Below are 57,671 nucleotides of genomic sequence, written 5' to 3' on the forward strand. Positions count from 1 at the left end.
CTAGAAAAAAATGAAGCGTATGAACAAATGGTATATTGTAGTCCTAGGCGGTAACGTGACATTTTTCCGGGAACTGTACGGGCGAGCTTTAGCGAGGCCGGACACTTCTTGAAACCTGGAAAAATCACTTTATCGCCGTGGTCTACACATTATTTTTCTGCTGACAACATATTCTACCTAACTGTGAATAATAGTATTTCCTACTACTTACTTCAAAAACCACGAAATAGCTGATCATTGAAAACATTCTATCTCACATCATTTTTATGTTCCCGGAAAATATTCAATCTCATTGGAGTATTCATAATTAATCTTCATCAAAGCTTTAAACCGTAATTTGACAATTTACCTGGTAGCCAAGGCGACAATCAAAGCCATCCATCCAATATTTTCAACTTGGCAACACTGCTTCAGTCAGCTTTTGGAGCCAAGCCAAAATCAAGATGGCTGAAGTCAAAACAAACGATGACATTGAAGTGTGAACTTGAGTTCGTATTCTGAATGTATAGGATTCAATCAACTCAGAATATATTAGAAATATCTGAATAAAATGGTAATTCATTGAATATTAATTTGTAGGTATAGCTTTTATGCTACAATCACATGAATTCAGGAAATAATCTTGTAGCGCCCTGAATTAGAAAAAGTTGAAAAAAATTTACCGCCTAGCCATTTTTCACTACTTTGTCGGCCTAGCCTTAGAAAGTCCCACTTTCTTGTCTCTTTGGCGTCAGTAAAATTCAGTTTAAATGTCGTGTCGACAGAAAAGATTTTTGTTTGCTTCAAAACTTTTATATTATCGTCGTTGTTTCCATGAAAACTGCTATGTGCTATAAACAAGATTTCATAGGAGACGGAAAAAACGAAATGAAATACAATACACAACAACACATAGCAGGTGGACAAAAGCCCAAATCGGACGTTTATAAAAACCGGGAAGTGATAAGGAGGTTTCATGAGCATACGCGCGCTGAGAAAACGAATCAGTAGGTACCAATATCAAATTTTCAGCCGAATTCACAAATAAGAGGTTTCACTGCGCTAACGACGATATCTAAAATACAATTTCATGAGATACTTCAAGAATTCTAGATCCATGTTTTCATAATATATTTTGATAAAACAAGTCGCACGAAAACGTCCAAGTGTCGCATGAAATTATCAAATCTACTCATTGTGTCGAATCGCGTTGCATCGTAAGTACGCAGCTCGTCGCATGCAATCGCTTACGTAGGACATTCCATATGATCTGCAGCCGTTTAATATTGACGCATCGCATCACATTGCTTCACATGGCAAGAAACGTCGCAACCGATCGCTCACGTAGGTCATTGCGTTGTTGTCGCAATTATTGTTGTGTTCAATCGTCAAATTAATTTTGATTGCTACTTAAAATTAATGCATAAGGCCATGGCAAAAAAAAACGTTGGATAGGCAGAGGAAGTTCATTTCCGTGGCCAGCCAGATTCCCTGACTTAACTTGCATAGATTTCTACCTTTCTACCTTTGAGGACGAATATGAGATCTTGTCTACATAACAAAGTCGACCACAGAAGAGGAAATGTTGGAGCGGATAAGAAATGATGTCGGTAGTATTTCAGCTGCAGAAATCGAGACATCTGTCCAGTCGACTGAGGACGCACCCAAGAATGCATCGACAACGACGGTCAGCAGTTCGAGCATTTCGGGAATCATTATCATGACTTATATGTTGGTATGTTTAAGAGCGGGGAGTATCGATGCACGGCATGGAGAATCTACTACACCACTATGTTTTCACCATACGAAAGATGCTGCAAAATTTACCCGATTTGAAATCAGGAAATATAATAATATACGTCTTGGATAATGCAGAGGATGGAGAAAAGTTCACAATAGGTACAATAAAGCGTCAACAAAACCTAGCAGCTTCTCAAATGTTAAAGACAGAAGACAACGCATGACAAATACCCGTGAATTTATTGATCGCACTAAGCCACAGTCAAAGAACTATATCCTTGATCAGTGATGTTTTTCCGACTGACAGGATTTTACTATTTGATTTCTTCCAACCTCCAGTTTTTCGTCACCGTACAAATAAAGTAATAAACCATAGAACATCTTTTCCATTCCAAGTAGTTAGAAGTCTGAAATCATTCAAGAAAATGACAAACCAAACCGAAAAAAAAAACATTTCAACACTTATAACTATCTATCTATCTTTTGACCTTGCTACAAGAAATAGCGAAACGTCGATAACGACGAATAACACTTACTTCGTTTTTCCTGTGACTGTGTTGGCAATCGTCCTTAAAATATTCGGAGGCTTTATGAGTTCTTTTAAAATATTACTCTCCGTAGCTAATGGAAATCCATTGTCAAGCATCTCATCTAAAAGCTTTCCCTATTTATTAGTACATGGGTATCAACATAATATAAAGCCTCATACCTCATAAACTATCACATAATTCTCCTTTATTATTGATTCGGTAGAGTCAGAGAAATAGTCCTGAAACAAATTAATATTAATGGATTTATAGGGTCTGGTGAAGTTGACGACCAAAGGAATTTCGCAATTTTTTTTTCCTACAGCCGTGCGGAAAATTCAATTTTCCGCACCGATATCCGTGTGGAAAATCAGATTTCCCGCACCAGTGCGGAAAAATTTGTCCGCAGGACATTTCCGTGCGGAAAAATGTTTCCGCACGGATATGTCAAAATCAACAATATCATAAGCAAACAGCAACCAGGTTTCCAGGTAACTATGGTCGCTTAGTTACACGTTTCGACATTCATTATTATTTTTTCTACGAGCGTGCGCGAAGTAACCACTTCGCACACTCATTTGCGTGTGCAAAGTAGCCTTTTCCCGCACTCAAATGTCAGCTAGTTGCATTAGTTGCATCAGAAACTTTTAAATTACGAATTATATCCTTATTTCCGCACGTCTGTAGAAAAACTATTGTACCTAACATTTGCGGAAAATGTTTTTCCGCACCTGTTTGGTAAATAGCTATTTTTTAGTATAAAGCTCTATTGGTATAGAACAGTTAAAAAGACAAGAAATTGCGGATGACGCACTTTTGTAAAAAAAAATAACGATTAAAAATTTAATGAAGTCAAGCGTTCACGGAATGTTCTATAACCTGGTCCTTTACTTGCAGTGTTGCCAAGCTTCATTTTTACTGACATTATTATATGTTCACACATTTTTGAAAATTGCAAATAGTAATAGAAAAAGCACACAAAAAACGTTCGACATGATCCAATTAAGTGGAAAGCGTACGGATATTAGAAAACCGCGCGGTAAGAGAAACACATACTAAACCAAACTAACCAAGAGTGAAATGTACCTATCATAAAGAGAGATGATCAAATTTTTTTGCAAATCACAAACTAACCCAAACTAACCAAAACTAACCCAAGAGTGAAATATACTGCTGGTTCGAAAAAAAAACTGGTGTTACTCAAAGAAATTTTTAAAAAGTTGAGCAGTGTAATATTTGTTTTGACAAAACAAAAAGTATGACGTCAGATTTTTACCAGGTTGATACTATTGAATATCTTTTTTCAAATGGATCCTCACATGAGAACAGGAACTAGAGCGAAAATATTGAATTGATCGATTATGTGTATAAATTTTTATAAATCTACCTGATTTAAATCAATAGTCGATTTCGGCTCGTTTGGTACAGGGTTACTTGGTACATGCTTGGGTCTGTCAAACACCTACCAACCAATTTCGGATCCTGAAATGATGACGTCACATCAAGTTTGGTATGTGTTTTGGTCTGTCAAAATGCCTACCGCGGTTTGCAGCGCGGTTCTTTGGTTTGGTATAGTGGTATCTTTGTCTATTCTTCTTTTGTCTCGCTCGAGAGTTGTAAATAAGTTCATCGTGAATGATCAAGTGGATGACGTAAATAAACAAATCGACCAGTTTTACACAAATTTTAGTCTGTGCTTCAGTGGTTGTGATAGTTTATGTTCTATCTGATCTTTAAGTTGGTTTGCTGTTAATTGGAGTTTAGTTTTTTGTCAGTGTTGTTCTACGACTATATTTACGTCAATCATTTTTATCTCCAATCGTTAGTTAGGAAATAGCCATAGAAAAAAGACTATGGAAGTAGCCGAGAAAACGGAAGAAGAAAATGTGTGAATCGGGGACGTTTATAATATAATTCCAACACAGCCAAAACCATAGCAGCTTTTCTTTTGGGTATTTTGAGTAATGAGGCCAGTGCGGCCACAATCTTTTTATTCTTTTTACCAAATCACTGGACAAGCTTCAAGTTTTAACTTTAAGACAGATGAACTAAGTACCTATAGTAATACACTAACCTGTAACAAATATATTTTTTTATCTATGCCTGTAACTAAACATGAACATAAACAAAAAAGTTGGGTTATATAAACACTCTGCTTTTGACAGTTTTGACCAAACACCTACCAAACGATTTCGGTAAAATGTTGGTCATGACGTCATCACCATGACGTTGCAGTTACCGTTTGGTTAACCAAAATGTAAACCAACCAAACGAGCTGAAATCGACTAATTATTTACATACATACATCATAACAACCCTTAGTTTTCACTTCAATGATAAGTCACTGTCGTTTAGTCTTGTCAAAACAAATAAAACACTGCTCAATTTTTAAACATTTAAATGAGTAATAGACCTTTTCCATGTGACGTTGAAAACATCTGATTCCTGAAAAAGTATGTTACACGTTTACAGTAATTTTTTTTTTGAAGTACAGTGACAGTTCAAAATTTCAGGTTGAAGTCGCCAAGGTTGTCAAAGTCACGCTTACGCCAAATTCAATGTGGATGGTAGCATATGGCTCCTGTTTGCCAGCGGAAATTTGACAGTTCCACTTCGAAATTAACATGAACGTAACTGAGGCATAACTTTAACCTTAATTTTTCAAATATGTCACAATGATTTTAATGTGTCACTTTCAGGAATCAGCTGAGATTCGTGACGTACTTGGAAACGATCTATACCAGTTTTTTTCGAATCATCTGTACCATACAGTGCTGATGTCACTTAACATCAAATTTTTGCGTATCACAAGAACAAACCAACATGTCATGTCAGTATATAATAATAATAATAATCCCTAGACTGGTTTTCGGTACTTTTTCAAGATTGTTATGCTTTTTCAATGAAATGAGAAACTTCAGGGCTGTGCAACTGCAATGAGGGCAAACAGAGTGTGAGATTTTTAAGAATACCTACCTGTTGTTTTAAAAAATGCTGGTGATTATGGCCCAGCCAATGGCTTATTCAAGCAGAGGCAAGAGATGTGAATTAAAGCGTTAAAAAGAGGCCCATCAAGTGAATCCCTGATAAAATAGGGACGTATAAGCTCTAGGCATTTTGAAACAGGTAAAATTATGTTAAAAATAGTAGGGAAACATTTGACATAATACCCTTACCTAATAGTTGTATAATTTTACATGGATTGCCAATTCTAAAGATTATTTTGTAAAAAAAAACCATAAAGGTTACTTCTGGCAGGGACGATAAAACGTGCATCTTGAAGTCTTTCAATACATTATGGATCCATCCCACCAATGACTTTTAGTTTATTATTATACCTGTCTTTGACAGTCTGTTCCAACTGTTCATAATAATCACTTCTCCCCATTATAAAATCCTTTTATTTTACAAGAAAAACTGTCTGTTTGTTGCACTTGCACTACCCGAAAAACTACATCAAACTAGAGTTAATAGGACACCAATCAACTCTGCACAGTTCAATAATATAGAAAACTTCCTGTTCTCACTTCAAATCAAAAAAATTACAAAAATCCAACAAAAACTCTGAAAATCGATAAATCGTGACCATGAACTCATATGAATAAAACCTGTGCTTGTCCTCCAGGTAAAATGGCCGACACGTCAAAATCAGCTGTTCGAAAATGACCAATAGGCCATTTCAGAACATAACCTTAAAAACAGCAGATTGAACCGTAAACAAAAACAATAACCTCTAATTGTCATTTTTTTCCTTCACTTTCCGAGACATTTATCGAAATGCAAGTGTGCAATATGATTTTGTTGAGATTCTGATCCTGAAAAGCTGTGAAGTGATCGATTATCTCACGAAGTTAGAAGCAGGAAGCCCAGAAATTTTGATTTGATATAAGCACAAAATTTCGATTGTAAACAACATAGACCCTTTTATTTAAAGTGATTCAGACTCTGATGCAAGCCCTCAGGGCCTATCAAAAATAACTAACATAGACATAATTAGTTATTTGGTGTCTACCACAAGTTATTATCCTGGATAGGCAGTTGAAATCTTATAAAAGTTTGAATGATGCTTTCAAAAATTTGAAGGCCGGGTTTTGTACTCACTGTGGAAGTGCAATGCAGACAATATTATTATCAGAGCTAAAGAAAGTTATATATTCATTATTAGCTCTTTTTTCTTGATGTCTCGATAACAATTTAATTCATTTTTTTGTAATGTATGTATTGTTTCCGGTACAAGCTGTCAATTTTGACGTTTTGTTGACAGGTTTCTGAAATTGCCTATAGCTACTGTCATAGCATTGTCAAATTGTCATTATCAATCCAAGGCAAATGAAAGCAATGCGTTCGAGTTTAGACCGATTTATTTTTATTTTATTTTACAAAAATTACTGGTTGTGGTTACTCAAAGTACAGCTGGTTCGTAAAAAAACTGGTATTGCTCATGGAAATGTTCAAAAATTTGAGCAGTGTAATATTTGTTTTGACAAAACAAAAAAGTATGACGTCATATTTTTACCAGGTTGATACTTTTGAATATTTTTTTAATGGGTCTGTATGTGTGTGTTTCGAGTGTAATCATGTATAGTTAAATGCAAACTTTACTTTGAAAAACCAATACATTAATAAAGGAGAATTACACCTCTAAAATTTAAAAAATTTGTCTAGACAAAGGGTACCACCTCACAACCTCACTCTTAAATTTACAGATTCATAACTACCTTGATATCCTCTTTTCTTTAACTCCTCATATAGCTTCTTACTTGTCATCCTCCTTCTGACTGGTTCTTTCCTATTCTCTTCTAATAACTGATTTAGCAGCGTAAGGTATTCTCCAAGCATCGGCTTGCTCTTCTTATACTTCGCTAATTCAAATTTTGTAGAGTTACTACGAATAACTTTTTTAACTGTATTTTTTGATATATTAAGTTCTCTTGCAATTGCCTTAATCGCTTTGCCATCAACATGATACATCCTACGTATTTTTCCTATTGATTCCACTATGAACACCCTCTTTATTCTCCTGCAATTAATACTTTTTATATTAATTGGTTATGGAGATTTTGTTACTCTTTAGAGGGGGCATTTTTCATTACAATTTTTCCTCTATAGGGGTCAATATGAGGTGGTACCCTTTGTCTAGACAAATTTTTTAAATTTTAGAGGTGTAATTCTCCTTTATTAATGTATTGGTTTTTCAAAGTAAAGTTTGCATTTTCTATGTCATATAGCCTCTTGGTAATTTTCTAGTTTTTCTGCAAAATGTATCATTTTAGGTGTCTTATATTCAAGCGATTGATGAGGTCTTTGCTTATTATAAAATTCTATATAATCTCTGATAGCTATCTTTGCTTCACGTACCGTTTCAAGATCAAAACGATAAATCTTCTCTTGTTTCAAAGATCTCCAAAAACGTTCAATAAATACATTATCTAAGGCTCTGCCTTTGCCGTCCATACTAATAGCTATGCCTTGTTGCTCAAGTATTTGAGTAAAATCTTTTGATGTAAACTGTACTCCCTGATCCGTATTAAAAATGTCAGGCTTGCCATGTATAGATATTGCTTCATTTAGAGCTTCAATACAAAAATCATTTTCTAAACTAATCGACACCCGCCAACTCAAAATATAACGACTATACCAATCCATTATAGCAACCAAATATACAAAACCTTGCTTTAATCTTATGTAAGTAATATCTGCACAGTAAACTTGATTGGAGCAAACCACCTCTATATTATTTAATAGATATGGGTATACTTTATGAGCCTGATTCCTACGGCTTAAATTAATTTTTGGGTATACTGCTTCAATACCAAGTATTTTATAATATTTTCTTATCATCTTACGACTAACATTTAACCCTTCCGATTTTAGGACATGAGACATTCTTCTAGTACCATAATAGGGATGCTCTGTAAAAATCTCATCAATTCTGTTCAGTACTCTATACTCCTTATCATCTAAGGTATTCCTAGCTCGGTAATAGTAACTTGAGCGGTTTAAATCTAAAAGTTCGCATTGTCTTGCTATGGTTAATTTTGAAGCATAACTTATCATTTTTTTCCTAACCTCTAAATCCAAAGATACTAGATTTTTTTTTGAGCCAGTCTCTTTCAACTGTTAACTGGCCTATTTGCTCAAATAATGATTTAATTAAATCTTCTTGGCCGGTATCTTGTTGTTTAGATTTCGATTTAAATCCAGAAACCATAAAATCTAAAGCTTCTTTCTTCCATTTATAAATCTGATTAGCGTGAACACCATATTTGCTGGTAATTTGAGCTATAGTCATTTCTCCAGATATTGCTTCAATTGCTATTTTTGCTTTTTCTTCTGCGCTATATTTTTTAACTTGTTTTTTCATTTTTTGCTCCTTTTCCTAGGAGATATTATACCTACTTTTCTCTATTTTCTTGTCTAGTTTTTGGGTACCATTATACTTGCTCGCAAGTCTTGGAAGGAGAAAAGCGGTTATCATGCTCGCTCGTTGGTGGAGACTACGATGTGGCAAATCAAGAGTCATTGCCGCGATCGTTTAACCAATAAACGTGAAGATAGTAGGGCAACTCAGGCTAAAATTAAGTGCAAAGTTATCAATTTTATTAACGCCGCTTAACTTTTAGCGCCTCTTCCTTAACGAAGAGACTACTCTACTTGCGAGCCATGCAACAAAGCCCCTCCTGCGTGGGAATGACATCGAAAATTCGAGCCATGTAACAACGCCAATGCTTTACGAGGAGCTGCAAGTTATATTTGCATTATTTACTAAGGCTAATTTTAATACTTGATCAATATTGGCAACCGGCAAAATCTTAAGACTATTTTTTATATTCGGCGGAATATCTTTTAAATCTTTGATATTTTCTTCCGGAATTAATACGGTGGTAATGCCCCCGCGGCTAGCGGCAAGTAGCTTTTCTTTAAGCCCGCCGATCGGTAGAACATTCCCCCTTAAGGTAATTTCTCCGGTCATGGCAACGGTGCGATGAACGGGTATTTTAGTCATTAAAGAAACAATAGTAGTAAATAATGCGCAGCCGGCTGAAGGACCGTCTTTAGGTATAGCACCTGCCGGAACGTGGATATGAATATCAAGATCTTTATAATCTTCATATTTTAAGCCAAAATTGCTAGCTCTACTACGGAAGCAACTATAAGCGGCTGAAGCTGATTCTTTCATTACGTCCCCAAGCTTACCGGTAGTTTTGACTTCACCTTTTCCCGGAAATGCTAACGCCTCGATCGTTAAAAGTTCTCCTCCTACCTCGGTATAAGCAAGACCGGTAGTGCTACCAATTTGATTTTCCTTTTCGGCAAGCCCGAAATTATATTTTCTGACTCCTAAATATCCCTCAAGATTTTCTTTATTTATAACTATATGCTTGATAGCTTTATCAGATAAAATCTGTTTAAGAGCTTTTCTTGTTAATGCTCCTATTTCTCTCTCTAAAGATCTTACGCCTGATTCTTTAGTATAATATCTAACTAAATCTAAAATAACTTCATCGGTAATTTTAATTTCATCTTTCTTAATCTTATGCATTTTAAATTGCTTAGGTATCAAATAATTTTTAGCAATTTGTATTTTTTCTTCTTCCACATAACCGGAAATATCGATAATTTCCATCCTATCTCTTAAAGCTCTAGGTAAATTATAAGAATTAGCCGTGGCAATAAACATGACATTTGAAAGATCGTATTCTACTTCTAAATAATGATCGACAAAGTGGCTGTTTTGTTCGGGGTCTAATAGCTCAAGCAAAGCAGATGCCGGATCACCTCTAAAATCAGACCCCATTTTATCAATTTCGTCTAATAACATTACCGGATTACCGGTTTTAACTTTCTTGATTAAATTAATCGGTTTACCCGGCATTGATCCGAGATATGTTTTTCGGTGTCCCCTAATTTCAGCTTCGTCTCTAACGCCGCCCAAAGCAAGCTTAGTGTATTTTCTACCCATCCCTTCAGCAATAGATTTTACTAATGAAGTTTTGCCGACTCCCGGCGGACCGATTAAGCATAATATCGGTCCTTTAATTTTTTGAGAGCGTTCAAGTACGGCTAGATACTCGATAATCCTCTCCTTAACTTTTTCAAGTCCGAAATGATCACGTTCTAAAATTTTTGCCGCCTGATTAATGTTGATTTTATTTTGATCATACTTACCCCAAGGCAAGCTAAGCAAAATATCTAAGTAATTACGCACTACCGAGGATTCAGCCGACATTTGATTCATCATCTTCAATTTTTTTAATTCGGCTTCTGCTTTTTCCTTTGCTTCTTTGGAAAGTTTTAAACTCTTAATTTTCTTTTCAATTTGTGCAAGCTCCGACTTATCTTCATCTAATTCTTTCTGGATAGCTTTCATTTGCTCATGCAAATAATAATCGCGCTGAGTTTTCTCAATTTGTTTTTTTACTCGTTGCTGCAATGCCTGCTCAGTTTCTGAATGTACTAAATTAGAATTAAGTATTCCAATAATGGTGGTAATACGCTTAAATGGACTTGTTTCTTCTAATAAACTCTGCTTGGCATCAAGTGAAGTAATTAAATGTGAAGCTAAAATATTAATTATATTAATAAAGTTAGTGTTATTATTTATTTCTTTAGTTATGGCATCAATAATTTCGGCATTAATTTTTTTATTAGTAACGGCATATTGAGTAAATAATTGAACGGCATTATTTACCAATTCTCGCATATTAGCGGCATCAAAGATTTCTTCATCGGGTATAATTTCGTAATCGGCTTCAAACCCATTTTCATCTGAAATATTGGATAATTTTACTCTAGTGATTGATTCAATAAGAATTTTTGCCGTGCTATTCGGTAATTTTACTACTTGAATAATTTTGGCAAGAACGCCGATAGTATGAAGTTCTCGTTTATTCGGCAAGTCTTGACTCGTTTTTTTCTGTAGAGATAATAACATATGCTTACTATTATCTTCTGCGGAAATTGTGGTATTAGATAACGCTTGAAGGGATTTTTGTCTTCCTACGAAAACAGGGGCAATAATCCCCGGAAATATTACTATATCCCGTAATGCCATTAACGGCAGGGTTTTTTTTCTCATTATTTAAAACCTTAAAGAAATTTTATATGGTTTAAGCCAATTATTAGGTATATAGTTATTAAAATACTGCTCGTAAATGAAGAGTTGGTTTTTTCGATATCATTTCTAGCTGCGGCGGGCGTTGTTGCATGGCTCTAAAAAAGTGCCGTATGTCATTCTAGCTAAAAGCGGAAATCTAGAAAAATTATAGTCATCCTGAATTTATTTCAGGATCTATTAATAAGATGCTGAAACAAGTTCAGTATGACATCAAAAATTTGAGCCATGCAACAAAGCCGGTGCGGCGTATGGGTGTCAACTTAAGGAGCAAAAACGTAAGCCGTCATTGCGCGGAGTCTCGCGGCACCTTGCAATGACGGACTTTATAGACCTTTATCGCTTAAATTGATACCTATGCACCGTTGAAGGAATGACATAAACTACACTCATTCAGGCTATACTTAACCCCAACTACGGATAATTCTTATCCATAGTTCGCGTTACTTACGTATATATAATATAACATTAACCTTATTTCAAGCTACCGATCTAATATATATGAATTTATTACTTCAACCTCCTGAAACAATAGCAATAGCGCATGATAGAGTAAAACAATATCTGCATTTAACGCCTATAATTCAATCAGAAACTTTAAATGAAATGCTAGGGCATGATATTTTCTTTAAAGTTGAATCACTTCAAAAAACCGGAGCTTTTAAAGTTAGAGGGGTTTTAAATCATTTATTAGAGCTAAAAGAACAGGGGAAATTACCCGATAAAATTGTAGCGTATAGTACGGGTAATCACGGCATCGGTCTTGCTTGGGTAGCGCAATTGCTTAACGTGCGTGCTAGAATTTATTTGCCGCAAAATACTTCAAAAGTCAAACAGCAAGCGGCAAAGCATTACGGCGGGGAAGTGATATTTACGGAAACAAGGCAAGAGGCGGAAGATAAGGCAAAAGAAGACGCAGAAAATGGTTTTTACTATTTGCATCCTTCAGATAGTGATTCGACCATTGCCGGAGCCGGTACTATGTGTTACGAAGCATTACGGCAATTAGGGTTTAGTCCCGATGCTATTTTTGCCTCTTGCGGAGGAGGGGGGTTAATTGCCGGTTCATATCTGGCAAAAGAACTAGCTTCTCCTTCAAGCTTGCTTATGGGCTGTGAACCTATGGAAGCAAATGATGCTTTTTTATCTCTTAAAAACAACTCAATATATAAATTTGCCGAATCCCCGAAGACTATTGCGGATGGTCTTAGGACTTTAAGTATTTCGCCGCGTACTTTTCATTATTTAAAAAAACTCGATAAATTATTTTTAGCCGATGAATATGGGATATATTACTGGACTGCTTGGCTTACTCATTTACTAAAAGTTATATGCGAACCGTCAAGTGCTATAAATATGGTAGGGGTAGTTGATTGGTTAAAAACTCAATCGAGGAGCAAAAAGATATTAGTGCTGATATCGGGCGGCAATATTGATCCTGTTCTTTATAATGAGCTTTCAAAAGAAAAATATCTCGCAATTTTGCCGAAGCTTTAAGCTGTTGATGTCATTCCTGCAAGGCAATGCCCGTGTGGATTAGAAGTTAACACAAAAAAGCCGTGATTGCGAGGAGGCATTTATGCCGACGCGGCAATCTAGGAAAAGGTCATCCTGAATTTATTTCAGGATATCTTTACGTAGATGCTGAAACCAGGTTCAGTATGGCAGGACTGAATTGTAACAAAGCTTACAGCGGCTCGCAAGGCATTGTTGTGTGGCTCGATAAAAGCGGCAGTATGTCATTCTAGCTAAAGGCGGGAATCTAGAAAAACACTTAAAATAAACAAAATTATATAAAAATTTACTATATAATTCGCTTAAATATTTTCTGGATTCCCGTTTTCACGGGAATGACATCGAAAATTTGAGCCACGCAACAATGCCTCCTCGCAATGACGATCCTGGTAAGCCATGCAACAACGTCGGATTATAGGGAAAAATGATAGCGCTAAGCCGCCTTAAGCTATCATTTTTCCCTATTTCTAATTAAAAAGCTCCAAGAAGCTTATAAAAAAGATTGTTATGGGCAACGGATAAAACTACTTCTAAGCCAATCAAAATTATAATGATCCATTCGAGTTTAGTAGAATGTTTATAGTTAAGGTCATTGGAAAGAATATCTAATAATTCATGAATCATATTTAAACGGTGATTCATAATATTTTGCCGTACTTGAATATCTTGAAATTCGGCAGTCATTAGGTATAAGGGTTCATAACTAGGACGACGCCAAAAAAATTCGGGAGTATCGAGTATATCACTATGTAAGCTAATGGAGTATCGCTCGTTAAATAAGATACCTATTTGCTGTAATATTTCTTTTTTTGAAAGTGATACGCTGCCCGTTCGTGCTAATTCTTGCTGAATCGGTGTTGTTTGAACAATTAAGTTACTTACCGATTTTTCTAAAACACTTAATTTTACCGATTGAGCAAGCGCATGGGAAATAGAGAGCTTTACAAAAGTTGATTTATCGGCGAGGATAATTTTATTCTGCTCTTCATCGATAAATGTTTTTTCTACTTCTTCATTATATTCACAATAGATAAAGTCGGCAACCGGTTCGTTTATTTTACCTATGGTAATTGATTCAATATCGCTTAAAATTATTTTTTCTTGACTCTCGTCGGCTCCCCAAATAGTAAGGCAGCCAAACGGAAAAAAGAAGATATCTATGTAACCTGAATCTTTACTTCTTTGTTTCTGAACATATAAAACATCGTCAAAATGTTGCGGCTCAAGACCGATTTTGTTTAAATTTGCAACTAAATCGTCCATCTTATATTCAGAGGCAGTGCAGTAAGATGAACATCTCATGATATTATTAAATATTATTGATAGATAATTATTGTATGGTTGAAGTATAGTAGTTATAAAGCTATAAAGTCAATATAAGATTATAGTATACTGTGCATAAGTGAATTTTTTAATGTCATTCCCGCCTGCGCGGGAATGACATCGAAAATTCGAGCTAATGACATAAATCTAAACTATTCAGGTAACAGAGTATGTATGAAATATTAAACGATAGATCGATTATTGAAGTTACCGGCAAGGATGCAGTAAAGTTTTTACAAAACCTGACAACTAACGATCTTACAAAAACTAATTATTGTTATACTTATCTCCTAAACAATCAAGGAAGATATTTATTTGATTTTTTTGTTTTTATTCCCTCGATTGAACAGGTTTTTATCGATATAAATAAAAATAATAAAGAAGCATTTATAAGTCATTTAATTTTTTATAAATTACGTTCTAAAATAGAGATAACGGATTTAAGCGATATTTATCAAGTAATTTATTCTCATCAAATCCCTAATACCGAATCATTAATTGCTATTCGTGATCCTCGTGATATATTTTTAGGGTTTCGTTCGATAATTAGTAAAGGAGTCGATTTAAAGCAAAATATTACTACTGAAAAACTATATTTAGAAGATAAATATAATTTTTCAATTATCGACGGTTATGAAGATTTAATTAGTAATAAATCTATTCCTATCGAATACGGGGCAGAAGAATTAAACGCTATTAGTTACGATAAAGGTTGCTATGTTGGACAAGAGGTTATTTCAAGAGCAAAATATCAAGGGGTTATCAGAAAAAAAATATTTAAAGTTTCTGCCGAAAAAGATTTATCTATTTTAGTAAAAGAAGATGAGATTTTTACAGGTCAGGATAAAATCGGTGTGATATGCTCAGCTTATAAAAATAAAGCGATTGCCTTAATTAGAGAGGAAAAATATATTGCTAAGAAAGATTTAGCGATTAAAGTAGAGGGTATTGATATAAAATTATCACTGCCGTTATGGTACAGCGTCATCGCGATCGCTTAATACAAGCCACAGTATCCGGAAACAAAAAGTCATGCTGAATTTGTTTCAGCATCTTTTTGAGTAGACCCTGAAATAAATTCAGGGTGACGACAATGCTGGATGCCGTGGTCAAGCCCACTACTGTACGAACGTTGAAAAAAGGCTGTGTCATGCCGTGACTTGATCACGGCATCCAGGAAAATAAAGCCATATTAGACTTATTTTAGAATCTTTTTATGATATTATAAGCTGGATTCCGTGGTCGTAGCCACGGAATGACAGAATTTTTACCTCTTTATTTAAACGTTCGTACAGTAGTGGGTCAAGCCACGGCATGACACCGGATTGCTTTAAAAAAATTCGAGCCAGGCAACAACGCCAACACCTCACGGGAATGACATACTTTTTAAGGCAAATTTTGATCCACACCACAATATCGATCAAGCCACGGCATGACAGCGAGTTTTAATAAACCGCTCAATAATATTATCAACTTCTATATCTTCTATCACGCCGGATCTACGGTTTTTTAATTCCACTAGATTATTTGCCGCTTTTTTAGGTCCGATTATGATTTGATAAGGTGAGCCGATTAGGTCATGCGTGGCGAATTTACTACCCGCTCGTTCATTAGTGTCGTCATATAACACTTCCACATTGTGAGCTGTAAGTTGTTTATATAATTGCTCGGCTATTTGGCAAGATCGGCTATCAAGAATATTTAAATTAATTAAAGAGACTTTGAAAGGCGCAATATTTTCCGGCCATATAATACCTTTTGCATCGTAATTTGCCTCTATTACGGCGGCAACTAGCCGTGAAATGCCGATGCCGTACGAACTCATTTGCACGGGTACGAGCTTGCCGTTTTTGTCGTTTATCATTGCATTCATCGCAATAGAATATTTATCACCGATATAAAAAATATGCCCGACTTCGATTCCTTTACTACTGATTATTTCATTTTCCGAAATCGATAATTTAGTCGGGTCGTGTTTTTCTTCGGCAGCGGCATACCAAGTTTTAAGTTCCTCTATATCAATTTCAGGATTTTCTTTTAGCGTTTTAAATCTTTTATCGTAATAAATAGTACTTTCGCCGGTTTCGGCAATAATATGGAATTCATGACTTAATTTGCCGCCGATCGGACCGTTATCGGCAATGACCGGTACGACGCTAACACCGAGATCACGAAATGTATTTATATATGCCTTATACATATTATTATAAGTTTTTACGGCATTTTCCTCATCTATATCAAACGAATAAGCATCTTTCATTAAGAATTCCCGCCCTCTCATAACGCCGAAACGAGGTCTAATTTCATCTCGAAATTTCCATTGAATATGATATAAATTTTTTGGTAAATCTTTATATGACTGGATATTATGCCTAAAAATATCGGTTATCATATCTTCATTGGTCGGACCGAATAATAAAATATTATCGTGGCGATCCGGAAATTTCAGCATCTCTTTGCCGTAATTTTCAAAACGCCCTGACTCTACCCATAATGAAGCCGGTTGAATGCAGGGCATTAATACCTCAAGTGCACCAGCTTTGTCCATATTAAGACGGACGATATTTTCGATATTTTTCAGTACTTTCAAACCCAAAGGAAGCCAGCTATAAATCCCCGCTGCCTGCTGTCTAATCATCCCGCTCCTAAGCATTAATTTGTGGGATATTATTTGTGCTTCTGCCGGCTCTTCTTTTAATACCGGTAGGAAATATTTGGACAATAACATAATTTATTTACTTTTTTACTATATTTATAGTTGTTATAGTGTCATGCCGTGGCTTGTTGCGTGGATATCTCAAACGTCATTGCGAGCGACTGTAGGCGTTTGTTGCATGGATGGTTAAAATCGCTTAAAACTTGTCATACCGTGGCTTGACCACGGTATCCAGAAAAAATTAAAAAGCCTGACTGGATGCCGTGGTCAAGCCACGGCATGACATCGCGGTACTTTTAAAGAATACCCAAAATATAGCAATTTTCGAGCCATGCAACAACGTCCCGCCTGTGCGAGAATGAAATAAAAAGCAATTTCCAAGCCGGGTCAAGCCATGGTATGACACCAAAAACAATATCTTACCTTCTTGAAGTAAGGTTAAGGAATTCATGACGATATTTTTGTTGCTCGGCAAATATACCCGTATAATGCATAGTATTCATAATACTATTATTTTGCATTACTCCCCGAATCGACATACAGCTATGCAAAGCGGAAATTTTTACGGCAACGCCTAAGGGCTTTAAATGCTCTTGTAGACTTTCGGCAATTTGGACGGTCATTTTTTCCTGGATTTGCAGCCTTCCCGCAAAGACGTTTACTATCCTTGCCAGCTTACTTATACCGATTATACAATTATCGGGGATATAAGCTATATCAACCGTGCCGCTCATCGGTAATATATGATGCTCGCAAAAGGAATTAAAATGAATATCCCGCAATAAAATAAAATCTTGAAAATTACAAGTATCGTAAAATTTAGTGCTTAATATTTCCGCTATATCTTTTTCATAGCCGGAAAACATTTCAGCGTAACTATTAATTATACGCTCAGGTGTTTTAAGTAACCCCTCTCTATTCGGGTCTTCGCCGATAAATTTAAGAAGCGTTCTTACTGCTTCTTTGGCTTCTTCTTTCGAGGGTTTGTTAAGTATCATATACTCCTATGGAATGAAAAGTTGGTAGACGAAGATCAACTTCAAAAAGAGCAAGAAGTCTAAAGCCCTCGGAGCGCAGCGTATAATAATACGTGAACACCGCAGAACTTATAAGACGACATATACTCGCATGCTTTCAAGAATTGAATTTTATTTTGAGAGGTGACTGAGCGCAGCGTACAGCTTAGTACGTGAACACAGGAATCCTCGATAAAATGAAAGAGCAATTCTTGAAAGCAAAAGAGTAAGGCAATTTTTGAAGTTCATCGAATATACTTTAAATTTGCTTTCGTAAAAAATATATTCTTACCACAAATAAAGACAAACATCAAGCCGCCCACTATAGCAATAAGTCCGCCGCCGCCCATCATCCCCATTAATAACTTGGCAGACAAAGACATTTCAAGGCTTGCGTCTTTGCGAAGAACGCCGTAACCGCCGGCGAGTGCTAGACCTGTAATATGTAAAATCTGCCCGAATGTTAGTATGCAGATAGTTATGCTCATTATGTCATTTTTGCTTCCTATGTCGCTCCTACTTCCTATGTCATTCCCGCGCAGGCGGGAATCCAGTCTAACGTTATGCTGAACTTGTTTCAACATCTTTTTTAGTAGATTCTGAAATAAATTCAGAATGACTATTATTTTCCTGATTCCCGCCCGCGCGGGAATGACATAATGAGATGTAGGAATGACATCACAAACAGAATAAATATAACAATACCCCATCCCGGCTATGCTTATTCCAACAATTGAACCGTGATAATGAGCGGGTATTACTACATTTATTCCTGCGATGCTGAAAGCAATAAGTCCGCCGAATAAAAATAATATACTAGAGCAGATTATAGTTACTTTGGCGCAAGATTTGATGTCATTCCCGCTTCCTATGTCATTCCCGCGTAGGCGGGAATCCAGAAAAAGCAATTCTAAAACCATTCCTACTAAACAGCCAATTGGTGCAACCCCGCCGAAATATTTCATGTGACTCGTATAATATTCCTTAAATTCACCGTCGATAATATCATAAAAAACATGTCCGGCAACAATAAGTACGCTAAAAATAAAATTTGACCAAAATAAAAAAAGATAAAATTTTTGAAATCGTAATTTTTTGCCTAACCAAATTTCAAATAACATCACCCAGATAATCATTAAAATTTGCGTATATATAAATTGTAATAAATGTCCACCGCTCCAAAAAAGTAGTTCGTAATAAAATTCTATCTCAATCGGGATGACATCAATAATGCGCTGCAGTTGGAGGTAAGAACAGGTAAAGCACACCCAGGTTAAAATAAACATTATTGCCGTGGATAAAATAGCGAAGTTCATTAAACTCGTCCAATTTTGCCGATTAAGTAAAGATATACTGCTCGTATTTCGAGAATTGAAAGATGAGTAGTATATAGTATTTACGGCAAATAATAATGTGGCAACTCCAAATAAAGAGAGTCCTAGAACAAATATAATATTCTCTAGCATCGGTATGTAATTATTCATTACCGGATTTTGTCCCGCTATCGGAGAAATAGCTATAAGTATGGTGCCTAAGAAAGCAAGTTTGGGGTAGATATTTAACGTCATTGCGAGGAAAAACTGCAAGTTTTGACGAAGCAATCTAGTAAAATTATGGATTGCCGCGCGGTCTTTGACCGCTCGCAATGACGATTTAGAACTTAAACCATAACTCCAAATACTAGCCGTAATTGATAACAACCAAACTAATACCGATAAATTAACATGCACAATTAAAGCGGATTTAAAAATTTCAGGATTTTGGAAAAAGCTAGCTAGCTGAGGAGTACGAAGAATTACTAAAATCACCGAATATACTCCGGCAAGCCCTAGAGATATAATACCGAGTTTAAGCCATGCAGCAGTTAAGCTATTATTTTGTAACTCTTCAATGATGCTTTCAGAAATCATAAAATAACAAATGATGAACTAGCAATAAAGTAAGGATAGGGGTAAGCAGTTGAACGAAGCAGATAGGGTAAAATGGTGAAGCTAGTGTACGATTTGCTAACCACCGCAGCATTGTTGCATGGCTCGAATTTTTGGTGTCATACCAGCGAAAGCTGGTATCTAACTTACTAATTTTATTATATTGTTAAGTAGATTCCCTCTTTCGAGGGAATGACACAAAGTGTAAAACCGAACCATGCAACAAAGCTAAACCATCGCTATAAAAAGACAGTATATAAGTGATGCTTTTACTATGCAACAAAATTTATCAGCAGCATAAAAATTCAAAGGGTAGGAACAAATTGTCCCTCTCTTTTATTAAATTATAGCATCATACATTAATCAAGTTATTGCAATATCATTTTATCCTAAAGTATCAACTTCTATTCCCCATTTCTCATTTTCTAAGTAAGAAGCAATATTATCTATTATCTCGCTTGGTATACCATATTTTGAAAAAAAAGCGGTTTTTATGTCTTTACACACTCCGGCAACAGTAAAAGAATGTGTTTTTACAAAATTATCCATTTTAATTATTATAGATTCAGGGTTATCAACTTTTTGTTCTTGTAGGTGTTTTTTCAATGAATTCTTATTTACTTTTTCATAAAATTTTGTAGCACTTGCAATTTTAACAATAGTAGCCGAATTGCTTCCATCTGAAAAACTACTTTTTAGTAATAAAGCTAATTTTTTTACTAATTCATTATTATATTTAATTTTCTCGTTTATAGATTTGATTATAGTACTTTTTTCTGAAATGTTAATGTTATTAAGGTTAAGTTTTGTCAAAAAGTTATTTTCTTTAAGAGCGTCAACGATGTCCTTTCCTCCGACTTCACCTATGTTGTTCCGTCCAAGGTCAAGGGACGTCAAAGAATTATTAGACTTTAGGGCTACTGCTAGTTCCTTTGCTCCGACTTTACCTATGCTGTTATTCCAAAGGTTAAGGTACGTCAAAGAATTATTGAACTTTAGGGCTGCTGCTAGTTCCTTTGCTCCAACGTCACCTATGTTGTTCCCTCCAAGGTAAAGGTACGTCAAAGAATTATTGGACTTTAGAGCTACCGCTAACTCCTTTGCTCCGACTTTACCTATGTTGTTACTGTTAAGGTCAAGGTACGTCAAAGAATTATTGGACTTTAGGGCTGCAGCAAGGAACTTTGCTCCAACGTCACCTATGTTGTTATTCCAAAGGTTAAGGTACGTCAAAGAATTATTGGACTTTAGAGCTGCTGCTAGTTCCTTTGCTCCGACTTCATCTATGTTGTTCCCGTAAAGGTCAAGGTGAGTATCACCGTTTCTTAAATTATCGGCTTCTTCTTCCAAACCTCTTTTCTCTAGAAATTCTATTAATTCTTTCATATATTTATCCTTATTAAATTCTATAATTGTTAATATTTTGTTAAAAATGAGCTATAGACAAAATCATAGTAAACAGTTTTAAGAATGCAATAGAAATTTAATTAGAAATATAAATAATGAATTGAGATTAATCTAAAGAAGAATTACTAGAAAGATTTAATGTTATCTAACCTTTCTTTGAACGCTGAAAAGCTTGATTATTGCTTGCGTCCGCCGTTTGATGCCTTTGTTGAAATACCGAAAACTGCAGAATGGTGGGTTTGAGAAGACTTGAACTTCCGACCTCACGCTTATCAGGCGTGTGCTCTAACCAACTGAGCTACAAACCCGTATACTCTTCTGCTTTGAAGAATTGGTTCTGCAAAACTTCGGAGAACTCGCATGCTCACCTATTAAATATAGGCTGCGCGTGCTCGCTCCTTGTTTTACATTCCAATTATCCAAATCATTTGAGTATACTCAGATAGAACTTCGTATATCGATTCTTTATTTCACAGAGTATATACTCTGCTGCTTAAAGAATAACTAAAAATATGGTGAGCTCGCCGGGGCTCGAACCCGGGACAACCTGATTAAAAGTCAAGTGCTCTACCAACTGAGCTACGAGCTCGAATATAAGTTTTAAATATTAGAATAGCAGGGCAGTTTAAACAGTGATGTCATTCCCGCTCTAGGTGAGGAATCCGGAAAAATTATAGTCATCCTGAATTTATTTCAGGATCTATTTAAGGAGATGCTGAAACAAGTTCAGCATGACAAAGAAAAGTCCGGATTCCTCACCTAGAGCGGGAATGACATCCAAGGTGCTTTTGCACTCAACAATGCTCTTGCTATTTAAAGTGCTATATAATATAACACCTAAAACTACATTCAAATTATGTTTTACTTTATCGTGGAAAAAGGTTAGTCTGTCAACAATTATTTTCCTTAATAACCTAATAATTTCAAATTATATAGATAGTATCTTTATGCATCATTCCGACGTTGCAATAATTATTCCTTCAAGGCTTGGCTCAACTAGGCTAGCTGAAAAACCGTTAAAGCTTATCGGTTCATTATCAATAATTGAACGTGTATTTACTAATGTAAAACAAACCAAACTTGAACATATTTACGTGGCAACCGATTCGCAGGCAATAGCCGATAGAGTTACTAAGCTTGGAGGAAAAATAATATTTACCGATAGCGATATTTCTTGCGGTACAAACCGAGTATATGAAGCTTTTAAGCACATTCCTGATAATACAAATATTAATTATATTGTGAATGTTCAGGGAGATATGCCTTTTATTGAACCTAGCTCAATTATAAAAGCAATTGAAGAGCTAAAAAAGAGCAATTACGATATTATGACGCCGGTAGTTAAAGTCGGTATTGATATTGTAAAAGATCACAGCAATGTAAATGCGGTGGTTGATCTTAAAGGTAAAGCGTTATATTTCTCACGCAGTATAATTCCAAATGGTGCCAAGGATTTTTTATATCATGTAGGGATGTATGTTTTCCGAAAAAGTGCTTTAAAAAGATTTGTAGAGCTTGAGCCTACAACGCTGGAAAAAATAGAACGTTTGGAGCAGCTAAGAGCGCTTGAAAACGGTATGAGTATCGGTACATGCTTAGTTGATAATATTCCTATTTCCGTTGATACGGAAGAAGATTTGAAAAAGGCTATAAAATTTTATGAAGATCAAAATATCTTTTTAAGTTAAATATTTGTTTATAAAGCTTAAGAAATACATCGAACTTAAAAAATCTTGACATAGTTTTTCTTATGGTTTAGGTTGCTTTAAAATAAGCTTAAAGGTAATTAATGGATGCCGTGAATTCTAATTTTACACTCTGGAATAAGGCTAGAAATAGTAAATTTAGGCACATTGTATGGCCGATTAGATCGTATGAATTAACTAAATTCATCCCGATGGCATTATTGATGTTTTTTATTTTGCTTAATCAAAATTTAGTTCGTAGCACTAAAGATAGTTTCGTCGTTACTTTAATTAGCTCTGAGGTAATTAGTTTTATAAAGCTTTGGGGCGAAATGCCTATGGGGATATTGTTCGTTATTCTTTACTCTAAACTCTGTAATATTATGACGACGGAGCAGGTTTTTAGAATAATAATTTGTGTTTTTCTTTGTTTCTTTGCCGTTTTTGGTTTTATCTTATTTCCTTACCGAGAATATTTCCATCCCGATCCCGAAATAATTAAATATTACATAACGTTGTTGCCCCACTTAAAATGGTTCATAGTAATTTGGGGACAATGGAGTTTAGTATTATTTTATATTATGGGTGAATTATGGCCCGTAATTGTTTTTACTTTGTTATATTGGCAGCTGGCTAATAAAATTACTAAAGTTGAAGAAGCACCTCGATTTTACTCCTTCTTTACTTTATTCGGTCAGACTAATTTGTTAATTTCAGGGACGATAATCGTTTATTTTGCGAAGGGTAATCATTTCTTGCTACCGTTATTTGCTAATTTAAGCGATAAAACGGAAATTCTTTTAAAGTCGTTTACTACGGTTATTTTAATATCGGGAGTAATTTGCTTAGGTCTTCATAAACTTATTGATTCTACAATAGTAGAATCCGATAAAAATATTAAATTTAAAAATCAAAGAACCGATATATTAAAATTAGGATTAATAGATAGCGCAAAAATAGTTCTAACTTCTAAATATTTAGGTCTTATTTGTATATTAATGATTTCATATTCTATGAGCATTAATTTGATTGAAGGCTTATGGATGTCCAAAACAAAGCAGCTTTATCCGACAACGCAAAGCTTTATTTCCTATCAAGGAGAAGTATTATTTTGGACGGGGATATTAACTTTGATTAGTGCCTTTTTAGGAAGTAGTTTAATTAGAGTTTTCGGGTGGTTCTGGGGAGCTATCGCAACACCTATTATGATGTTTATATCCGGAGTTATGTTTTTCTCTTTTACAGTGCTTGAGAATCATTTAGGAGATATTGTTGTAGCACTCGGTTATGCCTCGCCTTTAATGATTACGGTTTTGATCGGCGGATTATGGCATGTACTTGCCAAAGGTGTTAAATATTCGCTTTTTGATTCAAGTAAAGAAATGACATATATTCCTCTTGATAGCGAGATGAAAACCAAAGGTAAAGCTGCCGTTGATGTTATGGGCTATAAAATAGGTAAATCAATAGGGGCAATTATTCAATTTATCTCTTTTAGTATTTTTCCGAATGCAGTACATAATGACCTTGCGGGGATGCTTATGTTTGTTTTTATTATTGTTTGCGTTGTTTGGATGTACGGAGTGAAGGTTTTGGCAAAACACTATAAGGAGCTTATAAAAGCTTAAGTTTTTGGGTTACTGTGGACACTTGTTGTGTGGCTTATAATGTATTATGGTTATTACAAGTATGGTGTCATACCGTGGCTTGTCCCACTACTGTACGAACGTTGAAAAAAGGCTGTGTCATGCCGTGACTTGATCACGGCATCCAGGAAAATAAAGCCATATTAGACTTATTTTAGAATCTTTTTATGATATTATAAGCTGGATTCCGTGGTCGTAGCCACGGAATGACAGAATTTTTACCTCTTTATTTCAACGTTCGTACAGTAGTGGGCTTGTCCACGGTATCCAGTCTTTTTATTAAGGTTTTTTCTGGATACCGTGGACAAGCCACGGTATGACAAACTTTAAGTGAATCGATTATAAAAAAATCTTAAAAATCAACATTATGCAGAAATTAATAATTAGAGGAGGGAAGGCGCTTAAAGGTAATATTAATATTAGCGGTGCTAAAAACGCCGTATTGCCTATTATGGCAGCTTCCTTGCTTACCGATAAGCTACATATCACTAATGTCCCGAAATTGACTGACGTATATACTATGCAGGATTTGCTTAAAAGTCACGGTAGTATTATTGATATAGTAGAGCATCCTGAGCAATTTGAGCTGACGATTAATTGTAATAATATAAATAATTTCACTGCTTCCTATGAGATAGTTCGTAAAATGCGAGCCTCTATTTGGGTTCTTGGGCCGCTAGTTAGCCGTTACGGTAAAGCAGAAGTATCTTTGCCCGGCGGCTGCGCCATAGGGGCAAGGCAGTTAGATTTGCATGTTGCCGTCTTAATATCTATGGGTGCTAAAATTGAAATTGAGAATGGCTATATAAAGGTGGTAAGTAACGGTCGCTTAAAAGCTACTCATTTTGTTTTTGATAAAATTTCCGTCGGAGCAACAATTAATGCAATAATGGCTGCAACTCTAGCGATAGGAGAAACTGTACTTTTTAACTGCGCAAAAGAACCTGAAATTGTCGATTTGTGTCATTGTCTTAATAAAATGGGTGCGGATATTTCCGGAATCGGTACTAGCGAAATAACAATTAAAGGCAAATCTTCTTTAAATGAAACAAGTTATAGAGTAATGCCGGATCGTATTGAGGCCGGTACCTATATGTTTGCGGCGGCAATTACCAAAGGTGATTTAAAAATCTTAGGGATTGATTATCATATCATTGAAAATATAGCTCTAAAGCTTATTGAAGCCGGAATAAAAATTACACCGTTTGACAATGGACTCCAAGTAACCTATATGGATAAATTAAACTCGGTAGATGTGGAGACTAACCCGTATCCCGGCTTTTCAACAGATTTGCAAGCCCAATTTATGAGTCTTATGACGCTTGGAAGCGGCGTTTCGGTAATCACCGAAAATATTTTTGAAAACCGCCTTATGCATGTCCCTGAATTATGTAGAATGGGAGCGGATATTACCGTACACGGTAATAAGGCAATAGTACGAGGAGTGCCGGCTTTAAAAGGTGCAGAAGTTATGGCAAGCGATCTTAGAGCTTCGGTTTCACTGATTTTAGCGGGGCTAAGCACTAAAGATGAAACGATAGTTCATAGGATTTATCATTTAGATCGTGGATTTCAAACACTTGAAAAAAAACTAAATAATTGCGGCGCAAATATTATAAGAGTATAATTTTTTGATAAAATAGTGTATAGTTAAGTTTAATAAATGGAGTAAATTATGGCAAGAATTACAGTTGAAGATTGCGCTCAAAAAGTTAATGATAAATTTAAGCTAGTAGCCCTTGCGGCGCAAGGGGCTAAATATATAAATTCTAGAGCGGAAATTAATCCTAATAATAAAGAAAAGCGTGATAAACCGACGGTAAGTATACTTCGTCAAATTGCTGCCGGTCAGGTATCGATTCCTCATTTAGAAAGTGAGTTGCTAAATCGTTTACGTACCAAAAGCAGAGTTGAGCCTATTAATTACGATAACGGTGATAGTGAAATAGAGGAAAACACTGAAAATTTTGATTATATACCGGGCGAATCGGATATTTACATAGGAGAAGATTATTCTGATTTAGATAATCAAGTTTTTAGCGAAGATAGTTTTGAAGATGAAAAAAAATAATTAGTTCTATTTTAAAAAATGCTATCTGTCATGCTGTGGCTTGACCAAGTACTGTACGAACGTTTAAATAAAGAGGTAAAAATTCTGTCATTCCGTGGCTACGACCACGGAATCCAGCTTATAATATCATAAAAAGATTCTAAAATAAGTCTAATATGGCTTTATTTTCCTGGATGCCGTGATCAAGTCACGGCATGACACAGCCTTTTTTCAACGTTCGTACAGTAGTGGGTCAAGCCACGGTATGACAATTTTAAGTGATTTTAACTATCCATGCAACAATGCCCCTCGCGCATGGTGGGCTGCAAAATTATGCTCTTAACTTCTTTGTTATATTGACAATTCGTGTGCCGAATAAAATGGCGGTTGCTAAATCTCCTTTAGGGGGAGCAATATCGGGGGAAGATTTATGATTTGATTGAGTCATAAGCCCCGACCAACTACCTAAGCGATTGGTAATATCATGATTCGGTAATTCATGATCGGCAAAGTTAGGGCATGCTTCCCCTTGTCCTACCCAAATCATACCGTGCTGCATAGCTAGATGAAATAGCTGTTGAATACTGCAAAGCTTATCTCCTGAATAAGAAGCGGAATTTGTAAAACCTGCAGCTATTTTATCTTTCCATTTTTGTTCAGTCCATTTAAGAGAAGTGGCATCCATAAATACTTTAAACGGTCCGGCTATACTACCCATATAAGTCGGCGCTCCGAAAATAATTGCATCCGCCTCGTCAAGTGGACGCCAGTCTAAATTATTTACATTATCCTTACTTATTTGAATCAAAGAACTATTAGCTCCGGCTTTACTCGTTCCTTTATGTATCGCCTCCGCTACTTTAGTAGTATGGCCGTATCCGCTATAATATATAATAGTTACTTTAACCGTCATATTATTCCTCATTAAAAAAATTTAACTTATTTTTAACTTTATATTTTTTGTTAACAAAAGCAAAGAACTATTTATTCATTACCGATTTTTAAAGCGGCAATAAAAGCCGATTGTGGAATATCGATATTGCCGTATTGTCTCATTTTTTTCTTTCCCGCTTTTTGCTTTTCGAGTAGTTTTCGTTTACGGGTGATATCGCCGCCGTAACATTTAGACAGTACGTCTTTACGAAGTGCTTTAATAGTTTCTCGTGCTATTATTCGGCTACCGATCGATGCTTGAATAGCGATATCGATTTGCTGTCTCGGAATTAAATCTTTAAGGCGCACACATAGCGCCCGGCCCCTTTGCTCAGCCCGCGTACGATGGACTATTGTCGACAGTGCGTCTACCATTTCACCGTTTACTAAAATTCCGAGTTTAACAAGCTCCGAAGGCCGGTAGTTATCCATTTGCCACTCAAAGCTTGCATAGCCTTTTGAACAGCTTTTTAGCCGATCGTAAAAATCATAAACTATTTCATTTAAAGGTAATTTATAAACAAGTTTTGCCCTACCGGCTATATAACCAAGATCAAGCTGAATACCTCTTTTCTCCGTACATAACGATAAAACGGCTCCTAAAAATTCATCCGGTACCATGATAGTTGCTTTGATCCAAGGCTCTTCCATAGACTCGATTTTCTGCAGGTCGGGTAAATCTGCCGGATTGTGAATCTCAAAACTCTCGCCGTCCCGCAGGTGAATTTTATACACCACGCTTGGGGCAGTGGTAATCATGTCTAAATCAAATTCACGCATTAGACGTTCTTGGATAATTTCTAAATGCAATAACCCTAAAAATCCGCACCTAAAGCCAACGCCGAGAGCCGACGAACTCTCCGTTTCAAACTCGAAACTTGCATCATTTAGACGAAGCTTGGCAAGGGAATCCTTTAAATGCTCAAACTCGGCGCTATCTGTCGGGTATAAACCGCAAAATACCACCGGCAGGTTTGGTTTAAAACCCGGAAGAGCTTGAAGGCAGGGTTTTTTTTCGTCGGTTATAGTATCTCCTACTTTGCAATCGGCTACTTGCTTAATTGAAGCGGTAAAAAAGCCGATTTCTCCGGCATATAAAATATCGGAAATATGTTTTTTAGGAGTAAAATAACCGACATTTTCCACTATATAACTGGAATTCGTTGCCATCATTTTTATGCGCATATTTTTACGCAAAGCCCCGTCAATTACCCTAACTAAAATAACTACTCCAAGATACGGGTCGTACCAACTATCCACCAGCAATGCTTTTAAAATATCGGTATTATTCTCTACCGGCGGCGGTAGTCTTTTAACAATAGCCTCTAATACCTCTTCTATACCGATGCCGCTTTTCGCGGAAATTAATACCGCATCGCTGGCATCGATACCTATTATATCTTCTATTTGTTGTTTAACTTGCTCAGGCTCTGCTGCCGGTAAGTCAATTTTATTAAGTACCGGAATAATTTCATGATTATTTTCGATTGCTTGATAGACATTTGCCAGCGTTTGAGCCTCTACCCCTTGACTACTATCCACCACCAACAACGACCCTTCGCATGCCGCAAGCGATCTACTTACTTCATAAGCAAAATCGACATGACCGGGCGTATCCATTAAATTTAAATAATAACTATTGCCGTCTTTGGCTTGGTATACTAGCCTAACAGTCTGCGCTTTAATAGTAATTCCGCGTTCTTTTTCTATATCCATCGAGTCCAGCACTTGATGGCTCATTTCTCTTGATTGCAACCCGCCGCAATATTCAATTAACCTATCTGCTAAAGTAGATTTACCGTGATCGATATGGGCAATAATTGAAAAGTTTCGGATAAATTTTTGATTGTTCATGATATATGTGATATAATTTGGTTTAATTACAAAATGTCACCCCGTGGCTTGACCACGGCATCCAGTCAGGCTTTTTAATTTTTTCTGGATACCGTGGTCAAGCCCACTAGTGTACGAACGTTTAAATAAAGAGGTAAAAATTCTGTCATTCCGTGGCTACGACCACTTCAGTCCAGCTTATAATATCATAAAAAGATTCTAAAATAAGTCTAATATGGCTTTATTTTCCTGGATGCCGTGATCAAGTCACGGCATGACACAGCCTTTTTTCAACGTTCGTACAGTAGTTGGTCAAGCCACGGTATGACACTTTCCCTTTTATTCACGAGTAATAATATAACAAAACAAAATTTTATAGTAGGAAAAAATAATGCGTGCCGAAATTGAAACTTATGTAAAAAAAATTGAGCAATCTTTAGAACTGCTTTGGAGGTCACTTTGACGTCGAAACTTCTACGGCAAGATTAGCCGAGCTAGAAGAATTAGCGGCAAAACCGGAATTATGGAATGACCGAGCCGGTGGGCAAAAACTCCTAAAAGAAAAAAGTATTTTAGAAGAAAAATTAAACTCCTTTCACAAACTTAAAGCTGATTTAAACGACGCCTTAGAATTTGAAGAGCTGGCAGGCATTGAGAATGATCCCGTAACGCTTAACCAAATAGAGAAGGATTTACAAAAATTAAGCATTATTGCCGAAAAATTTGAAACTGCTTGTTTATTTTCCGGTGAGGCCGATAATAATAATTGTTTTCTAGAAATTAATGCCGGTGCCGGTGGAACGGAAAGCCATGACTGGGCATCGATAATGATGCGTATGTATTTACGATTTGCCGAGCGTTTAGGTTTTAAAACCGAGATAATTAACTTAATTAACGGCGAAGAAGCAGGCATAAAATCATGTACTATTAAAGTAATAGGTCATCAAGCTTACGGGTGGTTTAGAACCGAAGCAGGAGTGCATCGATTAGTGAGAATATCGCCCTTTAATGCCGCCGGTAAAAGAATGACCAGCTTTGCCAGCAGCTGGGTATTTCCGGAGATTGACGATAATATCGCAGTCGTTATTGATGATAAAGATTTAAGAATAGATACTTACAGATCATCAGGAGCAGGCGGGCAACATGTTAATACTACCGACTCGGCTGTTCGCATTACTCACCTGCCGACTAATACCGTAACCCAGTGCCAAAGCGGCCGGTCGCAGCATAAGAATAAAGCCGAAGCGATGAAAATGTTACAAGCAAAACTTTACGAAGCTGAACTACAAAAACGTACCGATAGCGTTAATGAACAAAATGCCGCTAAAACCGATAATAGTTGGGGGCATCAAATTAGGTCGTATGTGCTACAACCTTATCAAATGGTGAAAGATTTACGCACCGGTTACGAGACTTCCGACACTAAAGGCGTGCTTGACGGCGATTTAGAAAAATTTGTTTCGGCAAGCCTATCGATGAATGTCGGAGGGGGTATTAAGTATTAGAAGATGTCATTCCCACGCGACAATGGCGTTGTTGCATGGCTCTAAAAAAGTGCCGTATGTCATTCCCGCGAAGGCGCATGAGTGTCAACTTAAGCCATAAAGGTCCATAAAGTCCGTCATTGCGAGGAGGCACAAAGTGCCGACGCGGCAATCCAGGCTTTTTCTTGTCATGCTGAACTTGTTTCAGCATCTCTATAATAGATCCTGAAATAAATTCAGGATGACTAGAGAGTGTTTTTTCTGGATTCCCGCCTTTAGCTAGAATGACATCAAAAATTCGAGCCATGCAACAACGCCCGCCCTAGCTAGGAATGGTATAAAGGATTGCGGGAATGATATTAAACCTATAATCAAGCCGATCTCGAACTTCAAGCGAACGTTTAGGTAAAGCGGTTTTCATAGGTGCTTTTGTTTTAGATTTTTACAATATTATTTCCATTATATAACAGATAACTCATATCCCAATAAGGAACATTTGTTGCATTTAAAATCAAAAATATTATGAAATTCTTTTTTTAATTGCCAATCTTTGGAGCAAGACGGGCATTGAGTATAATTTGAGCGAGTATATTTCCTTTTTTTACTAGACCAAAGTTCAGCTAAAGGATAAAAAACTTTTTTATTAAAATGGTTTGCTATTTGCTCACTAACCTTTCTGCCTTCTACAGAAATATCACTATTTAGATTTGCTAATTGTTTAGCTATTAGCGGCTCCAGCTTTTTATAGCTTGAAAGCCATAATCTTCCGGCTGCCGCATAATCATTTTTCCAAAAAGTTATTTTTTCAGTAAGATATGGATTTTCACTATTCTTAATCATGTATAACGGCAAATATTTTCCCTTATCGGTTCTTAATATTAACTCATCATCCGATATATATAGAGGATATAAATAAAAAAACTTTATATCCTCTATATTTTTTTCCAAACATAACATTCCTTCATTAACATATTCACCGGTAATATTATAATGAATTATTACTCCTGCGGCTTCTAACTCACTTCTGTATTTCAACGCAAACGTATCTAAAAAATTATCCTCTAAGGCGTTTTTATTAGGAATTACGTTGTAAGTAATTAGGCGTGTTTTATCAAAATTAAAAAGTTCTGCATGTTTTAATATGTTACCGTTTTTATATAAAAATGCTACAAAGCTCCAAGCTAAATCTAAAATTTCTTCTTGTTTTTTAGGTAGTAAGAGGTTACTACAGTCAAATGATATTGTTACAAGATGTATATTATTCGGCATATTTCTTAATTTTCACTTTAAGTTTGTGTCCTTCAAGTTCTACATCGCTTACATAATCGGCGGTGAAATCGTGGCTAAATTCACCTAAAGTTTGCTCTTGGATAAAATCACCGTATTGCTTTAATATTTCCGATAAATCTAAATCGCCGGTGATTTCGATCATAATCCGGTCGCTTATTGAAAAATCGGCGTCTTTCCGAGCTTGCTGAATAGAACGCACCAAATCCCTTGCCGTACCTTCTTGGATTAATGCCGGTGTTAACTCTAAATCAAGTACCAATAAACCGCTATTATCGGCAAAAGCTTTTGCACCTTTTATGCCTTGATGCGGCTCTAAAATTACACTAAACTCATCGGAAGTTAATATCTCACCGCTAATTTTTAAACCTTCTTTTGTTAGTTCCCACTCATTCTTTTTAGACGCTACTATAATATCTTTCATTTTATGCGGCAAACGTTTACCGAGTACCGGAAAATTAATTGATAATTTTTTAGTTGCGTAACTTTCTAAGTCATCACGGTAAATTACCGATTTAACATTAATCTCGTCTTTAATTAAGTCTTCAAATATTTTCAAAGAATCATTATCTTTGCTTATAACACTCAAAGATGCTAGCGGTTGGCGTACTCTAATATTTTCAAGGCTTCTAACAAATAGGCTATTACTACAAATATCTAGTACCTTATCCATCGTGCTTACTAATTCGTGATTTACGGTAAATTCTGAAAGGGTAGGGAAGTCGGTTAAGTGTACGCTTATACTTGAGTTGTCACCCCGTGGCTTGACCACGGGGTCTAGGCCTTTTTCTTTCTGGATACCGTGGTCAAGCCACGGTATGACATTTTCGTCCATTAACCCCAAATAAATAGCTTCCGAGATTAGCGGCAGTAATGCCGACATAGCTTTAGTCATAGTTATAAGGCAGGAGTATAGAGTATTATAAGCGTTTTGCTTATCTTCGTCTTTTTCGCTTTTCCAAAATCTGGCACGACTGCGGCGGATATACCAGTTATTCAAAACTTCAAAAAAATCCGTCACCGCATAATAAGCCGTTTGCGTATCAAAATTATCTAAACTTTCTGCGATTTTTTGCACTGCTATTTTAAGTTTTGATATTATATAAATATCTAGCACATTAACGGAATTAAAATTTAATTCACCTTTGATTTGATCAGCATTGGCATACATCGTAAAGAAATGGTAAGCGTTCCAAATAGGCTTAATAAATAAGCGTAAAGTATCAAATACCATTTTGCCGTCTTTATCAATTAATAATTCCTGCCCCTTAACAACATTTGATGACAGCATCGTCACCCTTAAAGCATCCGAGCCGTATTTATCAAATAACTCTAGCGGATCGGCGTAGTTGTTAAGGCGTTTCGATAATTTTTGACCGGTAGCGTCAAGGATCACGCCGTGACATATACAATTTAAGAAAGGCGGACGATCAAAAAGTGCAGTAGACAATACCATTAACGTATAGAACCAGCCACGTGTCTGAGCTGAGTACTCAACTATAAAGTCAGCAGGAAAATGATTTTCAAACCATTCTTTATTTTCAAAGGGGTAATGAGCTTGCCCGTACGGCATCGAGCCGCTTTCAAACCAACAATCAAATACGTCTTCTATTCTTCGCATCGTGGATTTGCCTGTTGGATCAGACGGGTTGGGCCTTGTCAGCTCATCAATAAACGGACGATGTAAATCGGTAATTTTAACGCCGAAATCTTTCTCTAATTCTTCAATCGATCCGTATACGTCAATGCGTGGATAAGCCGGATCGTCGGACTTCCAGACCGGCAGAGGCGTACCCCAAAATCTATTACGACTTATTGACCAATCACGGGCATTTTCAAGCCATTTACCAAATAAATTATCTTTTACATGTGTAGGTATCCAGTTAATTTGCCGGTTTAGCTCTACCATTCTATTTTTAAATTCGGTAACTTTAACATACCATGACGGCACGGCTTTATATATTAAAGGGGTATCAGTGCGCCAACAATGCGGATAGTTATGAATATATTGTTCGGTTTTAAACCAATTTCCTTGGTTTTTAAGTTTAATAATTATTTTATCGTTGGCATCAAATACTTGTAATCCTTCAAAATCCGGAATTTCTTTAGTAAATTTTCCGCTATTATCTACCGGACAAACGAGTTCTATTCCTTTCGATTCGCAAAGTATTTGATCATCTTCACCGAAACCCGGCGCCATATGTACTATACCGGTGCCGTCACCTTCGACAACAAAGCTACCTGCAAATATTTTAAAGCTGTTCGGATGATTGGCAAAATAATTAAATAACGGCTTATATGAAAGATCGGCTAATTCACTGCCTTTAATTATCTCAAAATTTTCTTCACCGCTAAGCCCTAATTCTTTTGCATATTTACCGATAGAAGATTTAGCTAAAATATAACAAATATTTCCTTTAGGAACTAATGCATATTCAATATCGCTACCTACCGCTAACGCTAAATTTGAAGGTAATGTCCACGGGGTGGTCGTCCAAGCAAGAATGCGATATTCTTCGTAATGCTCCCCCGATGTCATTCCTGAAAAGCTCCCGGTGTCATCTAGTTGCTTGTCCACGGTATCCAGAAAACAACTTATAATATTAGTTGTTTCAGGGTTCTTACTGGATCCCGGGGTCTTTGCCCCGGGATGACATAGTACAAAACTAACCGTTACCGCTTTGTCGGCTCTTTCACGATATGAATTATCAAGCCTAGTTTCAAAATTGGATAACGGAGTTTCGCAAGCCCAAGAATAAGGCATTACTCGCATCGATTCATATAATAATCCCTTATTATATAACTCCTTGAAAGCCCATAAAACGGATTCCATAAAATTCTTATCCATCGTTTTATAAGAATTCTTAAAATCGACCCATCTTGCTTGTCTGGTTACGTATTCTTCCCAGTCGCCGGCATATTTCATAACCGACCGGCGGCAATGCTCGTTAAATTTTTCAATGCCGTAGTTATTAATAGCTAACCTTCCTGAAATACCAAGCTCCTTCTCGGATTGCATTTCCGCCGGCAAGCCGTGACAATCCCAGCCGAAACGTCGCTCAACTTTTTTACCTTTCGTAGTTTGGTAGCGAGCATACACATCTTTAATAAAGCCGGTAAGTAAATGTCCGTAATGCGGTAAGCCATTCGCAAAAGGCGGACCGTCATAAAATATGAATTCGGATTCGCCGCTTCTACTATCTATAGATTTTTGAAATATGTTATTTTCTTGCCAGTAGGTTAATATTTCTTTTTCTATGGCTGCAAAATCAGCGTTTGAACCTACTTCAGGGTAATATTTTTTTGTCATTATTTAAGATATTTAGTTTTTTATAAAAAAGTTATTTGGTAATATTGTCATACCGTGGCTTGACCCACTATTGTACGAACGTTGAAAAAAGGCTGTGTCATGCCGTGACTTGATCACGGCATCCAGGAAAATAAAGCCATATTAGACTTATTTTAGAATCTTTTTATGATATTATAAGCTGGATTCCGTGGTCGTAGCCACGGAATGACAGAATTTTTACCTCTTTATTTAAACGTTCGTACAGTAGTGGGCTTGACCACGGTATCCAGAAAAAAACTTAATAAAAAGACTGGATACCGTGGTCAAGCCACGGTATGACACAAAATCATACAAACAACCTAATAATCGGTATATTTGAAGGTTCGGCTAATTTACACAAATTCTTAAAATGTGTAAAACCATTTATTATATTTTCCAGGGACTCATCAATAAACTTATCCGTTTCAATATAATTCTCTGATTCATCTTGGATATAATATAAAATTGCGGGCAGGTAAACGGTAAATAGCAATCCTCTTTTAGTATAGTAATTATAGTCAAGTGATTTATCTCCCGCATAACGCCAAATTATATCACAAGTGCGAAAAGCAAATTGTATGCCTTGTGCAGGGTGCATTGCAAAATAAGCGGCATTTTTACTATGAATAATCGGCAAAGCACAATCCTTAATTCTAATTTTTAAAGCTAAGGATAGTTTTTCTCTTATTTTTTTTGGAGCTTCAACTGCTGCTAACTGCATTAGCATTTTATCATCTTGCCGGGCTTCAAAGAAGTCTATCACTTCTTGTAAACCGTCGGGGAAAAGTAGCGTATTATACGCACTAGCAAACCTGCATTGCTCTTCAGCTTCCGCAAGCAATTTATTATTCCACTCATTAAAAGGTAATAAAGTTAATAACGATTGCATAAATCGTATCTTTTTGGTATAGTATTCTTGAGTAATATTCATATTAGGATACCTATATTTATTTAGGCTTGACACATAAGTCTAGTATATAGATAATACGAATATTGTTCAACGATATATACAATTATTTAAGGAGAGTAATTTTAGTGATATTAGTAAATGTTCACGCCGGCAATTGTGATAACACTCTAAAAACTTTGAAAAAAAAGTCACAAAGAGAGCTTATTTTTCGTAAAATGAAAGAACAGCGTTATTATGAAACTCGCTCAGCAAAGCGTGTTCGCAAAGGTCAAGAAGCTGCAAGAAGAATAAGAAAAGTTGCTCGTAAGCAAATGTTTGAAAGTTTGTAAAGAATTTCGCTATTGCGAGAAGAATCTATGTCATTCCCGTGAAAACGGGAATCCAGACTTTTCTTTGTCATGCTGAACAAGTTTGCCGCATCTATTAAAAGATCCTGAAATAAATTCAGGATGACTATAATTTTTCTGGATTCCCGTTTGAACTAGAATGACATAGAACACGCTTTAATCTATCCCCACAACCTCACCGTTTCAATTCACCTCCGCTTATATACATTCCCAACATAAAATATACCGTAAATAAACGTACCTATTATAATAATTACCGGCGTAAGAGGTATATCGAGATAAAAAGAAGCGATGAATCCGCAAAAATTTATAAATATCGAGATGATAATTGAGAGGATAATCATTTGCAGCGGAGTGCGGGAAATAAATCTTGCCGTCATAGGGGGAATTAATAAAATAGCCGTCACCATTAATGCCCCGACTATTTTAATAGTAGAAAATACCGATAATGAGAGAAGAAGCAAAAATATTAATTCAATAGTTTTAACTTTGATCCCTTTTATTACCGCAATATCTCTATTAATTATAATCAGGATAATTTGATTATAAAAATATCCTATAAAACATATTATTAGCATCAGCATCATCGATAATAAAATCAAATCGCCGAAATCTACTAATAAAATATCGCCGAATAATAAGTTAGTAATATTATTCTGGCTAGAGCTAAGATAATTTATAATTAATGCCAGAGATAGCATAAAACTTGATATTAAGCTTATAACGGCATTTCTTCCGGAATAATTTTTAAAAATAAAAACAAAAATCGCAAAAAAGCCGGCAACGATTATTCCTGAATATATTAACGGAAAGTTAGCGATAATACTGATACTTGCGGCAAGAAAACTAGCATGAGCAAGACCGTCACCGAAATAAACGTATTTCTTCCATAAAGCAATACAGCCAAGCGGTGCAAAAATTAGGCTAATTAAAATTAAGGCAAGTATTATCGGAATCATTTTAAATTATATATGACAAAGGATAAAAAATAGCAGATAATGGGACGCTAATAAACCTTTAATCTGTTAATACTAATAAAAAAATGCCTATTATGTCTTCGATTGATAAAAAGGAATTAGAGAAATTTGCTAAAATTTCGCATGAATGGTGGAATGAAGACGGAGAATTCGGTATTTTGCACCAAATAACTCCTATTCGCTTGGATTATATAATAGATAAAATAACATCACATTACAATATTAAAAATCCTGCTTTATCTTTCTCGAAGTTAGACATTCTTGATGTCGGTTGTGGTGGCGGATTGGTTAGTGCGCCGCTGAGTAAGCTAGGTTTTAACGTTACCGCTATTGATGCGTTAGAAGGTAATATTAATACGGCTAACGATTATGCTAGAAAAAATAATTTAACGATAAATTACCTAAAATCGACGATAGAGGAATTGCCTAATACTAAATTATATGACGTAATAATTTGCTTGGAAGTTATAGAGCATATTGATAATGTCCCGGCTTTTATGCTAAATCTGACAAAATTAGTAAAGCCGGGCGGTATGGCGATAATTTCAACGATTAACCGCACTAAAAAAGCTTATTTACTAGCGATAATAGCAGCGGAATATATATTAAGCTGGGTTCCGAAAAATACTCATGATTATAATAAGTTTCTAAAACCGTCGGAGATTTATGAAATATTAAAGGGTAATAACATAAGTATAGAAGAACTAAAAGGTTTAGTATTTGACATCGCTAACAATAAGTGGCAATTAAGCGATGATATAGACGTGAATTACTTTGCATATTTAATAAAATATGATAAGTAAAAAATAGTAAAAATAAAGTTTTGTTGACAAAAGGCAGACAGAACATGATAATCTAAATATGAAAATAGAATTTTACTTTGCATTTAATCCTGAAAAAAATATTACCTTATTAAAAGAAAGAGGTATAAGTTTTGAACAAATAATTGCTTTGATAGAAGAAAATTGCATATTAGATATAATAGATCGTCCGAATCAGAGCAAATACCCAAACCAAAAAATTTATATTATAGAGGTGGATGGATATTGCTATTTAGTGCCTTGTATCATTAATGGGAAAGAGATTTTTTTAAAAACCATTATACCAAGCAGGAAAGCTACTAAAAATTATTTAAAAATTAAAGATAGTAGGGAACAAAATGAAAAAATATAAATTATCTGAAGAAGAAAAAGGAATATTAGACTATTTTGAGAATAATAAACTTTTGCATTTGTCTGAGGATGAATTAAAAAGACAAAAAAATATAGCCAAAGTTGCCGCAGTTAATTTTTCTAAAAAAACTGCAAGGATTAATATTAGGCTTCCAGGACATGACTTAAATCACATTAAAAGGATTGCAGCTCAAGAGGGGATGCCTTATCAAACCTTGATTTCCAGCGTTTTACATAAATACGCTTCAGGATATTTAAAATTTGATAAAGCTAACTAAACTTTATGAACAAAAATATAATTACTAGATTTGCGCCGTCTCCTACGGGTTTTTTGCATATTGGATCGGCAAGGACGGCTTTATTTAACTATTTATTTGCTCGGCATAATGGCGGGAAATTTTTTCTGCGCATTGAGGACACCGACAGAGAAAGATCAACAGCAGAAGCAGTTACGGCTATATTTTCAGGGCTTAAGTGGCTTGGCTTAAATTGGGACGGTGAAGTTATATTTCAATCAAAACGCAATGAACTATATAAGGAAGCCGCTTTAAAATTATTAAAAGAAGGGAAAGCTTATTATTGTTTTACAGCGCAAGAAGAAATAGAGCGGCAGCGGAAACTAGCCATAGAGAATAAACAGCATTTTATTTTTAATAGTCCTTGGCGTGATAGCAATCCTTCTACTTACCCAAGTGACAAAAAACCGGTAATACGGCTTAAAGCTAGTAGAGAAGGTAGTACCACGATCCATGATACCTTGCAAGGGGAGGTAGTAATTGAAAACTCCCATATTGACGATATGGTGTTGCTCCGCGCCGATGGTAGCGCTACCTATATGCTAGCGGTGGTGGTGGATGATCATGATATGGGCATCACTCATATTATCAGGGGTGACGATCATTTAACCAATGCTGCTAGGCAAATTGCCATTTATCAAGCTCTTACGTGGCAAATTCCTTCCATGACCCATATACCTTTGATCCACGGCGCCGATGGAGCTAAATTATCTAAAAGGCACGGTGCGCTTGGCGTTGAAGCTTATAAAGAAATGGGCTACTTACCGAGTGCTTTATGTAATTATTTATTAAGGCTCGGTTGGGGGCATGGAGATGATGAGATTATTAACCTAAACCAAGCTATAGAATGGTTTGACCTTGAGGGGCTTGGCAAGTCACCTTCTAAGCTTGATTTCGTCAAGATGAATAATATCAATGCGCATTATTTACGAGAGCTTGATGATGATACTTTAATTTCAATGATTATAGAGATTTTACAACAAAATCATATAGTTAACCTACAAGAAATAAATTATATCAAGCAAGCTTTGCCAAGCTTAACGGTTAGAAGCGAAACTTTAATCGACCTTGCAAATCTTGCTAAAATTTATTTGGTTAATACACCTATTAATTATTCGGAAGAAGCAAAAGTAATAATAAAGGGGTGCAATCGTGATTTAATTAATCAGGTAATAACGGCTTTAGAAGAGCTTGAGCATTTTAACAAAGATTCGTTGCAAAGTAAGTTTAAAGAAATAGCAAAGCATAACGGCTTAAAGCTTAATGAGCTGATGCAGCCGGTTAGGGCTTTAATGGCCGGCATGACTGCCTCCCCTGGAATATTTGAAATGGCTGAGATTTTGGGTAAAGAAAATAGTTTAGCAAGATTAAATGCTTTCGATGTCATTCCCGTATAGGCATGGCGTTGTTGCCCGGCTCTAAAAAAGTGCCGTATGTCATTCTAGCTAAAAGCGGGAATCTAGAAAAATACTTTTTAAGTCATCCTGAATTTATTTCAGGATATTTTGCAATAGATGCTGAAACAAGTTCAGCATGACAAAGAAAAGTCTGGATTCCCGCCTGCGGGCGTTGTTGCGTGGCTCGGAAATTAATACAAAAAACCCGTCATTGCGAAGCCACGGAGTGGCTGTGGCAATCCAGGCTATCCCGAATGTAATGAGGGATTTAATTAGAATGCCAAAAAGTTTATAAGATGGCAAGTTTAGCATAAATATTAATCAGGATTGCAGCAAGGCCCCGCGGCTCCTCGCAAGGCCTTGTTGCGTGGATGGTTAAAATTGCTTAAAACTTGTCATACCGAGGCCCCTCCCACGGTATCCAGAAAAAATCTTAGTAAAAGACTGGATGCCGTGGTCAAACAACTAGATGACACCGCGGTACTTTTAAAAAATACCCGAAATATAGTAATTTTTGCTATTTTTTCCTGGATTGCCGCTCTAGACTACGTCCCTCCTCGCAATGACGGGTTTTTTTTATAAGGATTTCGAGCCACGCAACAACGCCTTTGGTCGCTCGCAATGACGATTCCGGTATCCATGCACAACGCCCGGCGTAGCTAGAAATGATATTAACGCAATTTTTGAAAAATAATTAAACTAATGTTAGAAAGTGAAATAACAAAAAAAATATTTTCACAACTTCCAGGAAAATACTTTATTAAAAGGATTATCGGTAAATACGGCATCGGTGAAGGAGTGGCATATTTTTTAAAAAATGACACTGATAGTTTATTATATAAGGAAGAGTTAGAAATTAATTATCATACTATAGACTATAAAATAGCCGCCGTTAAAGAATATCAATATATATTTGAAGATAATAAAATTACAAAATATTTTATTTCCAAAGAAAATAATAATTTATTTTATCAACTAAACTTTACTGCTCATTCACTTTTATTACAGGCAACCGGTATTCATGTATGTAATCAAGATCGATATGAAGCTACTTATACTTTTCTTGAATCAGATTCCTTTATATTAAATTATCAAATTCTAGGACCGGAAAAAGATTATACAATCACCACTGATTTTAGAAAAATTGAAGTAAAAAATTAAAGACTATAACTTGAATCTTCACCTATTACCGGTAGTTCCTCCATTATATTAAAAAAATTATCTATGCTTTTTTCAGTTAGTATTTTTTTATTACTATCATTTTCAGTGTTTTCATTTCTCTCTCTTTTTTTATTAAAGTTAGGATTAAGAAATGAAATTTTTAAAGATTTATTATTATAGATACTAGTAGTAATATCTTTAAGAGCTTTATTATCCGTAACATCTTTAGGAAGCTGGTTAGCGGTAATATATTCAGGCACTTCAATATTATACCATTCTTTTATTTTCTCGCATAACACAGCAAGAATTTCCGGTAAAACCTTCTCAATATCGGCGGCTAATTTTATTTGCGCTTGTAGTAAAAAATCCTCAAGCTTAGTTAATGTTTCTTGAAATATACAATATGTTACTTCTATTAGGTCTTTAATATCTTCCGTAAATATATTTTTTTTGAGAAGATTCTCTTTAGCAAGATTTAAATACTGGTCCGGTCTTTTTCCAAAATTAGGTATTAAATTATTTAAGCTTTCCTTTAGCGCAGTTAATAAATTATGAGGGCAATTTTCTATCTTATTTATATCGTCTAAAAAATCTTGAAGTTCTTTAATACTTATATTCTGTATTTCTTTTTTCTTGATAATTTTTATTAAAGCTATCCTATCAAATATTTGAGCTATACAATTTAGTTTATTATTACCTATCACCTCACTTAACCATTCGATGAAAATATCTCCTTCTCTTTTAAGTAATAAATTACTCTTTTTTACGTTAGTTATGTCGTAATCCATATTATGAGTGTTAGGTAATTTCTCACCATTATCTTTAGCTACTCCCCTTGCTTGAGCAACAGCAGTTTTTGCCGACATGGGAAAAAACTTCTCATATTTTAAATATTTTTCATCTTGAGCAATAAGTTCAAGGAACATCGGCGCGGTAAATAATGTGGCATTATTTCTTTGCATCTCTACAATAAATAATAAATGAGCTAATTGTTCGGCAAAATTATTTAAGTTTCGTGTTATTTCTATCTCGCTATTAATTTTTTTATTTTGAATAATCTCAAAAATACGCTTTACCATAGCTTCCTTATGGAAAGCATCTTCAGGTATCTTTTGTAATATCTCTTTATATTTACCGAAACCAAATATTTCAGTTTGAACATTACCGGTATTATAATGTATTACATGGCTGTCGGTAAGAGTTTTTAATTTTAAGGTAGATATATTATAAATACTAGAAGAACTATAATTACTTGTTTCTTCTATAGTTAAATGTTTTATTTTGTTTTTATTATTTCTATTAACTATTTTAGAACAAGCAATAATTTCTCCAGGGGTGCCAGCTTCTAAATCAATATTTATCGGATTTTTGTATAATGATATTAAATCAATATTAGAAGCTCTTAGTACCTTAAGTAACATTTCTCTTGCAGTAACTATTGTAATATTTTTCTTTAAAGTAAATATTTCCGGAAGATGAATTTTTTTATTAAATACAAAATTAAATAACTGAATATAATCTTTATCAGCCGGCTTATTTTCTTTATTAAGGATTTAATATTTAATATGTTAGTTAATAAATAATTATTATAATTTATTTTCGTAACATGTTTTATTACATTCTTTTCTCTTTCTTCGTCCGAGCTATCTATATAAATATTTTTTTTCATTCTTTATATTAATATTAAAAATTATTTATTGTTCATCAAGATAATGCAAAGCTTCACAACAACCTATAAAACTTAAAGCAAAATCACCGTGATTATCGTTATATGCTTTTTTTTCTATACAATGCAAATCAAACTCTTTAGCTGAAATTCCTGTAATTCCGATAGCACAATTAATTATTGCAATAGCAGTAATAATGTCATCGCTTTTTATGCATTCAAATAGTCTATCCTGTACGTACTCAATTTTTGCTTTGTCATCAGAAAATTTTTCTAATTCAGATTCCATAGAAGGTTTTATTTTAGTAATTTTAGGTCCTACTGATTCAAGGTCATAATCTAACATAATCTTCTCACTTTTATTTCTTAACTTATCTTCCTAAATAATCGCTAACATTATACTAAATTATTAACAATTTATCAAGTATTGTTTTAAGCTAACAACCTCATAAGCACGCATAGTATCAACTCATATAAAAATTTTAAAAAGCAAAAACGTAGAATTTTTAATTATTATATCCTTTTTCATTTTCTTTACTTAATTTAGTAACGGCAATAAGAGCTTTTTTTAATATCTCTATTGCGTCTTCTATTTTTCCAAAAGCTTCTAATGCTTCGGATTTGCGATATAATGCAACGATATCATAAGGATTAAGTTTTAATTTTTCATCGCAATATTTTACTACTTCATTCATTCTACTTAAATTCTTTGACTCTATTATTGTATCATAATAACTTGTATCAACTTTATTTTTATCGGTCATTTTTAACTCCATTTGTAATATTATTAAATAATCTATTAAATTAATTAGAAAGAAGTAATAAATATTGAACTTAATCCTAAAAACAATAGTTTTTTGTTATTGTGGTTGAAATTTAATAGATTATTTTGCAATAATGGAGTTTAAACATCATTAACGGTTTGCATATTAGCAAAATAATAAAAATAATCAAGAAAATTAAGTTATTTTCTAAAATAATAACATAATTACTAGTTGTATTCTGTATCAAAAAGATTGTATAACTAAAAATACTTAAAAATAAAATATTATATATTGTTGCTAAATAATAGGGGTGTGAATATATTAGACCCTAACTATATTATACTAATTATACACGATTGACTTTTCACTTTAGGTGTGGGTTGCCTTAATAATCTCACAGAATAATTTTAATTATATGTTTAAAACATTAACACAAAATTTAACAAAAATTTTTGATCATATTAGAAGTTCCGGTACTTTATCGGAAATTCAAATAGACGATGCTATGAGAGATATAAGAGTTGCTCTTCTTGAATCTGATGTAGCATTACCGGTAGTTAAAGATTTTATAGCGGAAGTAAAACAGAAAGCTTTAGGGCAGGAGGTTATCAAATCCGTTTCACCGGGGCAGATGATAATTAAAATCATTCATGAAGAAATGATAAATCTTCTTGCATCGGACTCAAATGAAGCAAAGTTACAATTAAATTCAAAACCGCCGGTAAATATCTTAGCGGTGGGCTTACAAGGAAGCGGTAAAACTACCGCTAGCGCAAAACTCGCCTTACGGCTTAAAAATCAAAATAAAAAAGTTCTGCTAGTATCGCTTGATATTTATCGTCCGGCGGCGCAGGAACAATTAGCAATACTTGCAAAATCGATAGAAGTTGATTCGCTCCCTATTATATCAACCGAGAAGCCGCTTGATATTGTCAAACGGGCGCTTGTGGAATCAAAAATATCAGCTTATGACGTTGTGATATACGACACGGCCGGTAGGTTACAGATTGATAACGAAATGATGGAAGAGGCTTTGGCTATAAAAGAGCTAGTAAAGCCGGCAGAAACATTATTAGTAATTGATAGTATGACGGGACAAGATGCAGTAGTAACGGCTAGTAGTTTTAATCAAAAATTAGAAATTTCGGGGCTAATTTTATCAAGAATTGACGGCGATTCTAAAGGTGGAGCTGCCTTAAGCGTAAAATATATTACCAAAAAGCCGATAAAATTCTTAAGTAGCGGCGAGAAATTAACCGATTTAGAAGAATTTGATGCTGAGCGCATAGCTTCAAGAATATTAGATATGGGGGATATACTCTCTTTTGTCGAAAAAGCAGCAAATATAGTAGATAGGGAAGAGGCAGAAAAAATAGCTGCTAGGATGAAAAAGGGTAAATTTGATTTAAATGATTATCTCCAGCAAATGCGAAGTATTAAAAAACTCGGCGGTTTTAGCGGTATCGTTAATATGCTACCGGGTGCCGGTAAAATTATGGATCAAATTGATCAATCTAAATTAAGCGGTAAGTTAATTGAGCAGCAAGTGGCTATTATCTTATCTATGACCCCGAAAGAAAGAAAAACCCCCGATATACTTAATGCTTCACGTCGGAAACGTATCGCGCAAGGAGCAGGTACGACTGTTCAAAAAGTCAATATACTATTAAAGCAGTTCAAGCAAATAAGCGATATGATGAAAAAAGCAAGTAATATGAATCCTAAAAGCCTCATGCGCCAAGGTATGGGTAAGTTGTTTTCTTAAAGGCTTGCATTTTTGCAAGCATCCATAATGTTATTTCTAGCTACGGTGAGCTTTGTTGCATGGCTCGAATTTTCGATGTCATTCCCGTGAAGGCGGGGCGTTGTTGCATGGCTCGATCTTACCCCGTCATTGCGAGGATATGCGTAGCATCGACGTGGCAATCTAGGAAAAAATAGCAAAAAATGCTATGAAACTTATTATTTTCTGGATTGCCGCACTCCCCTTGGTCGCGGCTTTGTTCCGTGGCTCTAAAAAAGTGCCGTATGTCATTCCCGCGCAGGCGGGAATCCAGAAAAAATACCCAAAATAAACAAAACTACACAAAAATTTACCACACAATTTGCTTAAACATTTTCTGGATTCCCGCCTGCGGGCGTTGTTGCATGGCTACCGGAATCGTCATGGCGAGGCGCCTCTTGGCGCCGTGGCCATCTAAGTATAAACATATTTTTATACTAAACTTGTTTAGTATTCTAATTAAATCCCTAATTATATTCGGGATAGCCTAGATGGCCACAGCCACTTCGTGGCTTCGCCATGACGGATTTTTATTAATTTTCGAGCCATGCAACAACGCTTGAAAACGGGAATCTAGAAAAAATACTTTTAAGTCATCCTGAATTTATTTCAGGATATTTGGGTAATTAGATGCTGAAACAAGTTCAGCATGACATAAGTAAGGCTGGATTCCCGTTTTTACGGGAATAACATCGAAAATTCGAGCCATGCAACAACGCCCCGCTTTCGCGGGAATGACATCGAAAATTTGAGTCATGCAACAACGCCATCGTTTATCGACTCTTTTGCATATGAGTCGCATTTTGGTTTTTGATAAAGGGAAAATTATCGAAGACGGTACGCATAATGCACTTTTAATGAATAATGGACTGTATAAAACCTTGTGGGCTGCACAAATAGGCGGTTTTTTGCCGGAACATTTATAAAATACTATTATATTTCTTTAGCTTCCTCTTCAATTTCACTTTCCTCTTCGTCATCAGAATTTTCGGCAATTAATGATACGGATACGACTTTTTCATTTTCTTCGGTTTTAAACAAAATTACCCCGCCGGTATTACGCCCTGTTATACGCACCGATTCGAGTTTACAACGAATTAACTTACCGCTATTAGTAATTAACATTAATTCATCATCCATAGCAACGGGCATTACGCCGACCACAAGACCGGTTTTGTCGGATATATCCATATTGACAATGCCGCTGCCGCCGCGATTAGTAATTCTATAGCCGTAAGCCGAGCTTCTTTTACCGAAACCGTTTTCGCTAACGGTCATAATAAATTCTTCTGAAATTGCCATTTGTAAAATCATCTCTGAGCTGAGCGTTGAGCCGAATTCTTCCGGTGAAAATGCTTCTCCCTTAGCAATTGCGAGCCTTCGCTCCGTCGGGATTGATAAATAAGCTTCGCGCTCTTCCATAGTACAAGAAACGCCTTTAAGCACGGTCATAGAAATTACCGAGTCATCTTTTGCTAGTCTCATTCCTCGGACGCCGTCAGAGGTACGGCTTTTAATAATACGTAAAGATTCAACCGGAAATCTTAAAGCTTTACCGGCTTTTGTGGCAAGTAAAATATGTTCTTCTTCTTTGCAAACTTTTACGTCCACTAATTTGTCATTATCGTCAAGCCTGATGGCGATTTTGCCGTTTGCTTGGATAAGTTTGAAATCCACTAAATCACTTCTTCTAATATTCCCTAAAGAAGTTGCAAACATAATATTTAAATTATCCCACTCATCTTGATTTTCCGGCAGCGGCATAATATTAGTAATATATTCTTTATCTTTTAAAGGTAAAATATTAACAATCGGTCTACCTTTCCCTTGCGGATTGCTTAGCGGTAATTTATAAAGCTTTAAGCTATAAACTTGCCCGATATTGGAAAAGAACAGCATCGGCGTATGAGTACTACCGACAAATATTTGAGTGGTAATATCTTCATCCCTCATTGATAGACCCGACCTACCTTTGCCGCCGCGTTTTTGCGCTCGATAGCTCGTTAGAGGAACACGTTTTATATAACCACCAAGCGTTACGGTTACTACCATTTCTTCACGCTGAATTAAATCTTCCATATCCTGATCGAAATCACCGAATTCAATCGAGGTGAGGCGAGGGGTAGCAAATTCTTCTTTAACCTTAATTAATTCATCTTTTAAAATTTCTAAAAGTCTATCTCGTGATTCAAGGATATTAAGATATTCACTAACTTCGGTAGCAAGATTTTTAAGATATTCTTCTAACTTATTTTTTTCCATAGCTGTTAAACGTTGCAATCTCATTTCTAAGATAGCCTTAGTTTGAGCTTCGGTAAAATAACATCTTCCTTGGTCATCTATCATAGCTTTATCGTCAACTAGCTTCACGAGCGGTAAAATACTTTGAGCGTCCCAATTTCTTGCCATTAATTCTTGTTTCGCACTATTTGGATCACGGGCCGATTTAATTATACGGATAATTTCGTCGATATTACTAACTGCGATAGTGAGTCCGAGTAATATATGCGCTCTATCTCTGGCTTTATTAAGTAAATATATCGTGCGATTAGTAATTACTACTTCCCGAAAATGAACAAAAGCGCTGATCACCTCTTTTAAATTCATAACTTTCGGTAACCCGTCTTTCAGGGCAAGCATAATCACGCCAAAGCTTGTTTGGAGTTGAGTACAGGCATATATTTGATTTAATACTATTTCCGCTACCACGTCTTTTTTTAGCTCGATATATATTTTTATACCGTTTTTATTTGATTCATCACGTAAATCACTAATACCTTCAATACGCTTTTCCTTAACCATTTCGGCAATTTTCTCTACCAATTTGGCTTTATTGACCATATAAGGAATTTCGGTAATAATAATAGCTTGTCTATTATTTGAAAGATCATCAATTCGCGCCCGTCCTCTTGTTATGATACTTCCACGCCCTGTTAAATATGCCGATTTGATACCGTGCGTGCCTAAAATCATTGAGCCGGTCGGGAAATCAGGACCTTTTACTACTTCTAGAAGGTCCAAAATATCTATATCGTTATTATCGACATATAAACAACAAGCATCAATAACTTCACCGAGATTATGGGGAGGGATATTGGTCGCCATACCGACAGCAATGCCACCGCTACCGTTAACTAGTAAATTAGGGAATATTGAAGGTAAGACTAACGGCTCTTCTTCGGAACCGTCATAATTGGGAACGAAGCCTACAGTTTCTTTGTCGATATCTTCTATTAATTTATGGGCAACCTTGGCAAGGCGCGATTCGGTATATCTCATTGCCGCCGCGGCGTCGCCGTCTATTGAACCGAAATTACCTTGACCGTCAACGAGCGGTAGACGCAACGAAAAATCCTGCGCCATACGAACTAATGAATCATAAATAGCACTATCGCCGTGCGGATGATATTTACCCATTGTGTCACCGACTATTCTTGCCGATTTGCGATAAGGTTTGCCGGCGTGATTACCGGCTTCGTACATTGAGTAAATTATACGGCGGTGTACGGGTTTCAGTCCGTCCCGCACATCCGGTATTGCCCTGCTTACTATAACGCTCATTGCATAATCAAGATAAGACGCTTTCATCTCGTCTTCGATATTTACCGGTATTAAATTAGGATAATCTTTATTATTAGTCACGATTGCGCTGCCTATATTAATTTAAGTCTATTATAGTGATATATTATTTTGCTTTCAAGGATTGCTTTTTGTTATCTTCGTGGGTTTGTTTGTTATTTCTTAGTGAAATAAATTAAGATAGCAGTAATAGCTATTATATTGATAATAACTATTATATATGTTATAGTGATCATAACTATAAATCATTAGGTAAATAATATGGAAAAAAATATTAGTAGTAAAATAGCACAAAATAATTTTGGAGAATTAATGAATGATGCAATGAAAGGACCGGTAATTATAAATAAGTATGGTAAACCTGCTGCAGTTCTTATCTCTCATGAAGAATATGAAAAATTTAATCAACTTGAAGATATGTATTGGATAACGCAAGCAAAAAATGCTAGCAAAAAAGGTTTTCTTTCAGAAAAAGAAAGTGCAAATTTTTTAACTAAAATGTTAGAGCAGTAAATTATGACTCTAATAATATCAAAAGATTCACAAAAATTTATAGAAAAACTAAACCCGAAACAATCAAGGCAAATAGCAATTAAGATTAAAGAACTAAGCGAGGTAATACAGCTAAATTCACAAAGTTTCAGACAAGATGAATTTGAGGACGAGTCTGCACAGCGTACAAAAGTACGTGAGCACAGACGAGTTCCAAAAAATTCGCTTGTATCAAGCTTTGTGAATGACGCTGTAGATCATCCGCACGATAGTAAACTTTTAAAAGGCTCTGAAGAACAGTATCATCGAGTAGATGTAGGAGAATTTCGGATAATTTATCAAAAAAATAAAGAAATATTTTATATTTTTATAATAGGAAAAAGAAATGATGCAGAAGTTTATAAATTATTTAAAAGAAAAATAAATTAGTAAAAAATAATTCAGCATGACAAGAAAGGTCTGGATTCCTGCTTTCGCAGGAATGACATAGAGCAGGTTTAACCTATCCACACAACAACCTCTTCCTACGCTGATCTAATCCGAAAAAAATCATATTCATGTTAAACTTGTTTCAACATAATTTTTCAATTATTATTTAATCACGCAGATAATAAGGAAAAAATATGACCAATATAGTATATAGAAATAACCTAGTGGTAGTTACTCGAGAATACTTAGTAAGCTTATTAAGAGCTTGGCAGCAAAATAAGATAACTACTGAAGAAATTTATGAAACGGCTAATTACTTATATGATTGTGACATTTTAAAAGTGTTAGACTTAGAAAATGGTGATGATTTTTCAGTAGCAACAGAAGCTCTTCAATATCTAGAATCATTAAATATAAATTTTATAACACAAGAAGATATTGAACCGGCTATTGAATTTAAGTATCTAGAGGGTGATAAAAAATGGGAACAATATACTTCTTCAATAAATTACGAAGAGCGAATGAAAAAGCTTAAAGGACAATCTCCATATCTATCTGTTTAGTGGCATTTTGCTAACTAAAGATAGATATCGTCATTGCGAGCGACTGCAAGGAGTGCGGCAATCTAGAAAAAAATAGTCATCCTGAATTTATTTCAGGATCTACTATTAAGAGATGCTGAAACAAGTTCAGCATGACAAGAACTAGATTGCCACGTCGGCATAAATGGCCTCCTCGCAATGACGAGATAAGATTGAGACAATGCAACAACACTCCATTTGAACTAGAATGACATAGAATAAATTTTAATCCCTTAACTCTATATCCTCCGTACTCCATTCGTTAGAGATGTTATTATATTTTAATATATAAGGTTTAGTGTCGATAGAGTCGAGGACTATATCGGCTATCATATCATCATGTGAAGAAATTAAACTATGACCGAAAGAAGAATAATAAGGTTGATAATTTCTAAATCGGATAGTTATAAATTTTTCTTTAGTAATATCAGGCATATATTTTATTAAATCCTTAACATTATCTAACTTATGATTTTCTATCTCATAGATATGAGTTCTATATAAATTTTTATAATCTTGAGTAAAATAAGCAGGGATACTACTAAAGCTACTGCCTGATTGAACGGTTGCTATCGTCAGAGCTTGAGGTACACCTGATTTGCTGCTAAAATAATCGTCGGCTTCAAAAAAGACTGCACCGCCGAAATTAACAAGCTGCTCTATTTTGTTATTATTGATATTATATAAATCTATAGTTTGTTCTATTTTTTTCCCTTCTCGGTAAATTGTCAGTTTAACATTAGTGTTTTTACTATTATCCATTTCTTTATCAAATATAGTAAGATTGCCGCCGAGTTCTATATTGTTAATTTTCCAAATAATATCCCCAGGTTTAAGAAATTTTTCAGCAGGAGAGGCCGGTATAATAGTTTTTACAATCACTACTCTATTTCGTGCATCGGGAAATTTTTTTAAATATATATCCATTTCCGCTTGCGGAAAATTACGATGCCTTACTGCTTTATTTAAAGAATATAATTCGGTAATAATACCGATATGGTTCCTATTTGGAATTTTATTATTCTTAAGGCTCTCTAAACTACGTTGCACATAATCCGAGTGAAGAGCGAATGCGTAAGTTTGTCCGCCGCCGTATATTATGCCGATAGCTTCATTTTTTTCATTTAACACCGGAGAGCCGCTAGCACCTCCGGTAATATTAAGATTAATTATATAAGAGCCTTGCGGCATCTCGCCGTCAATACTATATAAATCGGATAAATAGCCGCTATGAAAGGAAAAACCTTGCGCTTCGGTATTACCTACCACAAAAACGCTTTGATTTAATTTAGGTACTTCCCCCGAAAAAACTATTTGTTCAACCGATTCCGGTAAGTCTGATTTTGCTACTTTTAAAATAGCATAATCCTGCCAGCTATCGTAATAAATAAGTTTTGCCTCGGCTTGCTGACCGCTATGAAAGGTAACAAAATAAGTGCCGATAGAAGCCCTACCGATTACATGCGCGTTAGTAACGATAAAACCGTTTTCTTTATCGGTTACAAAACCGGTACCGGTCCAGCTACCTATATCCTTATAGGCGGATACGGCGATTCTACTGTCAATAGTCACTATGGCTTTTTTTGTATGTTCTAGAGTGCTAGAAGTGCCGGACGCATTAACAATATTTACGAAAAATAAGTTAATGATAAATAAAATTTTTATTAAAATTGAGACTTTTTTCATTTATTCCTCTTGTAAAATTATCACCCTAGCATTATATCAAAAAGGTCAATAATAAAAGATGTATAATAAACGCAAATAAGAAAATACTGCAAGAATAAAATTTTAAAGAGGATAATTATGGGAAAAGTAATAGGTATTGATTTGGGAACCACAAACTCTTGTGTTGCCGTAATGGAGGGTAAGGAACCCAAAGTAATAGAAAATTCCGAAGGTGAGAGGACTACGCCGTCTATCATAGCTTTTGCTAACGGCGAAAAATTAGTCGGTCAGTCGGCAAAAAGGCAAGCGGTAACTAATCCAAGAAATACCGTTTTTGCGGTAAAAAGATTAATAGGAAGAAATTTTACCGATCCGATGGTTAAAAAGGATCAAGATATTGTTCCTTATAAAATAGTAAAAGCTGATAATAACGATGCATGGGTTGAAGTAGACGGACAAAAATATTCGCCGAGTCAGATTAGTGCTTATATTTTGCAAAAAATGAAAGAAACCGCCGAAAATTATCTAGGCGAGAAGGTAACGCAAGCGGTAATTACCGTACCTGCTTATTTCAACGATGCGCAGCGTCAGGCAACAAAGGATGCCGGTAAAATTGCCGGTCTTGAAGTTTTGCGGATAATTAACGAGCCGACGGCTGCGGCCCTTGCTTACGGCTTCGATAAATCAGCTAGTAAAACCATTGCGGTTTATGATCTTGGCGGAGGAACATTTGATATATCAATACTTGAGATAGGCGACGGCGTATTTGAAGTTAAGTCGACTAACGGTGATACTTTCCTTGGCGGTGAAGATTTTGATACTAGAATATTAAATTATTTAATAGATGAATTCAAAAAAGAAAGTAGCGTCGATTTACGCAACGATCCACTCGCATTGCAACGTTTAAAAGAAGCTGCCGAAAAAGCTAAAAAAGAATTATCTACCGCTTTAACTACCGATATTAACTTGCCTTATATTACGGCAGATAATACCGGTCCGAAACATTTAAATATTAAATTTACTAGAGCAAAATTAGAAGCGTTAGTAGCCGATTTAATTGATAATACTATCGAGCCTTGCCGTAAGGCGTTAAAGGATGCCGGCTTAAAAGCCTCTGATATTCAGGAAGTCGTATTGGTTGGCGGTATGACTAGAATGCCGAAAGTGATCGAGAAAGTTAAAGAGTTTTTTGGTCGTGAACCGCATAAGGGAGTTAATCCTGATGAAGTAGTGGCACTCGGTGCTGCTATTCAAGGGGGAGTATTAAATAAAGAAGTAACGGATATATTATTATTAGACGTTACGCCTTTATCGCTCGGAATTGAAACACTTGGAGGCGTATTTACCAGGTTAATCGATCGTAATACTACAATTCCGACCAAAAAGAGCCAAGTATTCTCTACCGCCGACGATAATCAGCATGCGGTAACTATTCGGGTGTTCCAAGGTGAGCGAGAAATGGCGGCCAGTAATAAATTGCTTGGGCAATTTAATCTTGAAGGTATACCTCCTGCGCCGCGCGGCATGCCGCAAATAGAAGTGACTTTTGATATTGACGTTAACGGTATAGTGCATGTTTCCGCTAAAGATAAAGCTAGCGGTAAGGAGCAAAAAGTAACTATCCAAGCATCGGGCGGACTTAGTGAAGCGGAGATTGAGCAGATGGTTAAAGATGCCGAAAAAAATGCCGAAGAAGATAAAAAGCGAAAAGAGTTAATTGAAGCTAAAAATAACGCCGATAGTCTAATTTATTCTACCGAGAAGACTCTTAAAGATTACGGTGATAAGGTATCTGCTGAAGATAAAGCCGGAATAGAGGAAGCTATTACAGGTTTAAAAGCTGTTTTAGAGTCGGAAGATGTAGCTCAGATTAAAGAAAAAACGGAAGCGTTAACGGCTAGTAGTATGAAAGTCGGTGAAGCAATGTATAAATCTCAAGCGGAAAATACTAATACTGCCGAGCCTGAAACTACCAATGACGAAAAAGTAGTAGACGCTAATTTTGAAGATATAGAGAAGAAGTAAGTTTGTTACGTGGATGCCTCAAACGTCATTGCGAGGAGATGCTTTAACATCGACGCGGCAATCCAGACTTTTCTTTGTCATGCTGAACAAGTTTTGCGCATCTTTTTGTATTTGATCCTGAAATAAATTCAGGATGACTATAATTTTCTGGATTCCCGCCTTTAGCTAGAATGACATACTGTTGCTTTATTGAGCCATGCAACAATGCCCCGCCTTCACGGGAATGGCATCAATGATATTAAAAAAACATACAATTAATTATTCTTAAATCATGTCACAAACTGATTACTATCAAATACTTGGCGTTAGTAAGTCCGCGACTCAAGCAGAGCTAAAAAAAGCTTACCATACACTAGCTAAGCAATATCATCCCGATAATAATAAGGTCGAGGATAAAAACGCCGAGAAAAAATTTAAAGAAATAAGCGCCGCTTATGATGTTCTAAAAGATGAGCAAAAAAGAGCGGCTTATGATCGTTTCGGGCATGATGCTTTTCAAAATAGAGGCGGTGGCGGTTCACAAAGTCATGGGCAAGGTCAAGCCGGCGGATTTCATGCCGATATTAATGACATATTCGGTGATTTTTTTAGTGATTTCATGGGCGGAAATAAAAGATCGCGTTCTACTTCAAGCAAAATTAGGGGATCGGATTTAAAATATAATTTAACAATTAGTTTAGAAGAAGCTTTTCACGGTGTCGATAAAAATGTTAGTTTTTCTAGTGAAGTAAAATGTGATTCATGCCATGGTACCGGTTCTGAAACTAATGAAGGAATGACTAGTTGCAGTGTTTGCGGCGGTCATGGAGTAACAAGTATGCAACAAGGGTTTTTTACCTTAGAGCAGGCCTGTAATCATTGCCAGGGTAGCGGACAAATTATAAAAAATCCATGTAAAAAATGTCGTGGTAACGGGCGCTATGCTAAACATAGGAACTTAACGGTAAATATTCCTGCGGGCGTGGAAAACGGGACGAGGATAAGGCATACCGGTGAGGGGGAAGCAGGAATTCGAGGAGGAAGTAACGGGGATTTATATGTCGATATTGCCATAAAACCTCATGACCTTTATAAAATAGAGGGAGTAAATTTACATTGTAAGCTACCGATTAGTTTTGTAAAAGCTGCTCTTGGCGATGATATAGAAGTGCCGGTAATTGAAGGCGGAAAAGTAAATTTAAAAATTCCTGCCGGTACGCAAAGCGGTGATCAGCTAAGACTTCGAGGCAAAGGAATGTCTAAGATTAGAGCAACTATTAGGGGCGATATGATTGCCCATATTCATATTGAGATACCTAAAAATTTAACCAAAAGACAAAAAGAATTATTAGAAGAATTTAAAAAAGAATCGGGAAACGATAAAGATAATGATAGTAATTTTTTTAATAAAATGAAAAATTTATGGTCGTGAAATTTTCGTATGGAATTTAAAGCTTAAATATTATATTATTAGATAGATTAATTTTAATTTTGTTCACAGAACCTATATATTAAATTGAGAGGAATTTATGCCGTACAAAAATAACGATAGCCTACCTGAAACAGTTAAAAATCATCTTCCTGCCCATGCTCAAGATATTTATCGAGAAGCTTTTAACCATGCTTTTGAAGAATATAAATCACCTGAAAAAAGACGCGGTAATGATTCAAGAGAAACAGTAGCGCATAAAGTAGCTTGGGCAGCAGTCGAAAAAAAATATCATAAAAATGAAAAAGGTCTGTGGGTGGATAAGTAGACCTTGTTGCATGGCTCGATAAAAGCAGCAGTATGTCATTCTAGCTAAAGGCGGGAATCCAGAAAAAAACCAAAAAGTCATCCTGAATTTATTTCAGGATCTACTCAAAAAGATGCTGAAACAAGTTCAGCATGACACAAGTAAGACTGGATTCCCGCTTTTAGCTAGAATGACATCGAAAATTTGAGCCATGCAACAATGCCGGAGAAGTAAGGTAACTTATAAACACTAATTTACTTTGTTTTTTATAATTAATTAATAAAAATTAAATAATACTTGACTTTTAGATGAAATGTTAGTATATTTTGCCTAAATTAATTTAGGGTATATTTTTATGAGTGGAAACCTAATAAGTTTAGATACTGCTACAGACATAAATTTAGAGGATATAGAACTAGTTTCTTTAACGGAGATTCCTAATAAATCTATAAGTTCTAGTAAACTTGCTCACTCAGCAATAAATCTTGCCTATAATAGTGCCGATTCAGAGAAATATTTAGCAAAGGCTTTAGAAATAGACGGTAAAGAGTTAGTCGGTAGCGGTTTTGAAATACTTGCCGCATCAAGGGAGTTGAATACTTCACAGTATGGTTATAAAGCCGTAGCGTTTATTAATAAGCAGACTAAAGAAATTCATATTGCTAGTGCAGGAACAAAAGCTGATAAGTATGATTTATGGGATGATGTATTAATTACTTTTCATTATACTCCTAATAAACTAGCCTCGGTTAAAGAATTTATTGATGAAATAATTGTAAAAATCGCCAAAGAAGAAAATAGCGAAGAAGCAGTACAAAATTATACTTTTAGCACTAGCGGGCATTCTCTAGGGGCGATTGTATCAGATTTGACAGCGGTGGAGTTATATTCGCGTAATTTCAAGTTTGATAAATCGACAACTTTTGATAGTCCCGGCTCAAGTGAAGTAGTAAAATATGCTATTCAAGACAAGCTATTTACGGGTGAAGTTAAGGCTTCAATAGAAGAATTAGCTAAGCATTCCGTAATATATAATGCAAAACCTAATTTTATCAATACTACTAATAATCACTTGGGAGAAGTAAATTTAGTTCTTCCGCAAGTAAAAAATAATATAGTAGAAGAGCAAAAAACACCGAAGGCTTCAGGATTTTTGGGATGGGGCGAATATTTGTATAATACAATCGGCTCTATAGTTCAAACAAGTGCTGATTATTTAGGTATTACAAGTATAATGGAGCAAATCAATCAACATAAGCT

General features: G+C 35.5%; 55 protein-coding genes, 2 tRNA genes and 2 pseudogenes (1 of these 59 running past the window's edge). 30 read left to right on the top strand and 29 right to left on the bottom strand.

The features are described 5' to 3' along the window. Positions 1-6,926: 6,926 nt before the first annotated feature. The 4 genes from AAHM91_RS03060 to lon form a co-directional block, all read right to left on the bottom strand. On the bottom strand, positions 6,927-7,217 hold the full coding sequence (locus AAHM91_RS03060) for a LuxR C-terminal-related transcriptional regulator (protein ID WP_342269838.1): 291 nt from the start codon (positions 7,215-7,217) through the stop codon (positions 6,927-6,929). A gap of 249 nt (positions 7,218-7,466) precedes the next feature. After that, on the bottom strand, positions 7,467-8,303 hold the full coding sequence (locus AAHM91_RS03065) for an IS3 family transposase (protein ID WP_342269489.1): 837 nt from the start codon (positions 8,301-8,303) through the stop codon (positions 7,467-7,469). A gap of 7 nt (positions 8,304-8,310) precedes the next feature. After that, positions 8,311-8,610 (bottom strand): transposase, encoded by a 300-nt coding sequence (locus AAHM91_RS03070; protein WP_045812944.1) that lies wholly within the window; start codon positions 8,608-8,610, stop codon positions 8,311-8,313. Between the two features lie 366 nt (positions 8,611-8,976). Continuing rightward, positions 8,977-11,325: an endopeptidase La gene (lon, locus tag AAHM91_RS03075; RefSeq protein ID WP_253307508.1), complete on the bottom strand. Its 2,349-nt coding sequence runs from the start codon at positions 11,323-11,325 to the stop codon at positions 8,977-8,979. Between the two features lie 224 nt (positions 11,326-11,549). Between lon and AAHM91_RS03080 the strand changes: the two genes are divergently transcribed. The 3 genes from AAHM91_RS03080 to AAHM91_RS03090 all read left to right on the top strand — a co-directional run bounded on the left by AAHM91_RS03080 (position 11,550) and on the right by AAHM91_RS03090 (position 13,109). After that, complete coding sequence (locus AAHM91_RS03080) at positions 11,550-11,681, top strand: hypothetical protein (RefSeq protein WP_342269839.1); 132 nt, start codon at positions 11,550-11,552, stop codon at positions 11,679-11,681. Positions 11,682-11,862: 181 nt separating this feature from the next. Next, positions 11,863-12,858 (top strand): serine/threonine dehydratase, encoded by a 996-nt coding sequence (locus AAHM91_RS03085; RefSeq protein ID WP_253307509.1) that lies wholly within the window; start codon positions 11,863-11,865, stop codon positions 12,856-12,858. A 62-nt stretch (positions 12,859-12,920) separates the two neighbouring features. Continuing rightward, positions 12,921-13,109 carry a hypothetical protein gene (locus AAHM91_RS03090; RefSeq protein WP_342269840.1) on the top strand — a complete coding sequence of 63 codons (189 nt, stop codon included), beginning with the start codon at positions 12,921-12,923 and terminating at the stop codon, positions 13,107-13,109. A 238-nt stretch (positions 13,110-13,347) separates the two neighbouring features. Here AAHM91_RS03090 and AAHM91_RS03095 read toward each other — a convergent pair whose 3' ends face one another. Beyond that, on the bottom strand, positions 13,348-14,139 hold the full coding sequence (locus AAHM91_RS03095) for an RMD1 family protein (protein ID WP_253310023.1): 792 nt from the start codon (positions 14,137-14,139) through the stop codon (positions 13,348-13,350). Between the two features lie 230 nt (positions 14,140-14,369). On the opposite strand from AAHM91_RS03095, the gene ygfZ reads away from it, so the two are divergent. After that, positions 14,370-15,200 (top strand): CAF17-like 4Fe-4S cluster assembly/insertion protein YgfZ, encoded by an 831-nt coding sequence (gene ygfZ, locus AAHM91_RS03100; RefSeq protein WP_342269841.1) that lies wholly within the window; start codon positions 14,370-14,372, stop codon positions 15,198-15,200. Between the two features lie 29 nt (positions 15,201-15,229). Here the strand turns inward: ygfZ and AAHM91_RS03105 are convergent, their stop codons facing one another. The 8 genes from AAHM91_RS03105 to AAHM91_RS03145 form a co-directional block, all read right to left on the bottom strand. After that, complete coding sequence (locus AAHM91_RS03105; protein ID WP_342269842.1) at positions 15,230-15,367, bottom strand: hypothetical protein; 138 nt, start codon at positions 15,365-15,367, stop codon at positions 15,230-15,232. A gap of 46 nt (positions 15,368-15,413) precedes the next feature. Then, positions 15,414-15,611, bottom strand: a complete 198-nt coding sequence (locus AAHM91_RS03110; protein WP_341792795.1) for a hypothetical protein — start codon at positions 15,609-15,611, stop codon at positions 15,414-15,416. Between the two features lie 8 nt (positions 15,612-15,619). Further along, positions 15,620-16,927 (bottom strand): proline--tRNA ligase, encoded by a 1,308-nt coding sequence (gene proS / locus AAHM91_RS03115; RefSeq protein ID WP_342269843.1) that lies wholly within the window; start codon positions 16,925-16,927, stop codon positions 15,620-15,622. Positions 16,928-17,274: 347 nt separating this feature from the next. Continuing rightward, positions 17,275-17,853, bottom strand: coding sequence for a GTP cyclohydrolase I FolE (gene folE / locus AAHM91_RS03120; RefSeq protein ID WP_253307512.1), 579 nt, complete (start codon positions 17,851-17,853; stop codon positions 17,275-17,277). 263 nt (positions 17,854-18,116) lie between these two features. Then, positions 18,117-19,781: a cbb3-type cytochrome c oxidase subunit I gene (locus AAHM91_RS03130; RefSeq protein ID WP_342269844.1), complete on the bottom strand. Its 1,665-nt coding sequence runs from the start codon at positions 19,779-19,781 to the stop codon at positions 18,117-18,119. 402 nt (positions 19,782-20,183) lie between these two features. Further along, positions 20,184-21,185, bottom strand: a complete 1,002-nt coding sequence (locus tag AAHM91_RS03135) for a leucine-rich repeat domain-containing protein (RefSeq protein ID WP_342269845.1) — start codon at positions 21,183-21,185, stop codon at positions 20,184-20,186. A 252-nt stretch (positions 21,186-21,437) separates the two neighbouring features. After that, positions 21,438-21,514, bottom strand: a tRNA-Ile gene (locus AAHM91_RS03140). 205 nt (positions 21,515-21,719) lie between these two features. After that, positions 21,720-21,795, bottom strand: a tRNA-Lys gene (locus AAHM91_RS03145). A gap of 358 nt (positions 21,796-22,153) precedes the next feature. On the opposite strand from AAHM91_RS03145, the gene AAHM91_RS03150 reads away from it, so the two are divergent. The 5 genes from AAHM91_RS03150 to AAHM91_RS03170 all read left to right on the top strand — a co-directional run bounded on the left by AAHM91_RS03150 (position 22,154) and on the right by AAHM91_RS03170 (position 26,930). Further along, positions 22,154-22,894 carry a 3-deoxy-manno-octulosonate cytidylyltransferase gene (locus AAHM91_RS03150; protein WP_253310024.1) on the top strand — a complete coding sequence of 247 codons (741 nt, stop codon included), beginning with the start codon at positions 22,154-22,156 and terminating at the stop codon, positions 22,892-22,894. Between the two features lie 101 nt (positions 22,895-22,995). Continuing rightward, a complete protein-coding gene (gene tlc2, locus AAHM91_RS03155) occupies positions 22,996-24,519 on the top strand; it encodes a nucleotide exchange transporter Tlc2 (RefSeq protein WP_342256987.1) in 1,524 nt (507 codons plus the stop codon). A 385-nt stretch (positions 24,520-24,904) separates the two neighbouring features. After that, on the top strand, positions 24,905-26,164 hold the full coding sequence (murA, locus tag AAHM91_RS03160; protein WP_342269846.1) for a UDP-N-acetylglucosamine 1-carboxyvinyltransferase: 1,260 nt from the start codon (positions 24,905-24,907) through the stop codon (positions 26,162-26,164). 48 nt (positions 26,165-26,212) lie between these two features. After that, positions 26,213-26,608 (top strand): DNA-directed RNA polymerase subunit omega, encoded by a 396-nt coding sequence (rpoZ, locus tag AAHM91_RS03165; protein WP_342269847.1) that lies wholly within the window; start codon positions 26,213-26,215, stop codon positions 26,606-26,608. A 178-nt stretch (positions 26,609-26,786) separates the two neighbouring features. Continuing rightward, positions 26,787-26,930 (top strand): hypothetical protein, encoded by a 144-nt coding sequence (locus AAHM91_RS03170; RefSeq protein ID WP_342269848.1) that lies wholly within the window; start codon positions 26,787-26,789, stop codon positions 26,928-26,930. Here the strand turns inward: AAHM91_RS03170 and AAHM91_RS03175 are convergent. From AAHM91_RS03175 to lepA, 3 genes and pseudogenes are all read right to left on the bottom strand, one after another. Then, positions 26,919-27,134: a transcriptional regulator gene (locus AAHM91_RS03175; protein WP_341794174.1), complete on the bottom strand. Its 216-nt coding sequence runs from the start codon at positions 27,132-27,134 to the stop codon at positions 26,919-26,921. The two genes, AAHM91_RS03170 and AAHM91_RS03175, sit on opposite strands and share 12 nt — an antisense overlap. Before the next feature lie 36 nt (positions 27,135-27,170). Beyond that, positions 27,171-27,512 (bottom strand): annotated as a pseudogene (locus tag AAHM91_RS03180) (flavodoxin family protein); the annotation flags it as partial. Between the two features lie 59 nt (positions 27,513-27,571). After that, complete coding sequence (gene lepA / locus AAHM91_RS03185; RefSeq protein ID WP_253307520.1) at positions 27,572-29,374, bottom strand: translation elongation factor 4; 1,803 nt, start codon at positions 29,372-29,374, stop codon at positions 27,572-27,574. A gap of 237 nt (positions 29,375-29,611) precedes the next feature. Between lepA and AAHM91_RS03190 the strand changes: the two genes are divergently transcribed. Together AAHM91_RS03190 and prfB are read left to right on the top strand one after the other, a co-directional pair. Continuing rightward, entirely contained in the window at positions 29,612-29,761 is a 150-nt protein-coding gene (locus AAHM91_RS03190; RefSeq protein WP_342269849.1) for a hypothetical protein, read from the top strand. After that, positions 29,745-30,858 (top strand): peptide chain release factor 2 gene (gene prfB / locus AAHM91_RS03195; RefSeq protein ID WP_342269850.1). Its coding sequence is split into 2 segments (ribosomal slippage): positions 29,745-29,807 and positions 29,809-30,858, totalling 1,113 coding nucleotides; the frame shifts between segments, so codons are not numbered across the junction. Before AAHM91_RS03190 ends, prfB begins: the two co-directional genes overlap by 17 nt. Here the strand turns inward: prfB and AAHM91_RS03200 are convergent. The 4 genes from AAHM91_RS03200 to AAHM91_RS03215 form a co-directional block, all read right to left on the bottom strand. Continuing rightward, the gene (locus tag AAHM91_RS03200) at positions 30,848-31,144 is read right to left on the bottom strand and encodes a hypothetical protein (RefSeq protein ID WP_341792781.1); all 297 of its coding nucleotides are present in this window, start codon (positions 31,142-31,144) and stop codon (positions 30,848-30,850) included. The two genes, prfB and AAHM91_RS03200, sit on opposite strands and share 11 nt — an antisense overlap. A gap of 152 nt (positions 31,145-31,296) precedes the next feature. Beyond that, the gene (locus AAHM91_RS03205) at positions 31,297-32,106 is read right to left on the bottom strand and encodes a DUF2310 family Zn-ribbon-containing protein (RefSeq protein ID WP_342269851.1); all 810 of its coding nucleotides are present in this window, start codon (positions 32,104-32,106) and stop codon (positions 31,297-31,299) included. Then, entirely contained in the window at positions 32,096-35,437 is a 3,342-nt protein-coding gene (gene ileS / locus AAHM91_RS03210) for an isoleucine--tRNA ligase (RefSeq protein WP_342269896.1), read from the bottom strand. The genes AAHM91_RS03205 and ileS overlap by 11 nt, the downstream gene beginning before the upstream one ends. Positions 35,438-35,759: 322 nt before the next feature. Then, a complete protein-coding gene (locus AAHM91_RS03215) occupies positions 35,760-36,383 on the bottom strand; it encodes a COQ9 family protein (RefSeq protein WP_342269852.1) in 624 nt (207 codons plus the stop codon). A 104-nt stretch (positions 36,384-36,487) separates the two neighbouring features. On the opposite strand from AAHM91_RS03215, the gene rpsU reads away from it, so the two are divergent. After that, the gene (gene rpsU / locus AAHM91_RS03220; RefSeq protein WP_253307525.1) at positions 36,488-36,691 is read left to right on the top strand and encodes a 30S ribosomal protein S21; all 204 of its coding nucleotides are present in this window, start codon (positions 36,488-36,490) and stop codon (positions 36,689-36,691) included. Positions 36,692-36,721: 30 nt separating this feature from the next. On the opposite strand, the gene AAHM91_RS03225 is transcribed toward rpsU, so the two are convergent. Further along, positions 36,722-36,862 (bottom strand): hypothetical protein, encoded by a 141-nt coding sequence (locus tag AAHM91_RS03225; RefSeq protein ID WP_342269853.1) that lies wholly within the window; start codon positions 36,860-36,862, stop codon positions 36,722-36,724. A gap of 35 nt (positions 36,863-36,897) precedes the next feature. After that, positions 36,898-37,668, bottom strand: coding sequence for a metal ABC transporter permease (locus AAHM91_RS03230; protein WP_253307526.1), 771 nt, complete (start codon positions 37,666-37,668; stop codon positions 36,898-36,900). A 92-nt stretch (positions 37,669-37,760) separates the two neighbouring features. Here AAHM91_RS03230 and ubiG point away from each other — a divergent pair, with 92 nt between their 5' ends. The 8 genes from ubiG to AAHM91_RS03270 all read left to right on the top strand — a co-directional run bounded on the left by ubiG (position 37,761) and on the right by AAHM91_RS03270 (position 41,712). Then, the gene (gene ubiG, locus AAHM91_RS03235) at positions 37,761-38,489 is read left to right on the top strand and encodes a bifunctional 2-polyprenyl-6-hydroxyphenol methylase/3-demethylubiquinol 3-O-methyltransferase UbiG (RefSeq protein ID WP_342269854.1); all 729 of its coding nucleotides are present in this window, start codon (positions 37,761-37,763) and stop codon (positions 38,487-38,489) included. Between the two features lie 58 nt (positions 38,490-38,547). Next, positions 38,548-38,859: a BrnT family toxin gene (locus tag AAHM91_RS03240; protein WP_342269855.1), complete on the top strand. Its 312-nt coding sequence runs from the start codon at positions 38,548-38,550 to the stop codon at positions 38,857-38,859. Next, positions 38,846-39,136, top strand: coding sequence for a CopG family antitoxin (locus AAHM91_RS03245; RefSeq protein WP_253307528.1), 291 nt, complete (start codon positions 38,846-38,848; stop codon positions 39,134-39,136). The genes AAHM91_RS03240 and AAHM91_RS03245 overlap by 14 nt, the downstream gene beginning before the upstream one ends. A 5-nt stretch (positions 39,137-39,141) precedes the next feature. Further along, positions 39,142-40,551, top strand: coding sequence for a glutamate--tRNA ligase (gene gltX, locus AAHM91_RS03250; RefSeq protein ID WP_342269856.1), 1,410 nt, complete (start codon positions 39,142-39,144; stop codon positions 40,549-40,551). An 11-nt stretch (positions 40,552-40,562) separates the two neighbouring features. Then, positions 40,563-40,691 carry a hypothetical protein gene (locus AAHM91_RS03255; RefSeq protein ID WP_342269857.1) on the top strand — a complete coding sequence of 43 codons (129 nt, stop codon included), beginning with the start codon at positions 40,563-40,565 and terminating at the stop codon, positions 40,689-40,691. Next, on the top strand, positions 40,688-40,846 hold the full coding sequence (locus AAHM91_RS03260; protein WP_342269858.1) for a hypothetical protein: 159 nt from the start codon (positions 40,688-40,690) through the stop codon (positions 40,844-40,846). Before AAHM91_RS03255 ends, AAHM91_RS03260 begins: the two co-directional genes overlap by 4 nt. Positions 40,847-40,878: 32 nt before the next feature. Then, a complete protein-coding gene (locus tag AAHM91_RS03265; protein ID WP_342269859.1) occupies positions 40,879-41,133 on the top strand; it encodes a hypothetical protein in 255 nt (84 codons plus the stop codon). A 120-nt stretch (positions 41,134-41,253) separates the two neighbouring features. Beyond that, a complete protein-coding gene (locus tag AAHM91_RS03270; RefSeq protein WP_342269860.1) occupies positions 41,254-41,712 on the top strand; it encodes a DUF6314 family protein in 459 nt (152 codons plus the stop codon). Here AAHM91_RS03270 and AAHM91_RS03275 read toward each other — a convergent pair. The 3 genes from AAHM91_RS03275 to AAHM91_RS03285 all read right to left on the bottom strand — a co-directional run bounded on the left by AAHM91_RS03275 (position 41,709) and on the right by AAHM91_RS03285 (position 44,142). Continuing rightward, a complete protein-coding gene (locus AAHM91_RS03275; RefSeq protein WP_342269861.1) occupies positions 41,709-43,133 on the bottom strand; it encodes a hypothetical protein in 1,425 nt (474 codons plus the stop codon). The genes AAHM91_RS03270 and AAHM91_RS03275 overlap by 4 nt on opposite strands. A 273-nt stretch (positions 43,134-43,406) precedes the next feature. After that, the gene (locus AAHM91_RS03280) at positions 43,407-43,724 is read right to left on the bottom strand and encodes a hypothetical protein (protein ID WP_342269862.1); all 318 of its coding nucleotides are present in this window, start codon (positions 43,722-43,724) and stop codon (positions 43,407-43,409) included. Between the two features lie 160 nt (positions 43,725-43,884). Beyond that, the gene (locus AAHM91_RS03285; RefSeq protein ID WP_342269863.1) at positions 43,885-44,142 is read right to left on the bottom strand and encodes a hypothetical protein; all 258 of its coding nucleotides are present in this window, start codon (positions 44,140-44,142) and stop codon (positions 43,885-43,887) included. Positions 44,143-44,557: 415 nt separating this feature from the next. Here AAHM91_RS03285 and ffh point away from each other — a divergent pair, with 415 nt between their 5' ends. Continuing rightward, positions 44,558-45,907: a signal recognition particle protein gene (gene ffh, locus AAHM91_RS03290; RefSeq protein ID WP_342269864.1), complete on the top strand. Its 1,350-nt coding sequence runs from the start codon at positions 44,558-44,560 to the stop codon at positions 45,905-45,907. A 187-nt stretch (positions 45,908-46,094) separates the two neighbouring features. After that, the gene (locus tag AAHM91_RS03295; RefSeq protein WP_342269865.1) at positions 46,095-46,217 is read left to right on the top strand and encodes a hypothetical protein; all 123 of its coding nucleotides are present in this window, start codon (positions 46,095-46,097) and stop codon (positions 46,215-46,217) included. A 312-nt stretch (positions 46,218-46,529) separates the two neighbouring features. Here the strand turns inward: AAHM91_RS03295 and AAHM91_RS03300 are convergent, their stop codons facing one another. Continuing rightward, positions 46,530-46,682: a hypothetical protein gene (locus tag AAHM91_RS03300; RefSeq protein ID WP_342269866.1), complete on the bottom strand. Its 153-nt coding sequence runs from the start codon at positions 46,680-46,682 to the stop codon at positions 46,530-46,532. Between the two features lie 10 nt (positions 46,683-46,692). Here AAHM91_RS03300 and AAHM91_RS03305 point away from each other — a divergent pair. Further along, a pseudogene (locus AAHM91_RS03305) lies at positions 46,693-46,851 on the top strand (ABC transporter ATP-binding protein); the annotation flags it as partial. A 7-nt stretch (positions 46,852-46,858) separates the two neighbouring features. Here the strand turns inward: AAHM91_RS03305 and gyrA are convergent. Further along, positions 46,859-49,567, bottom strand: coding sequence for a DNA topoisomerase (ATP-hydrolyzing) subunit A (gyrA, locus tag AAHM91_RS03310; RefSeq protein WP_342269867.1), 2,709 nt, complete (start codon positions 49,565-49,567; stop codon positions 46,859-46,861). 198 nt (positions 49,568-49,765) lie between these two features. Between gyrA and AAHM91_RS03315 the strand changes: the two genes are divergently transcribed. The 3 genes from AAHM91_RS03315 (at position 49,766) to AAHM91_RS03325 (ending at position 50,988) form a co-directional block, all read left to right on the top strand. Next, positions 49,766-50,017 carry a type II toxin-antitoxin system Phd/YefM family antitoxin gene (locus AAHM91_RS03315; RefSeq protein ID WP_253307536.1) on the top strand — a complete coding sequence of 84 codons (252 nt, stop codon included), beginning with the start codon at positions 49,766-49,768 and terminating at the stop codon, positions 50,015-50,017. A 3-nt stretch (positions 50,018-50,020) separates the two neighbouring features. Next, entirely contained in the window at positions 50,021-50,425 is a 405-nt protein-coding gene (locus AAHM91_RS10930) for a palindromic element RPE3 domain-containing protein (protein ID WP_410526158.1), read from the top strand. 194 nt (positions 50,426-50,619) lie between these two features. Beyond that, positions 50,620-50,988 (top strand): hypothetical protein, encoded by a 369-nt coding sequence (locus tag AAHM91_RS03325; RefSeq protein WP_342269868.1) that lies wholly within the window; start codon positions 50,620-50,622, stop codon positions 50,986-50,988. Positions 50,989-51,231: 243 nt separating this feature from the next. Here AAHM91_RS03325 and AAHM91_RS03330 read toward each other — a convergent pair whose 3' ends face one another. Then, positions 51,232-52,692, bottom strand: a complete 1,461-nt coding sequence (locus AAHM91_RS03330; protein WP_342269869.1) for a S1C family serine protease — start codon at positions 52,690-52,692, stop codon at positions 51,232-51,234. 117 nt (positions 52,693-52,809) lie between these two features. On the opposite strand from AAHM91_RS03330, the gene dnaK reads away from it, so the two are divergent. Next, on the top strand, positions 52,810-54,696 hold the full coding sequence (gene dnaK / locus AAHM91_RS03335) for a molecular chaperone DnaK (protein ID WP_253307540.1): 1,887 nt from the start codon (positions 52,810-52,812) through the stop codon (positions 54,694-54,696). Between the two features lie 43 nt (positions 54,697-54,739). Here the strand turns inward: dnaK and AAHM91_RS03340 are convergent, their stop codons facing one another. Beyond that, positions 54,740-54,898, bottom strand: coding sequence for a hypothetical protein (locus tag AAHM91_RS03340; RefSeq protein WP_341792766.1), 159 nt, complete (start codon positions 54,896-54,898; stop codon positions 54,740-54,742). 69 nt (positions 54,899-54,967) lie between these two features. Here AAHM91_RS03340 and dnaJ point away from each other — a divergent pair, with 69 nt between their 5' ends. The 3 genes from dnaJ to AAHM91_RS03355 form a co-directional block, all read left to right on the top strand. After that, positions 54,968-56,107, top strand: coding sequence for a molecular chaperone DnaJ (dnaJ, locus tag AAHM91_RS03345; RefSeq protein WP_342269870.1), 1,140 nt, complete (start codon positions 54,968-54,970; stop codon positions 56,105-56,107). A 97-nt stretch (positions 56,108-56,204) separates the two neighbouring features. Next, positions 56,205-56,432 (top strand): ChaB family protein, encoded by a 228-nt coding sequence (locus AAHM91_RS03350; protein ID WP_342269871.1) that lies wholly within the window; start codon positions 56,205-56,207, stop codon positions 56,430-56,432. Between the two features lie 334 nt (positions 56,433-56,766). Beyond that, positions 56,767-57,671, top strand: the 5' portion of a protein-coding gene (locus AAHM91_RS03355) for a hypothetical protein (RefSeq protein WP_341792763.1). The gene runs 268 nt beyond the window's last position; only the first 905 of its 1,173 coding nucleotides appear in the window; its start codon is at positions 56,767-56,769; the stop codon falls past the right edge of the window.

The organism is Rickettsia endosymbiont of Orchestes rusci, from assembly GCF_964030945.1.
Taxonomy (GTDB): domain Bacteria; phylum Pseudomonadota; class Alphaproteobacteria; order Rickettsiales; family Rickettsiaceae; genus Rickettsia.

Bases quoted from the DNA above. Each gene is read 5' to 3' on its own strand.
- AAHM91_RS03080 (WP_342269839.1), top strand. From the start codon at position 11,550: ATGCTGAAACAAGTTCAGTATGACATCAAAAATTTGAGCCATGCAACA.
- AAHM91_RS03150 (WP_253310024.1), top strand. From the start codon at position 22,154: ATGCATCATTCCGACGTTGCAATAATTATTCCTTCAAGGCTTGGCTCA.
- AAHM91_RS03085 (WP_253307509.1), top strand. From the start codon at position 11,863: ATGAATTTATTACTTCAACCTCCTGAAACAATAGCAATAGCGCATGAT.
- dnaJ (WP_342269870.1), top strand. From the start codon at position 54,968: ATGTCACAAACTGATTACTATCAAATACTTGGCGTTAGTAAGTCCGCG.
- AAHM91_RS03205 (WP_342269851.1), bottom strand. From the start codon at position 32,106: ATGCCGAATAATATACATCTTGTAACAATATCATTTGACTGTAGTAAC.
- AAHM91_RS03135 (WP_342269845.1), bottom strand. From the start codon at position 21,185: ATGAAAGAATTAATAGAATTTCTAGAGAAAAGAGGTTTGGAAGAAGAA.
- AAHM91_RS03200 (WP_341792781.1), bottom strand. From the start codon at position 31,144: ATGGCTCGAATTTTTGATGTCATTCTAGCTAAAGGCGGGAATCCAGAA.
- AAHM91_RS10930 (WP_410526158.1), top strand. From the start codon at position 50,021: ATGACTCTAATAATATCAAAAGATTCACAAAAATTTATAGAAAAACTA.
- lon (WP_253307508.1), bottom strand. From the start codon at position 11,325: ATGAGAAAAAAAACCCTGCCGTTAATGGCATTACGGGATATAGTAATA.
- AAHM91_RS03275 (WP_342269861.1), bottom strand. From the start codon at position 43,133: ATGTTACTTAAGGTACTAAGAGCTTCTAATATTGATTTAATATCATTA.
- AAHM91_RS03070 (WP_045812944.1), bottom strand. From the start codon at position 8,610: ATGAAAAAACAAGTTAAAAAATATAGCGCAGAAGAAAAAGCAAAAATA.
- ubiG (WP_342269854.1), top strand. From the start codon at position 37,761: ATGTCTTCGATTGATAAAAAGGAATTAGAGAAATTTGCTAAAATTTCG.
- tlc2 (WP_342256987.1), top strand. From the start codon at position 22,996: ATGGATGCCGTGAATTCTAATTTTACACTCTGGAATAAGGCTAGAAAT.
- AAHM91_RS03130 (WP_342269844.1), bottom strand. From the start codon at position 19,781: ATGATTTCTGAAAGCATCATTGAAGAGTTACAAAATAATAGCTTAACT.
- AAHM91_RS03330 (WP_342269869.1), bottom strand. From the start codon at position 52,692: ATGAAAAAAGTCTCAATTTTAATAAAAATTTTATTTATCATTAACTTA.
- AAHM91_RS03300 (WP_342269866.1), bottom strand. From the start codon at position 46,682: ATGACTCAAATTTTCGATGTCATTCCCGCGAAAGCGGGGCGTTGTTGC.
- AAHM91_RS03350 (WP_342269871.1), top strand. From the start codon at position 56,205: ATGCCGTACAAAAATAACGATAGCCTACCTGAAACAGTTAAAAATCAT.
- AAHM91_RS03215 (WP_342269852.1), bottom strand. From the start codon at position 36,383: ATGAATATTACTCAAGAATACTATACCAAAAAGATACGATTTATGCAA.
- AAHM91_RS03260 (WP_342269858.1), top strand. From the start codon at position 40,688: ATGACAAAGAAAAGTCTGGATTCCCGCCTGCGGGCGTTGTTGCGTGGC.
- AAHM91_RS03065 (WP_342269489.1), bottom strand. From the start codon at position 8,303: ATGATAAGTTATGCTTCAAAATTAACCATAGCAAGACAATGCGAACTT.
- AAHM91_RS03230 (WP_253307526.1), bottom strand. From the start codon at position 37,668: ATGATTCCGATAATACTTGCCTTAATTTTAATTAGCCTAATTTTTGCA.
- AAHM91_RS03285 (WP_342269863.1), bottom strand. From the start codon at position 44,142: ATGACCGATAAAAATAAAGTTGATACAAGTTATTATGATACAATAATA.
- AAHM91_RS03060 (WP_342269838.1), bottom strand. From the start codon at position 7,217: ATGTATCATGTTGATGGCAAAGCGATTAAGGCAATTGCAAGAGAACTT.
- AAHM91_RS03325 (WP_342269868.1), top strand. From the start codon at position 50,620: ATGACCAATATAGTATATAGAAATAACCTAGTGGTAGTTACTCGAGAA.
- lepA (WP_253307520.1), bottom strand. From the start codon at position 29,374: ATGAACAATCAAAAATTTATCCGAAACTTTTCAATTATTGCCCATATC.
- ffh (WP_342269864.1), top strand. From the start codon at position 44,558: ATGTTTAAAACATTAACACAAAATTTAACAAAAATTTTTGATCATATT.
- AAHM91_RS03315 (WP_253307536.1), top strand. From the start codon at position 49,766: ATGGAAAAAAATATTAGTAGTAAAATAGCACAAAATAATTTTGGAGAA.
- AAHM91_RS03095 (WP_253310023.1), bottom strand. From the start codon at position 14,139: ATGGACGATTTAGTTGCAAATTTAAACAAAATCGGTCTTGAGCCGCAA.
- ygfZ (WP_342269841.1), top strand. From the start codon at position 14,370: ATGTATGAAATATTAAACGATAGATCGATTATTGAAGTTACCGGCAAG.
- folE (WP_253307512.1), bottom strand. From the start codon at position 17,853: ATGATACTTAACAAACCCTCGAAAGAAGAAGCCAAAGAAGCAGTAAGA.
- AAHM91_RS03270 (WP_342269860.1), top strand. From the start codon at position 41,254: ATGTTAGAAAGTGAAATAACAAAAAAAATATTTTCACAACTTCCAGGA.
- AAHM91_RS03245 (WP_253307528.1), top strand. From the start codon at position 38,846: ATGAAAAAATATAAATTATCTGAAGAAGAAAAAGGAATATTAGACTAT.
- gltX (WP_342269856.1), top strand. From the start codon at position 39,142: ATGAACAAAAATATAATTACTAGATTTGCGCCGTCTCCTACGGGTTTT.
- proS (WP_342269843.1), bottom strand. From the start codon at position 16,927: ATGTTATTGTCCAAATATTTCCTACCGGTATTAAAAGAAGAGCCGGCA.
- AAHM91_RS03295 (WP_342269865.1), top strand. From the start codon at position 46,095: ATGAAACTTATTATTTTCTGGATTGCCGCACTCCCCTTGGTCGCGGCT.
- AAHM91_RS03240 (WP_342269855.1), top strand. From the start codon at position 38,548: ATGAAAATAGAATTTTACTTTGCATTTAATCCTGAAAAAAATATTACC.
- dnaK (WP_253307540.1), top strand. From the start codon at position 52,810: ATGGGAAAAGTAATAGGTATTGATTTGGGAACCACAAACTCTTGTGTT.
- AAHM91_RS03175 (WP_341794174.1), bottom strand. From the start codon at position 27,134: ATGATTTGGGTAGGACAAGGGGAAGCATGCCCTAACTTTGCCGATCAT.
- AAHM91_RS03280 (WP_342269862.1), bottom strand. From the start codon at position 43,724: ATGTTAGATTATGACCTTGAATCAGTAGGACCTAAAATTACTAAAATA.
- rpoZ (WP_342269847.1), top strand. From the start codon at position 26,213: ATGGCAAGAATTACAGTTGAAGATTGCGCTCAAAAAGTTAATGATAAA.
- murA (WP_342269846.1), top strand. From the start codon at position 24,905: ATGCAGAAATTAATAATTAGAGGAGGGAAGGCGCTTAAAGGTAATATT.